The following is a 57,671-nucleotide window of genomic DNA, read 5'->3' as shown; positions in this document are numbered from 1 at the left end:
GAACGAACGCGACCTGCGCGACCTATCCGAACACGAACAGTCGGCTACCGTTAATCGAATCAGCGCCGCTGAAGCCGGACGCCCGTTCGACTTGTCCCTGGGGCCCCTGATTCGGGGCGAGCTGTTGCAGCTGGCCGACGATGAATATATCTTGCTCCTTACCCAGCATCACATCATTTCCGATGGCTGGTCGATTGGTTTGTTGGTGCAGGAGCTCGGTGCCATTTACGCCGCTTTTAGCCAGGGTTTGCCGGATCCGCTGCCTGAACTGGCCGTCCAGTATGCCGACTATGCGGTCTGGCAGCGGCAATGGCTGCAAGGCGAAGCGCTGGCAACGCAAATCGATTTTTGGCGCGATCATCTGGCAGGAGCCCCGGAGCTGCTGGAGTTGCCTGCCGACCGTCCCAGACCGGCGCTGCAAAGCTATGCCGGTGGTCGTATCGACCTTGAAATCCCGGCCGAACTCACTGCGGGGCTGCGGCAATTAAGCCGACGCCACGGCGCCACCTTGTTCATGACCCTGCTTTGCGGCTGGTCGGCGCTGATGGCGCGGCTTAGCGGGCAACGGGATGTGGTGATAGGCACGCCGGTTGCTAACCGGCAACATACCGAGATCGAAGCGCTGATCGGCTTTTTCGTCAATACCTTGGCGTTGCGTGTTGTTCTGGATGACGATCCCAGCGTGGCGCAACTGCTCGATCAGGTTAAAGCGACGACCTTGAGCGCCTACGCCCATCAGGATCTGCCTTTCGAGCAAGTGGTGGAAGCGGTCAAACCGCCGCGCAGCATGAGCCACAGCCCGGTCTTTCAGGTCATGCTGGCCCTGAACAACACACCGAAAGGCGATGCGCTGACGCTGCCGGGGCTTTGTTTATCTCCGGTAACCCGGCCAAGTACTACCACGCAGTTCGATCTTACCTTGTCGTTAACGGAAGTGGATGACGTGATCGTGGGTAGCCTTGACTATGCGAGCGACTTGTTTGATGCGGCTACCGTGGAACGATGGGCCGGGCATTTGCAAGTGTTGTTGAACGGCATGGTCGCCGACGATCATCACTGCGTCAGTCGGCTGCCGATACTCACGCAGGCGGAAATCGGCCATATCATCGTCGACTGGAACGATACCGAAGCCGATTACACTCAAGACAGCGGCATCCATCAATTATTTGAACAACAAGCTCAGAAAACGCCCGATGCCGTTGCTGTCGCGTTCGAGGGCCGGTCTTTAACTTATGCCGAAGTCAACGCCCAGTCTAACCGGCTGGCGCATTACCTGCGGGAAAAAGGAGCCGGACCGGCCGTATTGATAGGGCTTTGCGTGGACCGTTCGCCGGAAATGATTATCGGCTTGCTGGGCATATTGAAGGCCGGTAGCGCCTATGTGCCGCTGGACCCCGATTATCCGGAAGAGCGTATTGCTTATATGATCAATGATGCCGGAATGCCGTTACTGCTTACCCGGCAGCGCTTGCTGGAAAAATTGACCGCATGCCCGGCCGATCTGATTTGCCTGGATCGCGATTGGCCGGAGATCGAGCGGTTTGATGCTGAAAATCCTGTTAGCCGCAACCATCCGCTGGATGCGGCTTATATCATTTATACCTCAGGCTCTACCGGTCAACCCAAAGCCGTTGTGGTTTCGCACCGCAATGCCGTGCATTCGACCAGCGCCCGGTTTTCCAATTATCGGGAACCGGTCCGGGCTTTTTTGCTGCTGTCTTCTTTTGCTTTCGACAGCTCGGTTGCCGGAATATTTTGGACCTTGGGGCAGGGCGGCTGCTTATGTTTGCCGACGCATGACGATGCGAGAGACCCGGCCGCGTTGGTCAAGTTAGTCGAGCGGCACAAGGTTTCGCATTTACTGGCGCTGCCTACCCTGTATGCGGTATTGCTGAAGCAGGCTGTCCTGCAACTGCAATCGCTTAATACCGTTATCGTGGCCGGCGAAGCCTGCCCGAACGAAGTCGTCAAACAGCATTTCGCCGCAATGCCGGATGTACGTTTATACAACGAATACGGCCCCACCGAGGGTACGGTCTGGAGCAGCGTTTATCTTGCCGGTATTGAAGATATAGACCGGGTTTTACCGATAGGCAGGCCTATCGATAATGTCCGGCTTTACCTGCTGGACCCTGCGTTGCTTCCGGTACCTGTCGGCGTTCCGGGCGAGCTGTACATCGGCGGCGAGGGCGTGGTCAGGGGGTATTTACGGCGACCTGATTGGACTGCCGAAAAATTTGTGCCCGATCCGTTCGGGAACAATGGCGGCCGCTTATACAAAACCGGCGACCTTGCGCGGTATCGTGCCGACGGCAACATCGAGTTTCTGGGCCGCATCGACCACCAAGTCAAAATCAGGGGCTTCAGGATCGAATTGGGCGAAGTCGAAGCACGGCTTTTGCAGCACGTCGATGTGCATGAAGCCGTTGCACTGGCTCGCGAAGACAACTCGGGAAACAGGCAGTTAATCGCCTATCTAGTCGGCAATCCCGGCAGTTCGCCGGAGCCGGATGCCTTGCGCGACCATCTCAAGGCAACGTTGCCGGATTATATGTTGCCGAATGCGTTCGTTTTTCTTGACCGGATGCCGCTAAGCGCGAACGGCAAGCTGGATCGCAAGGCGTTGCCCGCGCCCGATTTTTGCGGGCAATTGCAAAAGCAATATGTCGCACCGCGCACGGAAACCGAGCAAATTCTGGCTGACATTTGGGCCGAAGTGCTGGATTTGGAACGCGTCGGCGTAAAAGATAATTTTTTCGAGTTAGGCGGACACTCGTTACTGGCGACGCAGCTGGTTTCCAGATTGTGTCAGAAATTTAATATTGAACTGCCGCTCAAGGCAATCTTTGAAGACGGCACCATCGAAAAAATAGCCCAAAAAATCGACCTGACGGTATGGACTAAAAACAATGAAGCCGTGTTGTCGGCAGACGATGAAGTCGATTATGAGGAAATAGAATTATGATGTTAACTGAATTGCTGGCTACGTTACGCGATTTGAATGTCCATCTTTATGCCGAAGGCGATGCTTTAAAATGCAAAGCCCCTAAAAACGCATTATCCGATAACGTTAAAGCTCAACTCAAAGCCCAAAAAAAGGAGTTGATAGAACTGCTTTCGCTGGCTGGAAAGCATTGTCATACGCCGATAATCCCGGTGTTGCGCACTCAGCCTATTCCCCTTTCTTATGCGCAGCAACGCTTGTGGTTTCTGGATCAGTTGGAACCGGGCAATGCTTTTTACAATATACCGGTTGCAGTGCGTTTAAGCGGCGAGTTGAATGATGCGGCTTTGGAGCAAAGTCTTAACGAAATCGTGCGTCGGCACGAAAATTTACGGACGACTTTTATCACCGCAAATGGACAAGCGGAACAAACGATTGCCGCCCGGCTTTTTGTTCCGGTGGCGCGCACGGATTTAACCGCTTTAGCCGAACCCTCGCGTCAAACAGCATTAGTGGATTTATGTCATCGGGAAGCTTCACGCCCGTTTGAATTATCAACCGGGCCTTTGATACGGGTGAGCCTGCTTACGTTAGCCAATGAAGCGGATAAACAGGAATGCGTCCTGTTGGTCATCTTGCATCACATTATTTCCGACGGTTGGTCGTCATCGCTACTGATTCGTGAATTCGGTTCGATTTACGAAGCCTTCAGTCAGGGCAACGCATCGCCATTAAAGGATCCGGCGATTCAATATGCCGATTTTGTTTATTGGCAACGCCAGTGGTTAGTCGGCGACGTTTTGCAACGGCAGACGAATTACTGGCGCAAGCAACTGGAGGGCGCGCCGAAACTGCATGAGTTACCGACCGACCGTATCAGGCCGGGCATAATGAGTTATTGCGGCGCCAATTATCGGTTTACGGTGCCGCTTGCGCTATCCGAAAAACTCCATCTTTTAAGCAGAAGCCATGATGTCACTTTGTTCATGACCTTGCTGGCCTCGTTTAAGGTCTTGTTGTTCCGTTACAGCCATCAACAGGATTTGTCGGTCGGCACACCGATTGCCAATCGTAATCGCCTGGAAATCGAAGACTTGATCGGCTTTTTTGTGAATACCCTGGTGTTACGTTCCGACTTGTCGGGCGATCCGCAATTTAATGTTTTACTCGACCAAATCAGGCAAACAGTCCTGGATGCCCAGAGCCATCAGGACTTGCCTTTTGAGCAAGTGGTCGAGGCCTTGCAGCCTGAACGGAATATGAGTTTCAACCCTTTATTTCAGGTGTTGTTCGTGTTGCAGAATACGCCGCAAAGTGCGTTGAAGCTATCGGGCTTGCAAATCAATTCAATGGATGATGAAAACACCACCACCAAGTTCGATCTAACGCTTTTTATGACTGAAAGAGCAGGGGCACTGGAGTGTACCTTTGAATATAACGTTGATTTATTCGATCACAGTACGATCAGCCGATTAGCCGAACACTATTTGGTTTTATTGCAAGGTATCGTAAACCGGCCGAAAGCGCGTCTGTCTGAACTGCCGTTGTTGACGCAAAAAGAACAGCAACACATCCTGATTGACTGGAACGACACGGCGGTCAATTACCCGCAGACTAAATACATTCCCCAACTTTTTGAAGACCGGGCGGCGCAAATGCCGAATGCGGCTGCGGTAGTCTTTGACGATCGGTCGCTAAGCTATTGCGAACTTAACGCCAGAGCCAATCAGTTAGCGCATTATTTGCGGACTAAAGGTGTTGGACCGGATGTTTTGGTGGGGCTTTGTGTTGAGCGCTCATTGGAAATGATCGTTGGTCTGATGGGCATTCTCAAGGCGGGCGGGGCTTATGTGCCGTTGGACCCAGGCTATCCTCAGGATCGGCTCGATTTTATGATAGCCGACGTCAATGCGCCGGTAGTTCTGACTCAAGCGGGTTTGCTCAATAAACTCGCTGTCTGTTCGACCAGGATTCTCTGCCTGGATACGCAATGGCATGAAGTCGCAGTTGAACCGGCAACAAACCCTGTTGTAGCGATCATGCCGGAGAATCTGGCTTATTGTATTTATACCTCGGGTTCGACGGGCCAGCCGAAAGGCGTAGGCGTACCGCATCAAGGCATTTTGAACCGTTTGCAGTGGATGCAGGAACAGTATGGCTTGAATGAAATGGACCGGGTTCTACAAAAAACGCCGTTCAGTTTCGATGTCTCGGTCTGGGAGTTTTTCTGGCCGTTAATGACAGGGGCTTGTCTGTTCGTAGCCGGACCGGAGCAGCACAAGGACAGCATCGCGATGATCAACATGATTGTTGAGCACCAGATCAGCACCCTTCATTTTGTGCCGTCGATGCTGCAAGCGTTTGTCGACACACCCGGCGTAGAGCGCTGTACATCATTAAAACGGGTCATCTGTAGCGGGGAAGCGCTACCGGCGGATGTCGTCCGGCGGTTTTATGAAAAATCGGCCGCGCAACTCCATAATCTTTACGGACCGACCGAAGCGTCCGTGGATGTGACAGCGTGGTTCTGTATGCCGGATAAAACGGATGATTCGATACCTATCGGACGGCCTATCGCCAATATCTCGCTTTATATCTTGGACAGGCAATTAAACCCGGTTCCGGTTGGCGCGCTGGGGGAACTGCATATCGGCGGGATCGGCTTAGCTCGCGGTTATCTTAATCGGCCCGATTTGACGGCGGAAAAATTCATTCCGAATCCGTTTGGCGCACCGGGAAGCCGCTTATACAAAACCGGCGACCTGACCCGTTATCTGAGCAACGGCGACATAGAGTATGCAGGCCGTATCGATCATCAAGTTAAAATTCGGGGGGTCAGGATCGAGTTGGGCGAAATCGAGTCGTTGCTGATGCAAAGCCCGGAAGTGAAAGAAGTCGTCGTTTTGGCGCGAGAGGACATTCCCGGCGATAAACGCTTAGTGACTTATGTCGTACCTGACCGGATAAATCAAAATCCGGATGTCGAAGGATTCCGGAGCAATCTATCGGGAGAGCAGGTCAGTCAATGGCAAATGCTATGGGAGCTGACTTACGATAAGGAAACCGTGCTGGAGGCAGGGTCCAATTTTGCCGGCTGGAATAGCAGTTACACGGGCTTGTCGATACCGGAAGATGAAATGTATGAATGGCTGGATAATACCGTCAAGCGGATCAACCGTTATCAGCCGCATAGCGTTTTAGAAATCGGCTGCGGGGGAGGGCTGTTATTATTTCGTGTCGCGCCTTATTGCGACCGGTATGTCTGCACCGATTTCTCTCTGGGGGCTTTAAGTTATATACAATCCCAGCTGGATAGTTTCGGGCAAGACATGTCCCATGTCCGAACGCTAAATCAACCGGCCAATGATTTTACGGCGATTGCCGAAAAATCATTCGATACGGTGGTTATTAATTCTGTGGTGCAGTATTTTCCTACCGCCGACTATCTGACCGAGGTGTTGAAAGGCGCCATACGCTCGATAATACCGGGCGGTCGGCTGTTTATAGGCGATGTCCGTAATCTGGCCTTGCTTTACCCGTTTTATGTTGCCGTTGAATTACAACAGGCACCGGCTTCAATGGCTATTACGAAACTGAAACAGCGTATCTACGGATACCAAGCTAAAGAGGAAGAGCTTGTTATCGATCCTCATTTTTTCTTGATGCTTAAAGCGCAGATTCCGGAAATAAGTTTCGTGGAAATACTGCCGAAACGGGGCCGCTTCCGGAATGAGATGTCGCAGTTTCGTTACGATGTTGTGTTGCACATCGATACGCAAACCGACGACCTGGGAGATTTAAACTGGATAGACTGGAAAGTGGAAAAATTAACGCTGTTAGATCTGCGCCAAATACTAACGGAGCGGATGCCGGAAATTTTAGCCATAAAAAACATCCCGAATGCGCGTGTAATGCATGAGGTTTATGCTTTTGAATTACTTGACGGCATGAAATCTCCCCAGACCGTTAAGGACTTGCAAAAAAGCCTGGTTGCTTGTCAGTCGACAGGCGTGGATCCTGAAGATTTATGGGATTTGAGCCTGGAGCTTCCTTATATCATTGAAATCAGTTGGGCAAATGGCTCAGGAAACGGCAGTTTCGATCTGGTATGTCTTCGTAATTATTCGTCAACAACACAACCCTTGAAATGGAGCATCAATGAAAGCGACGATTACAAGCGCAGGGATGTCTATGCGAATAATCCCCTTCAAGGAAGAATGCATCAAGATATAAAGGCTAGATTGCAGGGGCTGCTGCAAGAAAAACTGCCCAGCTATATGGTTCCGTCGCATTTTGCCTTCTTGGACGCTTTGCCGTTAACCGCCAGCGGTAAGGTTGACCGAAAAGCCTTGCCTGCGCTTGATTTAAGCGTGCAGCTGCAAAAACAATATGTCGCCCCGCGCACCCAAACAGAAGAAATTTTGACCGGTATATGGGCTGAGATATTGAATGTTAATCGAATCGGCGTTCACGATAATTTTTTTGAATTAGGCGGGAATTCCTTATTGGCGGTGACATTGGCTCACACCATTCAGTCGGTACTCGGCGGCAACCTGGATTTGATCGCTTTGTTCCAGGCTCCGACCATTGAGGAATTCGCTAAGTTATTGGCCGATGAGACCACCGCCGTCTCATCGCCGCTGGTCACGCTGAAAAGCGCCGGGACGCGCGCGCCGCTTTACTGCATCGATCCGGGCGGTTATGTTTTCGAATATAAAACCTTGGCCCAGGCAATGAGCCATGAACAACCGGTTTACGGCATAGATTCGCGCAGTTTATTACTTAATCCTACCCGGCAGTACGCGTCGTTTATTGATGCCGCCGAGTATTATGTTCAGGCCATCTTAAAACATCAGCCGGAAGGTCCGTATTATCTGCTGGGATGGTCGATGGGCGGCACTATCGCGCTGATTATTACGCAGATACTAGAGAGCCAGGGCCATGAGGTGGCCTTTGTCGGGCTCTTGGATACCCGGATTAATTCATTGGCTAAAGCAGACCTAAATTCAGACCTGCTAACGCGTTATACACGTTATCTCAATCCTGCCGAGCGTCATGCTTTCGATCAAATAGATGCCGCTACACGAGAGGAATTCCAGGATTTTCTTTTAACGCTCCCCGTTGATGAACAGTTGGAGCAGGTCATCTTATGGGCGACCAAGCAGGGTTGCCTTCATCGTAACTTGCCTGTTGCTTTGATGAAGCTGCAATTTATCGTTGCCGAAAACTCACTCAGGTTGATGAACGCGCATCAATGGGGCGTTATCAAAGCGCCGCTCTATGCATGGTGGGCGAGCGATACCTTAAAAAGGCATGAGCAGATACCTGAAGATTGGCGTTTATATACTACCGGCACCGTTGTTAACGAGGAAATTGAAGGCAACCATATGGATATTATCAAGAATCGGCAACTGCATAGCAGTCTTGCCGAAATATTGAAAAATAGTTAGGCATCATCATGAACTAACAGGACAAGGCAGGGTAGTGCGAGTGTCTGTAATGCCGTCGATTGACAAGGCTAAGGTGCCTTCGATCGGCATAGCTATTTATCGCAGAATAATGTGAGGTAATACCTACACCCGCTCGTCTTCCTCTTGAACACAAAAATAAAGCACTTTTTACATAATACTCATGATGAGAGAAACATGATGCACATTGTTATTAATAGCTGTAGACCGTTAGTTTTGCGGGGACGAGAGTCTCATTTTGAAGAGGTGTCTGCAATTCAGGCAGATCGAAAAATTAAGACCTATTTTTTTAGCGCTTTTTTTATCTTAATGTTATGCCATGCGCTTCCGGGACGCGCAGACGTCGATGGAAATTCAAAAGTCTTTAAATTTAATATTCCAGGCCAGAATATGGCGGCGTCATTGGTTGCCTTTTCGGAAACAACCGGCAACCAATTGAGCTATCCGGCAGCGTTAGTTAAAGATATTAAGTCCAAGCCGCTCTCCGGCAGTTACACAGCAGATCAGGCTTTACAAAAACTTTTAGGCGGTTCCGGCATTACTTATCGTCATACGGATAACGATGCGATTGCGCTGGCGGCGGATTCCTCAGCGCAAAGTTCACAGTCCGCCCAAGCCACCACATTGAAAGCGATGACAGTGGTTGGAACAGCCAAGACAGACGACGACCCAACGGCTTACAAAGTCACCAACGCTTCCACTGCCACCAAAACCGATACGCCGATTATGGAAACGCCTTATTCGGTGGCGGTCGTGTCACAACAGGTTTTTCAAGACCAACAGGTTATAAGAGTTGAAGACGCTTTGAAAAACGTAGCCGGAGTACAGCCCGGTTTTTCGAGTGGTGGACTTAACGAAACTTTTATGACGCGGGGCTTTCAAACTACTAATTTATATCGGGACGGCTTTCTTCTGCCTGCCGGATTTGGCGCCAGTGACGCGGGACGTCAAACCGCAAATGTCGAGCGCATTGAAGTGCTGAAAGGCCCCGGTTCTATTCTGTATGGACGCAGCGACCCCGGCGGCGTTATTAATCTGGTCACCAAAAGGCCGCAAGCAACCCCTTACCATTCCATACAGCAACAATTCGGTTCTTACGATCGCTATCGAACTACTGCCGATTCAACCGGCGCAATCACGCCCGATGACAAACTGCTTTATCGGGTCAATTTATCGTATGAAAATGCCAATTCTTTCCGCGATTTTGTGAAAACAGATAGTGTTTTCTTTGCGCCGAGTCTTACTTGGAATATTTCCGATCGAACTCAGGCCAATATGAACATCGAATACAACCATTTTGATAACACGATAGATTCAGGCATTCCGGTGGTGGGCAATCGCCCCGCGCCTGTTTCCAGAAACCTCCAAGTCGCCGATCCCTTTAACAACAAAAACGTTGGCGATAGAACCTATGTGGGTTTTGATTGGTCGCATAAGTTCAACGATGAATGGAAATTCAGCCATCGTTTTGGTGCTGAATTTTTTGATGCAGCTCAGGATTTTACGTTCTTTTCAGGGAAGCCAGACGCAGCAGGTAATCTAGCCAACGCTCCTTCAGCTTTACCCATGGGCAAACGGGGTTTTAACAACGGCAACTCGCAACAACAAGAGTATTACACGACCCTCAATTTAACGGGCAAATTTGATACCGCAATGTTAAAGCACACCATGCTATGGGGCTTTGATTATTTTGCAATTGATAACCAGTTTGCTGGAGCCTGTTGTCAAGCGTTTCCCGCCGGCGCTACTTTTAATATCTACAATCCCACTTACTTGACAGCAGCGCCCAATATCAACTTCACGCCCGGCTCGAACAGAAACATGGATTGGTATGGTTTGTATTTTCAGGATCAGATCAAGTTTCCTTTCGACGTTTACGGCAATTTTGGTTTGCGCTATGACAATGCTGTGGGCCGTGACCTTACGGCTGGTATGGTCACGACTCGAGATGCCCGTGTCAGTCCGCGCGGCGGTCTGCTGTGGAAACCCCAGGAATGGCTATCCGTGTACGGGAATTACAGTGAAAACTTCGGCCCATCCAATAGTCTTTTTAACGGTCCGGGGCAGCAGGCATTACCGCCGCAGACGTCAGAGGAATGGGAGTTGGGCGCTAAAACCGAGTTCTTTAATGGTCGTTTATCGGCGAGCTTTGCTTATTTTGATTTAACCAAACAGAATCTGCCGGTTCCCGATCCCATCAACCCGAACATCACTAGGACTGTTGGTGAACAGGAAAGCCGAGGCTATGAGTTTCAAGCGACCGGTGAAATATTACCCGGCTGGAAAGTAATCGGGGCTTATACGAATTTGGCCTATGCCAAAATTAACAAGGACGTAGACTTTAACGGCGGACCAGGCGATACCGGTAATCGAATGTTTGCCACACCTCGAAATTTTGGCAGCTTGTGGAATACCTACGAATTCCAAAATGCCGGTTTACGCGGATTAAAATTAGGCGGCGGCGTGGTTGCTTCGGGGCAAAGTCAAGGCACTAATCAGAATGACTACCAGCTACCCGGTTATACAACTGTCAATTTGTTAGCAAGTTATGGTCTGAAAGTTGCCGGGAAAAAGGTAACTTTTCAGCTTAACGCCGACAATCTGCTCGATAAAACCTATTACCAGGGAACTAATTCGAGCACTAGGGTCGGCATTAACCCGCCGCGTACCTTCCTTGGATCAGTGAAGCTAGAGTTCTAGCAAACTGTGTTGATTAGATAACTGCTTTTTGCAACCCAACATTTTGAAATATTGATGTTGGGTTGCCAAATAGCAGGCAACCCAATCTTGAGTTTTATAGGCTATTTGGTGCTTACCAGAGTAACTCCTCTTGATTAAATTTTTAGCATGAATATGACGCTTAAATCCCGCCGTAAACTCTGGCTCAAGGTTCACTTATATCTTGGATTGTTCGCCGGAGCGGTATTCGTATTGATTGGACTCACCGGCAGCTTGTTGGCTTTCGAGTTACCGTTGGATGAGTTGCTAAATGCCAAGCTGATGACGATTCCGATCGACCAGGAAAATAAAAGCTATTTACCCGTGGAGGCTATTGTTGCTTCGGGCTTGAAAGCCTTGCCGGTCAATGGCAAAGCTAACAGCTTGGGTTTTCCAAGACATTCAGGTTTGGCTTTTGAACTGTGGTTTGAACAACCGTCAGCGAATGCGGAATATTCGGAAAGGCATCAGATATTCATTAATCCCTACACGGCCGAGGTGACCGGGCAACGTTTGTTAATCGATTTTAAACGGATATGGCGTGACCCGTTTAAGGATTTTGTTTTGCGCTTACACTATTCATTAGGGTTAGCCTCAACCGGTATGAATATCGTGGGTTTTATAGGCTTGGGCCTGTTATTTTCGGTTTTAACCGGTTTGATTTTATGGTGGCCTCATCCCGGTAAGCTCAAACAGGCGCTGACAATCAAACGCAACGCCAGCTTTGAACGATTCAACTTCGACTTACACAAAATATTCGGCTTTTATGCGTCGTTTATTCTTTTGTTTTTGATACTGTCCGGCGTATTTTTGATCTTCCCTGAGTATGGACGGGGATTGGTGAGTGTTTTTTCACCGGTAATGGAGCCTTATCCGATATGCCGGAGTGTCGTGCCCACGGGCGATAAAACACCGATCAGCCTTGCTGAAGTTAAAGCGATTACAGATAAGCGTTTTCCTGGCGGCGAATATCGATATATCGGTTTTCCCGGCGATGAAAAAGACGTTTACGTTGTCGGCAAGCGGGAGATTGATGAGGTGAATAGAAAATCCCCTTTTCGACGCCTTTGGCTTGACCAATACAGCGGCAAAATTATTTATGAGCGGGAAAGCGGTAGCCGTACAGCAGGCGATATTTTTGTGGAATGGCTTTATCCGTTACACACCGGCGAAGCTTTCGGCTTTACCGGGCAGCTTATTATTTTAATCGCCGGATTGATGCCATTGATACTTTATGTGACCGGTGTAATCCGCTGGCTGCAGAAGCGTAAAGCCGCGGTGAAGAAATACGGCGTCAAGCAGATTGAAGCGACATATCAATTCAAATAAAGAATTATATTTTTCCAATAGGGGGAATTACTGATGGCAATGGTCGTCTTTTGCGTAGACCCTTTTGCCGGGTCTATGTATGCAAGTTTAGTAATTGATACTGCAAAACTATATAAACAATGGAATTGGGTTATTAATAATATTCTATCTTCTGACTAATGTAATTTTATCTATATATGGCTAATATTGTATTTTGCTTTCCTCCTATAGTGAGTACTATTAATTCAAGTTTACGCTTGGCTAGAGAACTGAAGTTACGTGGTCACCAAATAACTTATATAGGCATTGCTGACTGCAAGCCTTTAATATCCGCCAATGGCTTTAAATTTGTATCTATTTATGAACAATGGTTTCCAAAAGGGTGCTTTGAAGATGTTTATTTGAAATTACAGTCTTCGGCTGCGACCGATTTGTCGGAAGCCAGGAGCCATGCACTCTGGTTTAATGAGTTTTTGGATTATTTAATTGCAGGCGGGGATGAGGAGTTAAATCTTGTAATTAAAGAGTTAAAGCCGGATTTAGTTCTTGTATCAACCTCTTTGTCGGATTCTGTTATTTGGGCTTTGTTTTTCTATAAGTTAAACCTGAAAGTTGTCTATTTTTTTGATGTGTTGGGCGGATGTAATAATACAGTGCCGCCAATACATACCGATCTGGTTTCAGATGGTTCGGTGTGGTCTTCAATTAAAACAATTTTAGCCTGGTATATTTATAAAATAAAAAAAAGTCGCTATGAAAAATATCTGGTTCGTAATGGGCTTGATTTAATCTCATCCAGGAAATTAAAAAAAATTGCCAAGTATTGCGGCTATTCGCACAAAGATATTGATTTCCTGACGGATATGCCGGGGGCTCAATTAAAACTGCCTGAGTTGGTTCTTTTTCCGAAACGATTTGATTTTCCCGGGGTCAGAAAAGAAGGGCGGTATTATGCTGAAGCTTCAATTGATTTAAATAGAGAGCAATCCTCTTTTCCTTGGGAGAAAGTTGCTGAATCCCAGCCTATAGTGTATGTGGCACTAGGTACTCTTTCTTTTATGGCTAAATCCGATTATGAGGATTTTTTTCGTATCGTTATAGAAACATCCATGAAATGGCCTGAATGGAATTGGGTGATCTCGATTGGTAATAATTTGAGTGTGGATGATTTTGAGTACGCTCCTTCTAATGTGATTATTGTTAATAGAGCCCCGCAATTGGAGTTATTAAAAAAAGCATCATTAATGATTACTCACGGTGGGCCTAATTCTGTTAAGGAATGTATATTTTTCGGTGTCCCAATGATAGTTTTTCCATTATGGTTCGATCAGCCCGGTAATGTGGCAAGAGTCACTTATCACCGCTTGGGTCTTAAAGGTGATTTTAAGACAATTACCTCAAAAGTATTACAAGAGCTCATAGAAGAAATAACGGCTAATCCTGAATTTCGTGAACGTATAAAGGCAATGCAAAAATATTTTATGGAAATTGAAGATGATAAGCCTGGTATACGGCTCATTGAAAACTTTATCGCTCAACAAAATATTCCGCCTTTTTTAGATTAATTGAGTAAAAATTAGTTCTGTTTTATTTTCTGTATATTGGTTTTATTATGGGCGCTATGCTTATGGTAATTTGACGAATATGCTTTTCAATTAATAATAACTTTATCTTTTAAGGAAAATCTATGTTTGTTCTGGGTTTAAATGGGGGTGGCGACGCGGTGTTTGATGCCTATTTCGGGCTATCTGAACATGCCTATCATGATACTGCGGCAGTATTGATGCAAGACGGGATCGTTATTGCAGGAATCGAAGAAGAGCGATTAACGCGTATTAAGCATACCAATAAAATATGGGCATTATCAGTGCGATTTTGCCTGGATCAAGCAAATATACACCTTGAAGATATAGATTATATTGCAGTCTATTCCAATGAAGATGCTTTAAATAAAGTATTAAAACAACAGCAGCTAAATAATCCTTTGTTTTATGAAATTGGAGATGCGCGTAAATTTTTTAACTATTTGTTTCAGCGTGAATTCAATTATTGTTTAAAAGATAAGCAACTTGTATTTGTCGATCATCATACTACGCATGCCGCAACCGCTTATTATATGTCGGGCTTTAAGGATAGCTTGGTGTTGACCATAGATGGGCTTGGCGACGAAGTGGCAACCAATGTGATTGACGTCCGCAATAAGCACTTCGATTATTTATTGACTAAACCGGGAGCCGATTCGTTAGGGCTTTTATATTGGGAGGTGATACGTTTTCTTGGTTATAGTCATTTCGATGAATACAAGGTGATGGGATTGTCGCCTTACGGTTGTAGTGAAACATATAAAGAGCCATTTCGGCGATTGTATACCTTACTGCCAAACGGCGATTATTCGTTGCATCGGGATCGTGCCATTGAACTGTTTAGCATATTGACGCCTAGACAAAAGGACGCTCCGTTCACCCAAGTCCACATGGACATTGCGGCGGCATTACAAGAAGCGTTAGAGACAATTGTTTTTCATATACTGGGTCATTTTCAGCAAGTGACCGGTCACACTCGTCTGGTAATCAGTGGCGGTGTCGGCCAAAACAGCAGCATGAATGGCAAGATTCTCCGTTCCGGTTTATTTGAGGATGTTTTTCTTCCGTCTTTTGCCGGCGATTCCGGCTGCGCTTACGGTGCCGCAGCCTATGTTGCCCACCGGATGCAACCGGAGTTGCCTGTTGCGCGCACCTCTCACGCCTATTGGGGAACGCCGATTCATGACAATGAAATCGGCTCTACTTTAGAGTCTTGGGACTCATTTCTGCAAATTGAAAAAATGCAAAATCGGTCGGAACAGATAGCCGATTTGATGATCGACGGCGCGGTGATCGGATGGGTACAAGGGCGTTCCGAGTTCGGCCCCAGAGCATTGGGCAACCGCAGTATTTTGGCCGATCCGCGTGTCGCCTCGCATAAGGAGACGATCAATGCCATGATCAAAATGCGCGAAGGTTACCGGCCGTTTGCACCGTCGATCCTGGAAGAGCGGGTGCGGGATTTCTTCGAGGTGCCGACAGAGCATGCCGATTTCCCCTTTATGTCATTCGTGCTGAAGGTCAAACCGGAATGGCGCGCGCAATTACCGGCCATCACCCATGTAGACGGCAGCGCCCGGCTGCAAACCGTAAGTCGGGCCGCTAATCCGAGCTATTGGGAGCTGATCGACGCGTTCGGCAGCAAAACCGGTATCCCGATTTTGCTGAATACCTCGTTCAATAACAATGCCGAACCTATTGTCGACAGCCTAGACGATGCCGTGGTGTGTTATTTGACCTCCGGGCTGGATTATCTGGTCGTGGGCGATTATTTGGCCAGCAAAAAGGACTGGCAGCCTGAGGACTTGGCCGGTTTAATCGTCAGCTTGCCGAAAGCCGCAGTATTGCTAAGAGAAGATCGCTATATCAGTCACAGCGAACGCGGCTTCAGTTACGCGCTGGTTTGGAATTACGATTCCGCCAGGCGGCATGTATTGTCTGAAGCATGGTACAAAATATTGCAGGCGGCAGACGGAGATCAGTCTGTGGGGGGGCTTATGTTTATTTTGGGCTTTTCAATGGCGCAGCAAGCGCAGGTTTTGGAAGAATTGCCGGGATTGTGGTCGGATCGATTGCTGGTATTGCGGCCAAAGGTGAATCTGTAGGGTTGTCATAAAAAGCCGCTGTTTAATGATGATCAATAGGGATCTGTTACCGAATAATTTGTCAAAAAATTGAGGGATAAATGTTAATTCTAGATTTAACGGACGGCATTGATTCGGTTTCCGAAGCAACGATGTTAGCTAATACCGGGTTAGCGCATGATTCAGTGGCGGTATTGTTTAACAATAAGCTTGTGATTACTGCCATTGAGGAAGAAGGGTTAAGTTCGGTTAGAGCTTGCGAGATGCTGAAAACAGCAGGACCTGGATGTCAGTCCGACAGGCGTGGCAATGGTTTTTTGCCCACTAGGCAGATACCGGTTATAGGTGTAAATGCCGCTAGCCTTTGGCTACTTGCCGGCTGTTTTTTTTGTTTTTGTGCTTCGGCACAGGCCGTAGCCCCTGTGCCGGTTCGTACTCAAACGCTGGCGGAATCGGCCATTTATCCCGAGTCTGCCGCTCCCGCAGTCGTCGTGAGCTTAAACGACGCGCCCATCGCCGCCCAAATAGAAGCTTTGGTGGTCGATGTGCCGGTTCGGGTAGGCGATACGGTTAAAGCCGGTGCAATACTGGTTAAACTGGCCTGTCGGGATTTCGAGCTGGAACAGTCAAGGTTGAAAGCGGAACGGCAAGCCATTCAGGCGCGGCTGAACTGCGCCACGATTTACTGGGTTTGGGGCGACACCGGTTCGGTCACTCGTAGCGTCGGCACTGTGCTGGTGCAGGGCGGCGGCGATCCCGAACGGCTACGCGCACAAAAAGACTACGCGCGTGCCCGCTACGACTACTTGCTGAACACGCTGCGTCTGAAACAGGCGGTGGGAACCTTATCGCCCACCGATCTTGCTCATGTGAATCAATGGCTTGAAGTCAAGTAAGCTAAACCGTCATGCGAGAAACAAAACAATAATGCCCGGTTATCATGAACAACCATTTGTTCTATAGCGGGAAACTCATACAAAGGACATTTAATAATGGCAAACATCAACGATCGTCATGTGGAACTGATTAAACAACCCATTTTTATTTTATCTTGTGTTCGTTCGGGGTCGACAATGCTGCGTTGCATTGTCGATACGCATCCTAATCTATGCAGTCCCGGTCATTTGAGCTTAGGTCCGTTATGCGCCAATTTATATGCGACGACTTATTACTCGCTTGGAAAATTGCCGGATATGGAAACCGAAGAGCAAAGAGACCAACTGGCAGTTAATGAAACGCGGCGCGTGGTGGAAGACATTCTGGGCCGCTACACCCGAGGAAAGGGCAAAAAGAATTGGTGCGAAAAATCGACCGTCAATATTGATTATCTGAAGATACTGACAAAAGTGTTTCCTCAGGCCAACTATATCTGCTTATACCGCAATTGCCTGGATGTTGCTTATTCGTCCATTAAATTCAGTCCGTTAGGCTATATGGATGAATTGGCTTCTTATGTGCAGAAACATCCGACCAATCTTGTTGCCGCAATGATGGAGAACTGGCTGGATAAGACCGGCAAACTGATGGCATTCGAACAGGCTCATGCCAATCAATGTATCAGGATTAACTATGAGTCTTTGGTTCAGCAGCCGGAACAGATCTTGGCAAAACTGTTTGATTTTCTTGGCGAGCCTTGGGATGAGAGCTTGATTGAGTCGATTTTTCAAGTGCCTCATGATCAGGGCGAGGGCGACGTCAAAGTCTGGTTTTCCGGCAAAATCAACAAGGATTCTATCGGTGCTGGTACAGCGATTCCATTAACGGCAATCCCGGATCAATTGATGGCTGAGATTAACGGGCTTCATCAGCAGTTAGGGTATCCAACCATAGAAGCTTTATATGCCGAACAACAAGGGAGTGACGAGCAGACGCTTCATGACCTGGACTTGAATGATTTTTTCCAAAACCGGTTTTTGCAAAATACCGCGGCAAGGATGGATCAATTCAGCCGGTTACGTGGCGTCTGTAAATTCGCGATAACCGGGTTAAAAGGGGGGATTTGGACAATTGAGAGTCATAGTGGCGGTTTAACATTAAAAGAAGAGGGTGAACCTTGCGATTGCACAATCGCTACAACGTATGGCGTTTTTTGTGAGCTGATCGATGGCAGGAAAACCGCGGTTAGTGCTTATGAGCAAGGTGAAATAACGGGCGATGGTAATGTAATTCTGGCCTTGGAGTTTGGTAGGTTGCTGTTTGGGGGGTAGTTGATATATCAGGTCCGGTCGATAGCTAGAAAACATACAATAAATAAGTAACTGATGTTACGCACGGATGGTATTTCTCCCGTTTGCCGCGCCGAGAGTCGGAGTTTTTATAGATGCAGGAGCAGTTGCCGAGGCGAAGCAAAAGAAAGTAACTCGCCTTCGGGTGCGACAACCCGATTCAATCAAGTGTCGCTAGCGACTCCTTAATGTTAAAGCGGTCGAAATTCGACTAACTGCGTAACATCAGCTGGATAACTTTGTCCGCAGATAAGTACGGCTTTACGCTTTATGAATATTTGCGACAAAACCGAACAAACAAGGTTTCCCTTTCGACAATGCATTTGCAGTCTCGTCTGCGCTATGAACGCTCGGATAAGCATGGTGCTTTAAGAAAGGATTAATGTATTCAATCCTATAATCCATAGCGTCATCGGTTTTCACTGAAACTAATCCGCTGCAACACGAACCAGGTTGTAGACGGTTAGCGACATGGGAATATGACTCGGAATTACCGAAGCTAAAAATCTGGAGTTTATAATCGGCGCAATCAGGTCGCGGTAGCCAGAGTATCCGCTTTGTGTACTAACTGTTTCTATTTGGATAATCGTTGGCGCGTGTTTTAAATGACGGGTGACAGGGAGCATATCTACAATGATTGAAAACACTAATACCGAACCGCTGTATATCCTATTAATCAGCGTCCACGGTTTGATTCGAGGTCGCGATCTGGAATTGGGACGCGACGCGGATACCGGCGGTCAAACCAAATATGTCGTTGAGCTGGCTAAAGCGCTGGCAAAACAGCCTAATGTCGGGCGCGTGGATTTGGTAACGCGGCGGATAATCGACACTGAAGTCGGCCCCGATTACGCCGAGCTCGCCGAACCGCTGGCGGAAAATGCACAAATAGTCCGTATTGAAGCGGGTCCCGAAGGCTATATCCGCAAGGAAGAGTTATGGGACCATCTGGATAGTTTCGCCGATAATTTACTGACGTGGCTGCACCGTCAGCCACGCTTGCCGGATATTCTGCACAGCCATTATGCCGACGCCGGTTATGTGGGTGTGCGCCTTGCGCATAGGACGGGTTTGTCGCTGATCCATACCGGCCATTCTCTGGGACGCGATAAATGCCGCAGGCTGCTGGCTATGGGCTTGGCGATGGAGGATATCGAGCTGCGCTATCATATGTCGCGCCGTATCGACGCCGAAGAGGATACGCTGACTAATGCCGATTTGGTCATTACCAGCACCCGCAATGAAATCGAAGAGCAATACGAGCTTTATGATTGCTATACGCCGGACAAGATGGCGATCATCCCACCGGGAACCGATCTCGACATGTTTCATCCGCCGACTTCCGCCGGCGAAGACATTGCCTTTGCAGAAACCCTTAAGATGTCTCTGCATGAACCGCATAAGCCGATGATATTGGCGCTATCCCGGCCCGACGAGCGGAAAAATATCGTTGGACTTTTGGAAGCTTACGGCGGTTCGCCGCGTTTGCAGCAATTAGCCAATCTGGTGATCATCGCCGGTAATCGTGAAGACATCCGGGAGTTGGGCGAAGGCCCGCAAGGGGTTTTGACAGAGTTGTTGCTGGTTGCCGATTATTACGATCTCTACGGTCGGGTTGCTTTGCCGAAACACCACTCGGCTGACGACGTCGCCGACATTTATCGCCTTGCCGCTACATCCGGGGGTGTGTTCGTCAATCCGGCCTTGACCGAACCATTCGGCTTGACGTTGCTGGAAGCGGCCGCCAGCGGTCTGCCGCTGGTCGCTACCGAAAACGGCGGTCCGGTGGACATCATCGGCAATTGCAGTAACGGTTTGCTGGTCGATCCGCTGGATAAGTCGGCGATTGCCGAGGCGTTGGTGACTATCCTCGAAAATCCGAAACTTTGGCAGGAGTTTTCCGTCAATGGCTTGCAAAACGTTGCCCGGTATTATTCCTGGGACGCCCATGCACAAGCCTATTTGCGAACGATTCGGACGCTGTCGCAGCAAGGGGTGCCGCTCCCAAAAACGCCGCCGATCGTCAAAACCGGTCGCTACCAGAAACTGGCTATTTTTACCGCTATCGACAATACCTTGCTGGGCGATAACGAAGGACTGGCGCAATTTGTAAATCTTATCCGCGAAAAACGTAAAAAACTTCTATTTGGCATCGCTACCGGACGACGGCTGGATTCGGCACTGGCGATTTTTAAAAAATACCGGATTCCGATGCCGGATATTTTAATCACCAGTTTCGGCACTGAAATCTATTATGCCCCGCAACTGATTGCGGACATCGCCTGGACCTACCATATCGATCATTTGTGGACGCCGCAGGTGCTGCGCCGTGTCATCGGCAAGTTGCCCGGCCTGACCCTGCAAGCCAAAAGCGAACAGAGCCGGTATAAACTGTCTTATCATTACGACAGCAATAGCGCGCCGTCGATGGAAGAAATCCTCACGCTACTGCGGCAGCAGGAATTGTCGGCCAATTGCACGCTCTCGTCCGGACAGTTCTTGGACTTTGTCCCGGCCAGAGCCTCCAAAGGACAGGCATTACGCTATATCGCCCAGCAATGGCATATCCCGCTGGAGCGTATCCTGGCTACGGGCGGTTCCGGGGCGGACGAAGATATGTTGCGCGGTAACACCCTCGGCGTCGTGGTCGCCAATCGCCATTGCGAGGAACTGTCTATTCTGGGCGATACCGAACACGTCTATTTCGCCGAGGGTTCGCATGCCTGGGGTATATTGGAGGCTATCGAGCATTACGACTTTTTCAATCGCTAACAGAGTACAGAGTCCATGATTAAGCGCATTTTGATTTGTACCGATCTCGACCGTACCCTGTTGCCGAACGGCAGACAACCCGAATCGCCGGGTGCGCGGGCGACTTTTGCCCGGCTGGTTGCGCGCCCGGAAGTCACCCTGGCTTATGTCAGCGGTCGGCACCGCGCGTTGGTTGAAGACGCTATCCGGGAATACGGGCTGCCGTTGCCCGATTGGGTCATCGGCGATGTCGGCACGACTATTTACCAAGTGCATGCCGGAGAATGGCGGCATTGGACTGAATGGGAGCAGGACATCGCCACCGATTGGCGGGGATTGACGGCGGACGATTTACGCCCCTTGTTTACCGATTTGCCGTCGTTGCGCCTACAGGAAGAAGCCAAGCAAAACCGCTACAAACTCAGCTATTATCTACCCCTGTTAGCGGACATCGGCGCTCTGCAACGAGAAATGTTGCGGCGACTTGAAACGCAACAGCTGGCGGCCGGTTTAATCTACAGTGTCGATGAAGCAACGTCGACGGGCCTGTTGGACGTGTTACCCGCCCACGCCACGAAACTCCATGCCGTGGAATTTTTAATGCAACAGCAGGGCTTCGATTATGCCAACACGGTTTTCGCTGGCGACAGCGGTAACGATTTGCCGGTACTCGCCAGCATGATCCAATCCGTACTGGTCGCCAACGCCGACATTGATGTTGTCGAGCAAGCCAAAACGCAAGCTCGAAAACAGGGAACGATGGCGACATTTTATTTGGCGCAAGGCAGTTTTTTGGGCATGAACGGCAATTACAGCGCGGGGATTGTTGAGGGCGTCGCCCATTATCACCCTGACATCCGGGTTTGGATGGAACAAGACCATGAACAATAATCCCCTTTTGCATATTTTCGGCGAAGTGCTGTTCGACCACTTTCCCGACGGGAGTCGCGTCCTGGGCGGCGCGCCGTTCAACGTCGCATGGCATTTACAGGCATTCGGACAATCGCCCCGTTTCATCAGCCGGACCGGCGACGATCCGTCTGGACACGAAATCGCTACATTAATGGCTGCCTGGGACATGAGCCGTGAAGCGGTACAAACCGACAACGAACACCCTACCGGCAGCGTCCGGGTGCTGATCCAGGACGGCGAACCGCATTATGAAATCGTCGCCGATTGCGCCTACGATTTTATCGACAGCAAATTGCTTGAGGAAAAACAAACTCAGGGCATTTTGTATCACGGCTCATTGGCAATCAGGAACCCGGTCTCGCGCACGGCGCTGAAAGCCGCCAAAGCCCGACATCAAGGCAAAGTTTTTGTCGATGTCAATTTGCGGCCGCCCTGGTGGGATCGGGAAACGCTGCTGCCGTTGCTTTATGATGCCGATTGGGTGAAACTCAATGAAGCCGAACTGATCGCGTTATGCCCTGATGAACACGGCCTGGAAGCAGCCATGCAGGCATTTTGCGCGCAGTTCGATCTGGAAATACTGGTCGTAACACGCGGCGAACAAGGCGCTGTCGCTTACGACGGGCAGCAACACTTCGTAACCGTGAAGCCGCCGGCAAGCACTGCCGTGGTCGATACGGTAGGCGCGGGTGATGCCTTCGCTGCGTTGTTGTTACTGGGCTTAAGCAAGCAATGGCCTTTAACAGTGACCCTGGAACGGGCACAAGCATTTGCCTGCTCTTTGGTCGGCAGACGCGGTGCAACCGTCGCCGATAGGGCGTTTTATCGTGCGTTCAGCGAACAATGGGGCTTGTAGGGTACGCTGCGCGTACCTTTAGACGCTATCATAAAAACCAACATAAAAGGTACGCACAGCGTACCCTACGGTGAATTGTAAAAAAACCGAAAACTTGACCGTTCAGAGTATAACTGCACAACATTGATCGGTCGCACTTACAGAATCAGGATAACGCTATATGTATGAACAAGTTTCCCATTCTCTCTTGAATGCCATTCTTGACGATTTAAAACCGGAAATCAGAAGACAGGATTTACGGCATTTTTATACCCGGCTGGGCGCTAATTTTTACGCCATTTATTCGCTGTTTTTTACCCTCTACGGACACCGCGAAGATTTCAAGCCGCAAATGCTGCGCCTGGTGGAAACGATGGCCAAAGGGTATATAAACCGTTCTGAGGAACTGGAGCGCGCCGATATCCAGCGCGAACTGGATCATAACTGGTTCTTGTCGCAGAAATGGGTCGGCATGGCGCTTTATACCAACGGTTTCGCGGACAGCCTGGCTGATTTGATTGACAAAATACCTTATTTCCAGGAACTGGGCATCAACATGGTGCATATCATGCCGATTTTGATGTGTCCGGCAGGTAAAAGCGACGGCGGCTATGCGATCAGCGATTTCCTGCAAATCGACGATAGGCTTGGCGACATGGACGATTTCCGCCAGGTTGCCGAGGAATTCAGGAAACGCGATATCCTGCTGGTTCTGGACATCGTGCTCAATCATACCTCCGACGAACACGAATGGGCTAAAAAGGCGGCCATGGGGGAGCGCCGTTATCAGGATTATTACTTTATGTTCGATAACCGGGAAATTCCCGATATGTTCGAACAGAACATGCCGGAAATTTTCCCCCAAAGCGATCCGGGAAGCTTTACCTGGAATGGGGAAACGCAAAAATGGGTGATGACCGTCTTCCACAACTACCAGTGGGATTTAAATTACAGTAATCCTGAAGTGTTCATTGAAATGCTCGACATCATCCTGTTTTGGGCGAACCAGGGAGTTGACGTGTTGCGCTTGGATGCCGTCGCCTTCCTATGGAAAAAAATCGGCACTTCCTGCCAGAACGAGCGCGGCGCGCATTTGATTCTGCAGTTGATGAAAGATTGTTGTCAGGTGACCGCGCCCGGCGTGTTGTTTATTGCCGAAGCGATCGTCGCACCGGTTGAAATCATCAAATATTTCGGCGAAGACGCGATTATCGCCAAGGAATGCGAAATCGCTTACAACGCCACCTTGATGGCTTTGTTGTGGGACGGCATCGCCACCAAAAACGCCAAATTGCTGTATCAGGGGGTGAAAAATCTGCCCGCCAAGCTGGAGCGGGCGACCTGGCTCAACTATGTGCGCTGCCACGACGACATCGGCTTCGGTTTCGACGACAGCGATGTCCGGGCCGTGGGTTACGAGCCTTTCCAACACCGAAAATTTCTGGTCGATTATTTCAGCGGTCAATTCGATGCTTCTCCGGCCAGGGGCATGGTGTTTATGCGTAACGAGGAAACCGGGGACGCGCGCATTTGCGGATCGCTGGCCTCGCTGGCGGGACTGGAAGCGGCGCAGGAAAGCGGCGATCCGGCCATGATTTCATCCGCCGTCAATAAAATCCTGTTACTGCATAGCCTGATTCTGTCTTTCGGCGGCATCCCGCTGCTTTATAATGGCGATGCGCTCGGCGTCGTCAACGACTACAGCTATCGCGACGACGCCAGCAAAAGCAACGACAACCGCTGGATTCACCGTCCTAAAATCAATTGGGAAAGAGCCGAATTACGGAACAAACAAGGCACGGTGGAACACAGTTTGTTCAACGCTCTGAAAAAAATGATCGCCATCCGCAAGGAAACGTCCGCGTTCGCTGATTTCAACGACCGAGAATTACTGGACGTCCATAATGAACATTTGTTCTGTTTTATCCGTTTCAATTATCAGCGTCCGTCGGAACGGGTCCTGGTGGTCGCCAATTTCGACGCAAGTCCCCAATATCTTGATCTGGAAGTCATCAGTGGCCGAGGTATTAACCTTCACAGCCAATTCATCGATTTATACAGCGGCAGAAGTCCAGCCCAGTATGATCGCCGGATTGTTTTACAGCCTTATCAATTTTATTGGTTAACGGAAATATGAGGTGATTGGAGCCGCTTTTCCTGTTGAATAGTCTAAAAACCGCCAAACTGTCCATAGCCTGTTTAAGGTATGGATAGTGAGATAGATTAGTGGCTTATGATCGATAATGTAGGGGTATTTTCGGCCATAACCAGACGATCATAGATATTGCGTATGAATGTCTAGTGAATCTCGGAAAGCAGCCGCGCATAACGTAGAGCTAACCGGGCGCGGCAACGGAAAGCTGAAAAAACAAAACCGCATTATAACCGCGCTCCGGTTGAGCTCCATGTTAGGCGAGCAGTCTGTCATATTCGGCATGAGTGCCAATCCAAACCCAAAGGAAGCCACTTTCAATTGGTGTGGCAACTGCTCGGTAATGTGAACCGACACGAGCAGACCAAACCTTGCCGACTTTCTTGAACTGTAAAGAGGGATGGGAAGGGTCTGCTTTGAGCAACTTAAAATTCTTGTCTGCAAGCCCACGAATTTCTAGCGGAAGTTTTTCATAACATGTCCAGAAGCTGGAAGCCGTTTTATGTTTCAAAGGTCTCTCGTTTTTCCGGCTTGATGCTCAACTAATGCCGCGTTAATAAGAAAATCTAGCTTTCCGGCATTTGAATCAGCTTCAATTTGCCTATCCCACCGAGATTGGTCGAATTCAATAAACCAGTCACGAAGCTTGGAAAATGAAGCATTATCTAACTCTGCAATTTGCTCTTCTATCGTTTCTACACTCATCATGATAATTTACACCGACATAAATTGATTGTGTGAGGATTATATAATTAAACTATGTCTTACTGCGTTGTATTAGTATTGTAATTTCTGTTGCATCGTTCATTGATGCTCCTTCAAACGGAGTAAAATCCAATCTTTTTATCTCTGCTTTGTATTCTCGTCCAGCGGCATCACTAAGAACCTTCGCGATCATAGCTTCCATTTCACTTGTACTAAGTACTAAGTGATTTCAATGCACGACGGTAAAATTCTTCAAAAAAATCATCCCCATTTGATATATCTGATTCGGTGTGTTCTCTTTCTTCCATCTTGTTCTCGGTATGGTTTAGATGCCTAACGTGAAGTTGAGGGACGCGCCGCCGATAGGCGGCGCGTCCCCTCGAACTTAATGTTAGAACTCTGGTTATTCACGCTCACCGAATGCCATACGCAAGCGTTTCGCGGGGTTCCAGAATTCGACCTTCTTGGGGTCAAAATGCTCAGGCTTGTAGGGGAAGTAATTCTTTGCATGACCCTTAAGCCATGAAGTCATGTCTTTGTACTTCTCAGTACCCGGCGACTTAAGAACCTTCAATAGCTGTTCATACCCAGGAGTGCCACCACAGTCCTCTGGCGGGCAAGCCCTTTCTCCGGCGATACAAACAGGGTAGTTGGCCGAGGCGTCTTTAATCAGGACACCCTCAAGCAGAACTTCATGGCACCAACCATCACCGAAATCGTAGTTGTATTCGGCTCTGACTCCGGGTTCAGTGAAGTACTCTGAAATTGGCACATTCCATCCTGGTAGAACCGTGCGTTCTCCTTCGGTGTCAGGGAGCCCAATTTCAATTACCTTGCGGCCTCGTGGCTTTTTCAGTCGAAACTCGTGCAAGTGATAATCAAGCCAGCCCATCGAGTCTTGGATCGCCACATGCAGATCCCAAAAGGAATACTCAGAGAGCACCTGCACCCGCCGCCAAATGGGTGGCTCAATATCGAGAAGTGTTACGCGAAACTGATAGATCAATTTGCTGCTCATGCCATTCACCTGAAGACTTCTAACGTAGAGCTAACCGGGCACGGCCCGGTTAGCTGAAAAATAAAACCGCATTATAACAGCGCTCCGGTTGAGCGCCATGTTAGGCTAGGGAGCAGAAATTTAACTTTACTCTGACCCCAGTTATTAAAAGTTCATTGGCCTTTTTTCAAAATAATTTCGACTTTTCTCTATCCGAAATCGATACGGTTCATGAGTCAAAAAAAGATCGAACAGTAAAATTTCTTTTTAAGCTTAAAGACAATCATAAAATTGAAACCGTCCTTATTCCGTTTCATAATAAATATTCTATTTGCCTTTCATCGCAGGTTGGCTGTGCAATGAATTGTTCTTTTTGTTTTACCGGAAAACAAGGACTTAAAAGAAATTTGACTACAAGTGAAATTGTTGGCCAGTTTCTACAGGCCTGGCGTTGGTTAGCGAAAAATAGGCCTGGAGAAGAGAGGATTTTAAATATTGTTTTTATGGGGCAAGGCGAACCTTTACATAATTTTGATGCCGTCAAAAAAGCGTGCGAAATATTTTTATCAAAACACGGAACTTCAATTGGTGTTCAAAAAATTACCATTTCAACGGCTGGTTATATTCCTGGACTTAAAAGATGGAGCCAGGAAATTCCTGGAGTGAATCTTGCGTTATCTCTTCATTCACCCTTTGAAGAAAAGAGGAATGAACTTATTCCCATTAATAAAAAATATCCGCTAGATGAAGTGTTGGCAACTATTGACAAGATACCTTTAAATAAAAAGCAATTTATTACTTATGAATATATCCTGATAAAAGATTTTAATGATTCTCCGGATGATGCTAAAAAATTGGGAACGATACTGGCTGGTAAAAGTGCTTATATAAACTTAATTCCTTTTAACTCATTCCCAGGATCACATTACAAGCGTCCGGATTTGGATAAAATTGAAAAGTTTAAAGAAGTTTTAGATACTTTTAAAATCCCGACTTTAATAAGAAGTGCTAAAGGCGATGATGTATTAGCAGCATGTGGACAACTCAATTCTAAAAATTAAATAGCTATCAAGTGCCAGTGAATGGGGCCGGACCAAGTCAACAATATGTTTTCATGGAAAAAAATACATAAAACCTGAAATTTAACCAATAAATCACCGGATGAGCCGGTGATTTTCATGTTACTCCTTTTACAAGTAGTTTATCGACTAACTGCTAAGGGGCGTTAACCACCCGACGAACAAGAGCCAACTCCTCTCAATTTTTGATGAATCTTGACGGTCGCTTGTCGGCCATCAACTGCCGGTCGCGACTGGCAGCTTTGTGGCGATGAATATGACGTAATGAAGCTCGGCAATGTGCCAACAGACGAGCTAACGTAAGGTGGGCAACCTTGTAGTCTCTTTCATGCGAGCAAGTCGTCTGGATAGGAGAAATTCAAGGGCCGCTCCTTGTGCTTACAGGAAAGCGCAAGGAGAGCACGACTCAAGTGCTAGTGAGGTTTCAACTGCGACATTGCCTGTCTGACGTAGCCAAGTAAACGCCGGTCTATTCCAGATCCATCCAACAACTCTGGATGCTGCGCCATTGCTTCGCGTAGCTTTACCTGAGTCTCGGGGTCGTCACCCGCATAAGAACGTACGATTTCCATCCAGTGCAAAGCGAGTTGGCGTACTCGTGGATCATCCGGCGCGATACCGTCTTCCATATGCTGGAACACTTCGGCGATCAATGCGGGAAACTTTCCTGTGCTACTAGTGTAGTTCTTACGCAGAAACCCCATTTCTTGCGGCGAAAGGTACTTTTGATAGATCGCGTATTTTGTCTCGGCATAAGCCTGCTGAATGTAGGAGATCATATCAAGTGTAATTCCGGTCTTAGTCTGCGCACTTGGTTCGTTGAAATGCATCATATTGAGCTTTGCCAGCAAACGTGGATCCCCATGCGAATCACGCATAAGCATTGTCATCCAGCGTTTCGCCAAAGTCTGTGCGCTGGGGCTTTGAGATGGAACCTTCATTTCCATCACCTCGCGCACCGACTCAACCAACTCAGCCCACTCAGCAACGGTGGTATTCTCGGCTGTGCTCAATAAGGGGAAACGCTTCTGCTCTTCCTTCGTAAAGTATTTATCGTACATATTCATCATCTCCAGAGTCATTAGCCATTCGGCAAGCTCCGGTTCCTCTCCCCGCTGCAACTGATCCTGTAACTGGGCCAAACGGTCGCGCAGTGTCGTGCTTTGCGCGATCTGGCTATCCAGCATTTGAATCTGCTGATCGACGATAGTAGAGAGGTGAGTCCCGGGATTTGCCAACACAATTCCGATATTGACCAACGACAAACCGAAAAGCCGCAATGCCTGTATCTGATGCAAACGTGCGATGTCTTCGCGGTTGTAAAGTCGATAGCCGCTGTCGGAGCGCGCAGAAGGCGTGAGTAAACCGATAGCGTCGTAGTGGTGAAGCGTGCGCACAGTCAGCCCGCAATGTTTAGCAAGCTTTCCCACTTTAAGTAACATCGAACACTCCTTTCTTCATACGTTTGGCAAGGTTAATGGCTGACGTAACGTGAGTGTCAAGCGAATTATTTCGGCTTGCTCCGTTGGCGCGATCGTGTTAGTCGGCATAGCCTTTGCTGCCTGCTTTTACGGTGTAGTGGTACGATGCCATAGTGGGGAAAATAAAGCGTGCAGGCGATGGACAAAACATGGGGCATTTCGGCACGGACTGTCTAATGTTTTGGTCGCGGTCAATTCATTGGCAAATTTAACATAAACCACACTTATTCGATGCCGATTTGTAAATGCAATTTAGAAAAATCCAGCTTTGGCTCACATTTAACTGGCTGATCGATAGTAACACTTTGCCAATGGCCGATAATGGGTAGCTTAAATCCATATTCGAATGTCTCGAAGGGGTCGGTTTTTGCCTATTCGCAAATGTAGCGGTTGTACAATTTGTACAGCCGCTACATTATTGCGCCGCTAAATTTCTGTCTGCTCTGAAATTTCCAGAGCATCGTCAACTTCTATGCCGAGATACCTAACAGTACTTTCTAGCTTAGTATGACCGAGCAGTAACTGAACAGCCCGTAAATTTTTTGTTCGACGATATACCAATGTCGCCTTTGTCCGGCGCATCGTATGAGTTCCGTAATCAGCCGGATCAAGACCAATTGATGTAACCCAATGCTCAACTATTCGAGCATATTGCCGAGTAGAGAGATGCGGCGAATCGTGAATTCGACTTGGGAAAAGGTGCTCCTCGGATTTCAGTTGAGCTTGGCTAATCCAATTTGCCAAAGAGTCTCTGGTTTGTTCAGTTATCTCAAATTGAACCGGTCTATGCGTTTTTTGCTGCATTATGATTGTGCGCGAAGACACCCGACCACCTTGAGCAACATCGCAAACTTTAAGTTTGACCAAATCACAACCCCGGAGCTTGCTATCAATGGCAAGATTGAATAAAGCTAGTTCGCGAGTGTTTTTGGCCATCTGTAAACGAATACGTATGGCCCAGATTTCTTTCAATTTTAGTGGTAATTTCTGACCAATCAACTTGCCTTTGTTCCATGGAACATTTTTCGCGATTTGATTTTCTTGGTTCATAACAGACTCCTAACAATTGGTTGAGGAGATTTATTGTCACGCTACTTTCGCGAAAATTTTGGAACGGGCGCTGACCGGCCATTTTGAGACGGTCAAAGTAATAACAATCAAATCATTGGTCGTCAGGTTTATTCTGTAATCGGACGGCCGAGATACCGTGCCGTATTTCTCAAAACTATTAGTCGCTGAACGGTAGCAAAAAACCTAACTCAAGCTTGCTCATGCTCTATGGTTGCAGGCGGATTTCATCATACTGTCATAACTGAACATTAGAATTTATTTTGCCTGATTATCCGTCGCTACCGACTTGAAATCCGGCAAGGACTTTTCATTTATTCATTTAAGAGTATCGAGGATAATCCACCATGCCATTCCTTAAAAAAATCAGCGTAGTCGCCGTTAGTTCCATTCTCACAGCAGGTGTCGTGCATGCAGTTGAACCAACTCCAGAAGATTGGTTTGATGCCGGACGTCAGACCGTAATCGATGCCAAGCATCTGACTCAAAACGAAAGACACGCAAAAAATGTCATTTTGTTTGTTGGTGATGGTATGGGGGTTTCTACCATCACTGCCTCTCGAATTTTCGACGGTCAGCAAAAAGGCGGACATGGCGAAGAAAATTCTTTGAGTTTTGAAAAATTGCCTTATCTAGCTTTATCCAAAACCTACAGTGTTGATCAACAGACTCCAGACTCTGCGCCTACCATGACCGCAATGGTGACAGGCGTAAAAACCATAGGTGACTCAATTTCCGTCAATCAGTTTGTTGCCCATAGCGAGCCTGATGCTAATGTGGTAGACACCAACAAACTTACCACTATTTTGGAACAGTCCAAACAACAGGGCTTGTCCGTCGGCGTTGTTTCCACCGCGCGCATCACTCACGCAACGCCTGCTGCGACCTACGCTCATACAGCGAATCGCGACTGGGAAAGCGATTCCGATAAACCGGCTGGTGCCACGGTTCCAGACATCGCAGCACAATTAGTCGACTTTAATATCAATGGCGGCATTGATGTCGCATTGGGTGGCGGTCGGACCCGTTTTATTCCAAAAAACCTTACTGATCCTGAGTATGGCGTAGCTGGCAAACGTAAAGACGGTCGCGACCTGACTACTGAGTGGGTAAGCAACCACGCCAACGCTCAATATGTCTGGAATAAAGCCCAGTTCGATGCGATCGATCCCAATACCACCGATCACCTGTTGGGCCTTTTCGAGCCTTCGCACGTTCATTACGAAGCCGACCGCGTTGCACATGATAAAGCTGGCGAACCATCTCTGACCGAGATGACCACCAAAGCTATTGATATCCTGAAAAAAAATCACAATGGTTATTTCCTGATGGTGGAAGGCGGACGTATCGACCACGCCCATCACTCGGGTAATGCTTATCGGGCGCTAAGTGACACCCAGCAATTGGCTGCTGCGGTAAAAGCTGCTATGAACAAAACTAATCCAGAAGATACCTTGATCATTGTTACAGCTGATCACAGTCATGTGTTTACCATTGGCGGTTATCCACAACGTGGCAATCCGATCTTGGGTCTGACTCAAGGCGTAGGAGCAACAACACCTGATCTTGATATGCTAGGCTTGCCATATACCACGCTGAACTACGCGAACGGCACGGGCTACACCGGTAAATCTAATTTTCAAGCAGAAGGACCAAAATCATTTAACGCGGCAACAGGGGCATGGTCATCAGGTAGCGAAGGACACAATCCATCGTCATTCTTACCTGCCAACGGACGCCCAACCCTCAATGATTCGCTGGTACAGGACCCTAATTATCTGCAAGAAGCCATCATTCCGCTTAGCGCAGAAACGCACGCAGCTGAAGATGTTGCTATTTTTGCCGGCGGCCCTAAAGCGCATCTGTTTCACGGAGTCGTGGAGCAAAACGTGATTTATCATGTGATGGCTGAAGCCCTGGGATTAGCAGAGCATCAGGAAGACAAGCATGAGAAACATGAAGATAAACCTGAGAAACACGGCAAGTAAATTGACAGCTATCGCCTTCGCTGCGAGACAGGAGTCGAGTAGTCCCCAGAAGCGATAGGGCATGTGTTTTCACGAAGCGTTTTTTGCGTAGTGAAAATGCAGGCTTTCCGAAATCGCGTCGAGTCATTGCGAGAATGATGTTGGATACCCCTTGTTGGGTATCCAACGAAAGAAGCAGGACGGCTGGGGCAGCCGCAGGCATTAGCGGTCGCGTAGCTTTTGCCGCTTGTTGGGCAGGGATGCCCATAAAAGCTTTCGCAAAAATAGCGACTCCCCGGGTAATAAGGCAACTGTTAGCATGAATGAAAAGGGATATTTGTATCCCTTTTCTTATTTATCCAGATCTAAATAAATTTATGAAAATCTCTGATTACTTAAAAGTTGTATTCTGTGTTGGCATTTGCTGTTTTTCTATATCAGGCCTTGCCGATAGCGTAAGCAATGGCAATCAACATCTGACTGAAATTGCTTGCCGGTATGAAACAAAAGTGACGCCACAAGGCAAAACCAAGACATCCTCAAACAATAATGCCTGGTTCTTCTGGCGCAAATCGAACATGATCCAAACCAGGGATGCTGACGGTGATCATGGCGAAATCTGGGAGCGATTAACTGATGGCGGCATTCAATACCGTAAGCTTTATCATGCCGATAAAACCGCCGTCGAATACATGCCTGCCGACATGACCACCAATAACATGAGTTTTGACTGGTTCAAACTCTCAAGCATGCTCAGCCAGCAAGAGCTTGAAGATCTTAAATTGATTAAGAAAACGAAAATATTGGGCCGTAGAGCCGAGTTGCGCAAAGGGAAAAAGGACGGTCAAACCATTGAGGTACTATGGCTAGTTAACGAAGAATTGCCTGCTAGTATCATCAGAAAAGACCAATCAGGCAGTGTCGAGCTGCGTCTCGTTGAAATTTCAACGTTGTCAAATGCGCCTTGGAAGCCGGTAGATACTGAAGAAATTGCCAATTACCGACATATAGATGCCGTCGATTTCGGCGATATGGAAAACGATCCATTCGTCAAGAAAGTGATGGCAGCAGAAGGTCACCACCATTAGCCGGCTGTAAAAACCACTCTTTAAGGAAATACTGTACAAGTCGTCATTCCCGCGAATGCGGAAATCCAGTTTGATGACTGTCCGTCATAAGCTTTAGATCGCCGGCTTATAGCCGGTGGTAGTGCGGCGGATGAGTGAATTAACTGATGGCTTTGAGCGAGCAAGGCCTTCTGCCATTCAATTTTTTTAATCGTTTTTTATCCTGCTGATTTTTCTTGTAACAGTGCCGTATCTGTTTGATGGAAATGCGCTATAGGGCGCTTGGTATTTCAGTATGCCAGTCCGCTACGAAACAGAAAGCGGACAGATGATTATCTGAGTGCCGAGTGGCCGTTGTGGGTCGAGTCCTGCCTGTCACGAATGCCGCAGTTCGGCCAGAGGACTAAACCGCTACGCGCTATTGTCGCTGTGATCATAAGCCTGAGGGTGGTTGAAAGAGTGTGACTGTTTCCTATGTTAAGGAATGAGGCAATCCGCCTTGTTTCAAGATAGGAGCAGTGTCATGACTTCGACAAGTAAACCCATTACCCCGTTGCGCCAACGGATGATCGACGACATGCGGATGCGCAAACTTTCCCCCAAAACCCAGGCCAGTTATATCCGTGTTGTGAAACGATTCGCGGGTTTCCTGGGACGTTCGCCTGATACAGCCAGCGTCGAAGATTTACGCCGTTATCAATTGCACTTGGTTGATCACGGTATTTCGCCGATTTCATTGAATGCGACCCTCACCGGGCTCAAGTTTCTCTTTGAAACGACGCTAGATCGCCCCGAGTTGTTAACTAAGATGCATGCCGTGCATGTGCCGCACAAACTGCCCGTGGTATTGAGTCGTGATGAGGTGGCTAGGCTGCTCGCCGCCGTTGACAATCTCAAGCACCAGACGGCGTTATCGGTGGCTTACGGCGCTGGGTTACGTGCCAGTGAGGTGGTGTCGCTGAAGGTCGGTGACATCGACAGCCAGCGTATGACCCTGCGCATCTGAAATGGTCTAATAAAACCGGACACTTCTAAAGACAGATTTATAATGTCAACAGAGGTGAAAAATGAGCGAACAAAATAAACATAAACGACCCAAATACACTCTTGAATTTAAACAAGATGCAGCAAAGTTAGTTAACGAAAAAGGCTATACGCACAAGCAAGCAGCGGATAATTTAGGCGTATCGCTGGGCGCTATTGGACGTTGGGTAAGAGCCGAAAAAGGGCCAACGGTATCTCCAACTAAGAAGAATATTTTGAACTTAACTGATCAGTCGGAATTAATGAGCTTACGTAAAGAAGTTGAACAATTGCGGATGGAGCGCGAAATATTAAAAAAGGCCGCAGTCTTCTTTGCGCAAGAACTCCAATAAAATACGGATTTATTAGAGAGCAACAGAAGACTTTTCCCGTTACCGTGCTGTGCAAAGTCATGCTGGTCAGTACCAGCGCCTTTTATGCGTGGGCTAAAACGCCTGAAGATACTGATAAAAAAGTTCTGCAAAAACAGCTTGAAGTTAAAGCAATTCAGTTATTTGAGGAGAATAAGTAGTAATGCGAAAGTTATTAGGAAGTAAATTTATTGTGTCAAACTGGAAACGATTGCAATAACAGACAAAAATTAGGAGTCCACCTGAAATTCATCGCCAAACTGACCCCGGAAGAGGAAGTAACGTTAACCGAAGCCTATCGTAACCACTCATTATTCCGGGTTAGACAACGGGCACATGCTATCTTATTGAATAATAGAAGGTATGTAATTGCACGGCTGAGCGAATTGTTTGAGTCCCAGCATGAGACTGTCAGCTCATGGTTAGACAAATGGGAAACAGAGGGATTAATAGGGCTTTACGATTGTCCACGAAGCGGTAGGCCTGTGCGCTTCACGGTTGAGGAACAAGCCGTTTTTCTGGGCTATATTGACAAAAACCCACACCAGCCCAAGGCCGCCGCAGCACGATTGCTGGAGGAGACGGGCAAGGAAGCCAGCCTTGACACCTTTAAACGAATTTTAAAAAAAGTGCCTATGCCTGGAAACGTTGTCGGCAATCAGTGAAGGGAAAGCGTAATGAAGCAGATTTCCAACGTGATAAGGCATATCTGAAGGCCTTGAAACAGCAAGAGGATGATGGGGAATTGAAGCTTTACTACTTTGACGAATCCGGATTTAGCACGACACCCTGTGTACCCTATGGATGGCAACGGATTGGCGAGACCCGACAAATACCCTGCTATCGTAGCAAGCGCATGAATGTGTTAGGTTTTTTGAGTCGCAGCAATGATCTGTTTTTCCACAGCTCCGAACAATCGGTGACAACGGATACGGTTGTCAATGCCTTTGATGCGTTTGTCGAAACGTATGCAGGCAAGTACGAAGAAACTAAAGTGCCGTGCTGTGTGGTGTTGGATAATGCTTCCATTCATCGTAGCGGCGTATTCAAAGAAAAGCTGGCGGGCTGGCAACAACGTGGTGTGTGCTTACATTTTCTTCCGCCTTACAGCCCGGAGCTGAACCTGATCGAAATACTCTGGCGTAAAGTTAAGTACGAATGGTTGCCGCTTGATGCCTATCAAAGTTACGGACACTTGAAAAAGTGGGTGTTGGAAATCCTGAGTGACATCGGTAAAAAATTCCAAATAACTTTTGCGTAACTACTTACGACTTAGCATTTCATTATTTGAATACACATTTGCGGCAGCTTTTCCATGTCCTGTAAGTGTTTCTAGTGCAGCTTTGCTAGCATTATCTAGGGCAATATAATTAGCTTGATCATTAGTTAATAGGACATCAATAAATAAAAATCGATTTTTTAAAATGTGCTTAACCCATACGTTATGTAATGACTCACTAGGAGGCTGTCGGATTAATAGAGCGAGCCTCCCCACTTAATCACGATTAAAATTTAAAAAAGTGGTTTATTGGGATTTTTAATGCCCATAGTTCTGTTTTATGGGCAGCTCAATGCTCTTTTTCCTCTCTCACCCTCTTAATACATGCATTCTTTTTAAATTCCAGCCTATACAGACTAAATTCCATTCACTTTGGACGGATTCCAGGCCTCGAAGCTGGAATTGCCTGAATCCCTGGACGTGTTTAATGATGCCAAACACGGTTTCGACAGTAGATTTTCGCTTGCCGTAGAGTGCTTTGCCCGCTTTGGTTGTTAAGCGATGGGTCATGGCCTCAACCGGCGGTAAGGTGCTTTCGCCTATTTCCGGCTGATGCTGAAACCGGGCGTCAAGGGCTTGGTTATGGCTTTGCCGCTTTTGGGCGATGTACGGTTTTATCTTTGCATCAGCACACGCCTTTACATTGGCTTGGCTGAAGTAGCCGGTGTCGGCCAACAGGTTGTCAACACTCCCCAAGCATTCCGGGAGCTGTTCCAGTTTGGCTAAGGCCGGTTCGATTTCTTGTTTGTCGTTGGTGTGTTGGGTGATGTGATGAGCAACGATCAGGTGGGTGGCAATATCAACACTGGCTTGGGCGTTATAGGCTTGTTCAAAACCATTAGGGGTCGGCATGATGCGGGACTCTTCATCGGTCAGGCTGACTTGATCTTTACCTTGAGGCGCATCGGTAGGCGCTTGGGGGGCTTTGCCGCCCATTTTCTTGCCGGTTTCACTCAGGTGTTGTTCACGCTTAGCCTGCTTTTCGTCATACTCGGCCTTTTCTTGCGCGTAACGCGCCTTGGCACGGGCCTGGATTTCCTGTTTGGCTTTGGCAATCACTGCTAAACGGTCTTGGCGGCGTTTGAGTTCCTTGGGTACATCCATGTCTTCTGGAAGCGGGGAATTGTCGGCGGCTTCAGCCAGTTTCATCAAGGTTTCAACTTCCTGTTTGAACTGGGCTTCCAGTTGATTGGCGTAATCCCAGCTCAAGGCTTTATGCTTGCTGGCATTGGCTTTAATCTTGGTGCCGTCCAGGCTCACCGTACCCAGCTTAAGCAGCCCCAAGGTTTGTGCAAGTACCAATATCTCGACAAATAGGCTTTCGATCTCTTTGCCAAAGCGCTTGCGAAAGCTGTTGATGGTGTCGTGATCTGGGTTTTCGTTGGCGCAGATGTATTTAAAGGCCATCGAGTCATGAGTGGCTTTCTCCAGTTTGCGACTGGAAAATACGCCGGTCGCGTAACCGTAGAACAGCAACGCCAACAGCATCGCCGGATGATAGGGGCGCTTTCCTTTGCCCGCATAGACGGCTGATAGCGTCCGTAAATCCAGTTGATCGACAATCTCGACAACAAAACGGGCCATATGATCTTCAGGCAAATAATCCTGAACACACGGGGGCAGAATGTAGGGGGTATCGCGATCAATCAGGATGAATTGGGTAGCCATTTTTGTTTTTTGATTTGGTGTTTCGATAGGGTTATTTTAACACTTTTTGCACTGCTAAATCCGACAGTCTCCTAGAAGATAACGTTAATTCAACAACAGGACGAGCCCATTGGAATATACCTTGTTCTAATTTTTTTCGATGATTTGCTGTTTTATTTTGCCCCATTGTTCCTATTCCAAGTAAAAAAATATCTTCAGGATTTTTATCGAGAAAATAACAGGCTTCATGAACACCAAAATATGCGGGGGAGTTACCAATTAGTCCGCCGTCAACAAATCGCTGGCTGTCTATTACATGAATTGGGAAATAAGTAGGTGCGGCTGAAGTGGCTAATGCAACATCAACCAAAGATAAATTTAGATCATTAACATATTTCTCAAGATGAGGCGTTTTAAATACCTTAGGCTGTCCAGTCGTGTAATTAACTGCCGGAATAAGCACTCTTGTTTTTAAATCCTTTATTTTTTTATCTTGAAAGATTTCTTGAAGTAATGTTTTAAGAGGCTCTGAATCATAGGACGATGTAAAGAGAGACTTAACATGTTTTAAGCCCCAATATTGTTTTGGAAATATTTTTGCTCCTTTTTCTCTAAGTATTGTTGCCAGTTCACTTGGTCTCATTCCACTTGCCAACCCAAGCGCGATAATGCCGCCAATTGAAGTTCCACAAATCATATCAAAGTGTTCAGATATATTTACTCCTCTTTTGTTTTCCAGTTCAGCTAAAACCTCAGCAGTAAATAATCCACGAATACCACCACCGCTTAACGACAAAATTTGAAATCGACTCACAAATCCCTCCATTATTACTAACGTCTAGGTATGGTGACTTAAAGTTAATAATTCAAGCCTATTTGTGCGTTTATGTTTTTACTCGCGGCGTAGCATGCTTTTAACTGCATTCCCACGCAGTTTCGTCGGTCGGGTTAGAACTGTAGAACTGTAGGGTGGATTAGCCGTAAGGCAATCCGCCGCAACTTCGGTAGGCTGATGTCGGCGTTGTGTGCGTGTTGTGACGGTTTGCTATCGCGAAACCATCCTACGAGCTAAATGCGTCATCCGATCCAATAGACGGTTGATGGCCTGCTCTTCATCTATAGTCAAATCGGGATAGCTCAACAATTCCATCCGAGTGATGGCACTAAACCCGCACGCAGGCAGATTGATGCCGCTTAAAATAGAGATAGCTTCGTCATTGCCTTTAAGCAAGCCGATGAGGGTATCAAGCAAATAGCTAAGACCATTCATCACGCATTGCCTGTTGAATCTCTAATGGATTGCCGCTGAATGAGGGGGAGTTTTTTAGTATCCCGGCAAAGTCGGTCAGTAATTCAGGCTGCTCGGCATGATGGGCTTGTTGTGTGCTGCGATAGACTAGCGCCAGGTTTTTTAATAATTGCGCCGGGCTAATATGCTCATGCTCTGCCAATTCATTAAGTAGGACAGCCGTTTCATCGTCTAATTCTATGATTGCCATGGTTTATATCCCCTTTTAAAGTTTGTAGCTTATGCTTCATCACTGGGAAAAGTAAAATTTTCTTCAAATTCGCGCAGGTCTTTTTTAGCCGTTCGGCATAATTGCCGAGTTGTAAGTCAGCGATTTTTAATAACTTGATTAGTTATGACTGCCGCTTAAAACTTTCTAAAATCATAATTCAAAAACGAATCATCAGTTAGAGTCATTTCGAAATGATGCGCTTATTTTTATCTAAGCCATGCCTTGCTGCTACAATGCGCCCATCTTAAACTGCACAAGAACTCGAAAAATGGATGTAATCCAACGCATTGCCGAAGAATTAGCCGTTAACGTCAAACAAGTCAGCGCCGCTGTCAATTTGCTGGACGAGGGCGCAACCGTCCCGTTTATTTCCCGCTACCGCAAGGAAGTGACCGGCGGTCTGGACGATACGCAATTAAGGATGCTGGAAGAGCGTTTGGGCTATTTGCGCGAACTTAACGCGCGGCGTAAAACCATTCTGGACAGTATCGGTTCTCAAGGCAAGCTGACGCCGGAACTGGAAAAAGCCATTAACGATGCCGACACTAAAACGCTGTTGGAAGATTTGTATTTACCCTACAAACCCAAACGTCGCACTAAAGCGCAGATTGCTCGTGAAGCCGGACTTGAGCCGCTTGCCGATGCGTTATTGGATGATCGCAGTCTGATTCCCGAGCAAATCGCCGCCGGTTATATCGATGCGGAAAAAGGCGTACCGGATACCTCTGCCGCTTTGGATGGCGCACGGCAAATCATCATGGAGCGCATTTCCGAAGACGCCGAACTGTTGAGCGAACTGCGCGAACGCATCTGGCAAAAAGGCATTCTGCACGCCACCGTTGCGACCGGCAAAGAACAGGCCGCTGAAAAATTTAAGGATTATTTCGATTACGAAGAAGCCGTCAACAAAATCCCTTCGCACCGGGCTTTGGCCTTATTTAGGGGGCGCAATGAGGATTTGTTGAATCTAACGCTTAAACCCGGCGCTGACGATAAAGCGGAACACGACCTTTGCGCCCAGTTTGTCGCCCGGCGCCTTAATATCACCGACAGCTCAAAACCCGCCGATGCGTGGCTGGCGGAAACGGCCCGTTTCGCCTGGAAAATCAAGCTGTACACTCGTATCGATCTGGATTTGAAACTCAGGCTGCGCGAAGCCGCCGAGCTGGAAGCCATCCGGGTGTTCGCCAGCAATTTAAGGGACTTGCTGCTGGCCGCACCGGCCGGTCCTAAAGCGACGATGGGCCTGGATCCCGGCATCCGCACCGGCGTCAAGGTTGCGATCGTCGATCCTACCGGAAAAGTGCTGGGCACGGACACCATTTACCCGCACCCGCCGCGCAAGGATTGGGATGGGTCGATAGACACGTTGGCTAAACTGATCCAAAAGCACAAGGTCGATTTGGTCAGCATTGGCAACGGCACGGGTTCTCGGGAAACCGACCAGCTGGTGGCCGATGTGATGAAACGGCACAGCGAACTGAAGTTTACCAAGATTACCGTGTCGGAAGCGGGCGCGTCGGTTTATTCGGCGTCCGAACTGGCGGCCAAGGAATTTCCCGAACTGGACGTGTCTTTGCGCGGCGCGGTTTCCATCGCCAGACGCTTGCAGGACCCATTGGCGGAACTGGTCAAAATCGACCCTAAATCGATCGGCGTGGGCCAGTACCAGCATGACATCAATCAGGTTCAGCTAGCCAAAGGACTCGATACCGTGGTCGAGGATTGCGTAAATGCGGTCGGCGTTGACGTGAATACCGCATCGGTATCCCTGCTTAAACAGGTATCGGGCTTGTCGGCCAGCATCAGCGAAAACATCGTGGCTTTCCGCAACGAAAACGGCCCGTTTGCCAATCGCAAGCAATTGAAAAAAGTGCCCAGGTTGGGCGACAAGGCTTACGAACAAGCGGCCGGATTCCTTCGTATAATGAACGGCGACAATCCGCTGGATGCCTCTTCGGTCCATCCTGAAGCCTACCCCGTTGTTGAAGCCATTATTGCCGAAACCGGAAAATCCATCCGCGACCTGATCGGCCAGAGCCAGTTTTTACGCGGCTTGAATCCCGCCAATTACACCAATGAACACTTCGGCTTGCCGACCGTGACCGACATCTTGCAGGAACTGGAAAAGCCCGGACGCGATCCGAGACCGGAATTCAAAAGCGTGGAATTCAAGGCGGGCATCGAGAAAATCACCGACCTTGAAGTCGGCATGAGGCTGGACGGCGTGGTCACCAACGTCGCCAACTTCGGCGCGTTTGTCGACATCGGCGTACACCAGGACGGTCTGGTGCATATCTCTCATTTATCGGATACTTTTGTCAAAGACCCCAGGGATGCCGTTAAAACCGGCGATATGGTCAAAGTGAAAGTGCTGGAGGTCGATGTCGAACGCAAACGCATTTCGTTATCCATGAAAACAAATCCAGAAGCGAGCGAGGCCAGACCCGAACGAAACAATCAAAAGCAGGCGGCGCACAAGCCTAAACAGCAGGCTCCGGTGCAGGGCTCAATGGCTAGCGCCTTTGCCAAGGCGCGGATCAGTAAATAATTTTAGCTCTGCTATACTGACTTTCAGTATTAACACACCAAACAGGATTTGATATGCGTAAGTTGAGTCGTTTTTTTGTTTTTCTTTTATTCACCGGCCTGTTTACGGCATATGCGCCTATGGCGCTGGCTGATATGCAGCAACAGGGTTATGGCAATACGACTTATACACCCTCTACTCAAGGGGGGGGATACCAACACCAGAGCTTTGGCAACAGCTATGGCAGCAAGGTTGGCAATAAGGCGCTGAACGCTTTTGCCAATCTGACCACCAGCGTACTGGAAATTCCCAAAAACATCATTAACACGACCAATAAAAGCAACGTTTTTTATGGCGCTGTCGGGGGAGCATTTAAAGGTGTGGTTAACATGGCTGGACGCATAGGGGTGGGACTTGCCGATTTGCTTACCATACCGCTTCCTACCAAGCCCATCGCTCAGCCTTTGTATATTTGGGATAATTTTGATGTGGACACCACTTACGGGCCGGTATTTCGTTTGGATCAATCCGAGGAAGAACCCACGGCAGTTCAGGCGGCCAGCCCGAAACCTGCGGTTGCCGCGCCTGCTGTAGTAGCGCCCAGACCAGAGGCGATTGATAATTCAAAGCAGTACAATCAGGAAACCAACCAGAAATTGGATGCAATATTCAAAAAAGAAATGAAGAAATAACGCGCTGCTGTTTAAAGCGCAAAAGCCCGGAGGTGCAAACCTGCCGGGCTTTTTTATGTGCGGTCATTCTTCATGGCATTACTTTTCCGAATCAGGCAATGGCGGGGGAGCAAATTCCGGGTGCGCAACGCTAAGTTTGCTGCCCACTTCACCCAGGTAAAATACCAGGATTTTGACCGGCTCTTCACCCAGGTTGCGGCCATTGTGGAGTACGCCGACAGACTCGGGCAAAACGTCGCCCGGATGGAGGATTTTAACGTCGCCTGTGGCAAGCCTTAATTCAAGCTCACCTTCCATGATGTAGCCAAGCGATGGCACCGGGTGTTCGTGCCATCCGGTCTCGCCCTCCGGCGCAATTTCAACGATCAGGGCAGTGACTTCGCTTTGCCCTTTGGGATAGACGATGGGCTTTCCATCCCAACTGGTGGTCGTCTTGAGCAACGGGGTAACCTTCAGGGCCGTGTTTTCATTCAGGGCGGATACTGCAAGCGGCCAGCAGAGCGTTACGAAGAATATAAACTGTGTTTTGACGTTCATTTGCAAAACCTTATCAAAATCCGATAGATCAATACTATCGATCCCTTAACCCGGAGGCCAAATCATTTGTCGGCCGCCCAGCAGATGCAGGTGCAGGTGGTAAACTTCCTGACCGCCTTTCCTGTTGCAGTTAAACACAGTTCTGTAGCCCGGTTCAGCTATGCCTTCTTGTTCAGCCAGCTTTGTCGCCGTCTGTAATATCGTGCCTGCCAGCGCGGCATCGTCCAGGTCATTCAAGGTTGCAATGTGGCGTTTGGGGATAATCAGGATATGTACCGGAGCCTGGGGATTAATGTCCCTGAACGCCAGAATATTTTCATCTTCAAAAACCACATCCGGCTTGATAGCACCGGCAACCATTTTGCAAAATAAACAATCAGTCATTATTCTTACCTTTTTTGTATGAGCGACCGGAAGGCCGGTATTATTAGTTTTAAGATATACGCTCCTTCTCCCTCAAAGTACTTGATGAAGCGGCACAAGGATTATACTGCTCTGATAAGCGATAATCTTGCTCAGTCCCCGAGAATATTTGTATTGCAAGGCCGACTGATGTGTTCTCGCCAGTCGCCGCACGAGGTGACATGGCTAAGAATTGTAGCAGGGTGGTGGGGAAGGTGTGGTTTTACAAGAACTGCACCCCGGTCTTTGCGTTAGGGGTACAAATCCAGTCCCGCTTGAAAGGGGGGCGACTGCAGAAATCCACTCGCCCCCACTTTTTTTTGGGTTTTAATACGCAGTCATGCCACGAAAATCAATATTGTCATTGCCGATTAATGAGCCTGCGCCTGAAGCAACATTAATCGATATTAATTTACCGTCGGCAGTTACACCATAGAGGCTATTATCATAAAACGCCATTCCGGTAAGTGAATTAAATCCAATGTTGGAGTTAAGGGGTTGCGCCTGGCCTGTGCTGGGATTAACGGTCATCAGTGAAACAGACGGTTGACCACTATTGGCGTTATAAGATGTCAGCGCGCCGAATAAATTATCGTTGGCGTCGAATGCCATGCCGAAGCTTGGAATATTAGCACCGCCAGCGGGATTGGCTCCCAAAACACCAATTAACGTGCCGGCACCCGTTGACCGATTGATCGTATAAAGACCCGTTCCACAGCCGGATGGAGTGGCAATGCAGTATATCGTTCCATTAGACGCGACTGCCAGTTTGGCGCCTTTGTCCTCAATTCCGAGGCTGCCCACGACATCACACGTACCCTTTTTCAGGTCAATTGTCAGAAATTGATCTGAAGTTATAGCGTATAGCGTTTCCCCGTAGGCTGCTATATCTACCAAATCGAAATTGACAGTTAGCAAAGGAGATACACTCCCAGTAACATTATCCAGGGTGTATATAGTGCTATTTATGCCATTTCCACTTGTAGCATACAGACCCTTTTTTGAACTCATGAAGATCGGTGCGCCCAGCGTCACCACCCAGGTGTCGACCACCTTATCGTTGTAAAGCTGGGTCTGCATCAGCGGGCCATTGCCAAAGCGGTCGCTGAACGGGATGGAATAAACCTGATTGCTTGTGGCATCGAAGATCTGCTGCGCATACGCGTTATAAAACGGATGCGACGGCTGCAATACGGAAGGGGAAGGAATGATGCTTGAATTCCACCAAGCCACGCTCGGCACATCCTTGTAGAGTTTCCCGTTGTAGGAGGCGTAGGTTCCGATGCCTCCTTTGTAGGTGACGCCGCTGCCTGGGAAGCCGCCCAATAATCCGGTGGTGATTTCGCCGATCGCCAAGCTCTGCGTGATGCCGTAGGCGGTGCCGGGGCCGCCTCCGGTCGTGGAGTCGACGAACAGGCCTGCCGCCGTCATGTCCGTGGCGAGCTGCGCCCACACACTGTTGAAGGTGGTGGAACCGTTGCCGGATCCCAGCGGGTCCGCTTGCCCGTAGATGGTATTGTTGAAAATCGAATCGGAAGTTTGGGTTCCGATCGTCGGCGAGATCGTCATCACGGCTCCGGTGTAAGTCGTCCCCGGAGTGGCCGACCCGCCAAATGGAATGAGCGTGGTCGTGATCGTTCCCGAGAGCGTGATGGTGTTGTCAGCGGCCACGGTGGCGATGAAATCGAACGCGTAATTGTAGTTTATATTCCCGGCCGCAGGATTCTGCTGTGTGTTGAAGGCATTGCTATTCTGTATGGTTGTGCTCTGGTTCGCAGTAAACAGCGACTTGAGATAGGCATCGAACGTGGGATACGGATTGGAACCCGCGCCGTAGGAGGAGGGCCCGATATAGCGCAAAATATTTCCGCTGAAGATCGGCGTGGCCAAGGCGCTGCCTGTCGTCAAAGTTTGGAATTCACTCGCGAGCCGCTTCGTGCCCGCGGCCGTCCCTTTGTAATAGCCGCGTGTCTGGAGCAAGGTTCCCGAACTGCCGCCGTTGTAGCTTTGAATGCAGATCGGGGCGGCGAAATAGTTGATGTTGGTGAGATTGCCCTGTCCGTTGGTGGCTCCTGCGACGTAGTCGATTTCGAACGGCTGGTAGGCTTTCAGGTAATTCGCGCCGCCGCTGCCAATGTAACTCGGCTGCGCATTCCCCGAAAGATCCCCGCTCATCACGAAACCATTGTACGTCTCGGTAGCCGCGTAGGAAACGAACACGACCGGCCCCTCGGCATTGGCGATGCTTAACCCGCCCGCGCCGATCGTCGTCAGATTGAGGGATTGCGTCATCATGTCTCCGGTGTTGACTCGCCCGATGGACGTTCCGCTTCCGTAAGTCGCAATCAAACTCTGGCTGGGATCTTGAAAGGTGATGAACACCTGCTCGTCCGGGAGGCCGGTATTGTTGACAAACAATATGACTAATTGCGGATTGCTCGCTGTTGTGGGGGTATTGTTCTGGGACATTTCTACTCCTTCTGGAATGTTTCTACTCAAAATGAGGCGAACCTCGGTTGTGCGGGGCGGAGGCGATATGCTCGTTGATTCTTCCGACTGGTTTCTGGCCCGTCACCCGTGCATTAACGGATAGAAAAGGCGAGGCTCAGGTCTTGAAAAGTCACGCCAACATGCTAGTGCAAGATCGGATAATCACTTACCCGCCCCTTCTTAAATTAGCTGCAATGATAGGGTATTCGATTTATGCGGCCTATTGCTGACAAATGCTGACCATCCCTGAGTGTTTTAAATTTCCACGATCCGTAACGTAACCCCAAACAAATAACCTTGCCCCTTCACGCCCCGAATCGAAAAATCCTCAGGCGCATAAGCAGCCAGCTTTCGGCGCAGACGGCTAATCAGCGATTCGAGTCGGCGTTCGTCGTAGTGCCAGAAATCCTGGCCCAAGGCTTCGATGAGCCTCTTGCGACTGACCAGATTTCCGTTCGCGTTGGCGGCGGCTCCCAGGACGCAGCCTTCGTTGTGCGATAGCGGGATCGGCCTGCCGTCGGGGGGAATCAATTCCAGCTGCGATAAATTAAGCCGCCAGCGCGCTTGTGCATTGCCGTTAAGCCTTTCGGGTTTCGCTCTGATGGGGGAGGTGGCCGGACGTTCATGTTCATTCGGCAAGGGCAGTGCCAACATATCGACCCCGTGCGTTACCAGCCAAGCGCTTAGGTTTTTACCGTCGAGCGCTGTTGTAGCGGTAAAGTCTGTCAGTTGCAGGTTGGGAGGGATGTTTTTGAGCAGATAAGCATTGTGATCAAGGATGGCGATGAGGATCATAGCGAGACGGCCTCAATGGTGTCGGTCGCTTGATCGGCGCGAAGAATAAAGCAAAACATTGTGACTCCCCTGTGTTGGAACCAGTTTGATGCTGTCGGTAATTTCCGTCCGATGAAAGGACTGATAGAGTTCAGTCATCGCTTATGTGCGGGAATCAATAATTAATGGGACGGCATGTTTTCGTCGCCCACCTTGCTTTCAGGTCCTGATTATTTTTGCCTGTAGCTCGAAGTGCCGGACCCCGCTGGGGCGAGAGCATTTGCGAGGCAACACGGTCTTTGTATTGAGCCTGTCGAAGCAACTTGCACCCGTTTCTATGATCGGGGTTAAGCCGTCAGCTCTGCGTTGTGCTGCGGCGAATTTACAAGTTAGTAGGGTGCGGACCTGGAATTATTGTCTGCCGCCAACCGAAGATTGCAATCGGCAGAAACGCTGAAAACTTTAGGGAGTTTATAAAATTAAGTGATGTTCATGGTTAGCAGGCGCACCATAAACGTAACTTATAAGCAAAGGAGCGGAGGCTTGCATATCGCAATGGGATTGTTGATGTGCAATTTTGCAGCTTGGGATTTCGCTAAAAATAACTTCCGCTGATCGTTCCCACGCACCGCGTTCATTTTTATGCACAAGTAGCTTAGGATATGGTCAGTAATAACTTCCCGATATGGATTGAGTGAAATTTTCCCGTTCGCCCTGAGCTTGTCGAAGGGTGAACGGGAAAATTTCGGCCTACCGCGTCAAGCCGATCATGCTTCGACAAGCTCAGCACGAACGGCTCGACGATCGAAAATAGTGGTTTCGGGAAGTTATTTTCAACCAAATCCTAAGTAACTCGTCATACCCGCCGGGATGACGAGCTTTAAAAATACTTGTGTATAACGGCGAGCGCTCCGCGTGGGAATGATAAGTTCAGGTTTCGGGACGTTATTACTGACCAAATCCTTATTGAGCGGGTCGGTTTCAAGTATCGGATCTTAACCTTGATTGACGACTTGTTGAGTTTTAATGATGACAGGGGCAAATTGTAGGGCTGACCTTTACATGCCTACGCGGCCATTAAACGCATGCGATAACGTACCGCTGTCGGTAAACTCCAGCTCGCCGCCCATGGGTACGCCATGGGCGATTCTACTGGCCGGTACCTGGTGTTTCCTGGCCAGTTCGCTGATGAAGTAGGCGGTCGCCTCGCCTTCAACCGTGGAGTTGGTCGCCAGGATCAGTTCCTTGATATGGCCGGTTGCCAGCTGTTGTTCAAGCAGATCCAGGCCGAGTTCATCGGGTCCTATGCCGTCCAGCGGCGATAATCGCCCGTGCAGCACAAAATAGCGGCCTTTGAACATCGTTGCCTGATCGACAATCCAGACGTCGGAAGGGCTTTCCACGATGCAGATGAGGGTATCGTCTCTTGACTTGTCGGCGCAGATTTCACACAGCTCGCCTTCGGTCAAGGTGCGGCATTGGCTGCAATGGCGCATTTTTTCAATGGCTTGCAGCAGCGTTTGGGCCAGCATATTGGCGCCGTTGCGGTCGCGCTGGAGCAGGTGAAACGCCATGCGCTGGGCGGTTTTAGGGCCGACGCCGGGCAAACAGCATAAATTCTGTATCAGCTGCCCCAATAAGCCTTTTTTGTGCATATTAAAAAGGCAGTTGGAATCCGGGAGGCAAGGGCAGTCCTGCGGTGACATCCGCCATTTTTTCTTTTTTCATTTTTGCGACTTTATTGACGGCATCGTTGATGGCCGCGGCAACCAGGTCTTCCAGCATGTCCTTGTCATCGCCCAGCAGGGACGGATCGATGGTTACCTTTCTGGCTTCGCGTTTGCCGGTCATCAGGATGGTGACCAAACCGCCGCCGGACTCGCCCATGACCTGCATGGCGTTAAGCTCTTCCTGGGCTTTTTTTAAGTCTTCCTGCATTTTTTGGGCTTGCTGCATGATGTTGCCGAGTGCGTTTTTCATTTACTTCTCTCCTGTCTCGTTAAATCGGTTCTATAGTACCGGGCATGATTCTGGCCCCCAAGTGTTCTTTTAAAGCTTGAACGTTTTCGTCTGAATTAATCGCGTCAACCGCCGCCTGCTGTTTGTCTTCGCGCGCCTTGGTCAATTGCACGGCGGGTGTGGCAACTGTGGTTTTTTCGGTGGTGATGACCAGCTTTAAAGGCGATTTTCGATAAGCCTGCAATGCTTTTTGTAAATTGTCTTCGGTGCGGCTGCTGCGCAGTTGTTTGTGGCCCGGATCCAGAATCAAGGTGCAGACGCTATCGTCAATATTTTCCAGTACGCAATTATGGGCCAACTCTCTGGTTAAGCCGTTAATTTTCATTGCGGCAACCATTTCGGCCCAATTGGAATCGGGCTTTTGAGTAACGGTTTCCTGAGCGGTTGTTTCGGCGACGATAGCGGGTTGCGTGGTCACCGCTGTATTGTAAACAGGTTGCGCTTGATTAGAAGCAGGCTGTGCCTGGGGTTTGTTAATAGGTTGACGAACCTGAACCGGTTTAGCCGGAGCCGATGCTGTGCCGACCGGTCTGAAAGTCAGCATGCGCAGCATGACCATTTCAAAACCGCTACGCGGATCGGGCGCTAAATCCAGGTCGCGTTGTCCTACCAAGCCTATCTGGTAGTAAAGCTGCACATCTTCGGGTGTAAGTTTGGCGGCCAATGCGGCAATCATCTCCACATCAAAATCATGGTCGATAGCGTTAGGTATTTGTTGCAGCAATGCGATGCGATGCAGGACTTGCAAAATTTGTTGCAGCACATCGCTAAAGTCCGGCGTTAAATTGGCTATCTCGTTTATTTTATCGAGTATCGCCGCCGCATCGCCCTCGGCCAGCGCCGTTAAAATAGCCTCGACCGGTTGCTGCGCCACGGTGCCCAGCATTGCGTTGACATCTTCGGTGCCGACCTTGCCGTTACCGTAAACGATGGCTTGGTCGAGCAGGCTTAAGCCGTCGCGCATACTGCCGTCGGCGGCGCGCGATAATAACTTTAAAGCGCCGGACTCGGCTTCAATATGTTCCTGCTGGAGTATGAATTCCATCTGGGTGAAAATCTGGCTGGGCAGCAAACGCTTGAGATTAAACTGCAAACAGCGGGACAGCACGGTGACGGGGATTTTATGGGGATCGGTGGTGGCCAGCAGGAATTTTACATGCGCGGGCGGCTCTTCCAGCGTCTTCAACAAGGCATTGAAACTGTGGCCGGACAGCATGTGTACTTCGTCGATCAGGTAGACTTTATAGCGACCGTGATTGGGCGCGTATTGCGCGTTATCGAGTAAATCGCGGGTGTCTTCAACCTTGGTGCGCGATGCCGCATCGACCTCGATTAAATCCAGAAACCGTCCTTCATCCAGATCGCGGCACACGCTGCATACGCCGCAAGGATTGAAATCCTGCAGATTTTCGCAATTGATGGCTTTGGCTAAAATTCGGGCAATGGTGGTTTTGCCTACGCCGCGCGTTCCGGTAAATAAATAGGCGTGATGAAGTCGATCATGTTGCAAAGCGTTCATTAACGATTTGACGACATGCTCTTGTCCGACAACTTCTGTGAAATTATGGGGACGCCATTTTCTGGCGAGAACCTGATAATTCATTGCAGGCTCGAAAGGTAAGTATGAGTTGGGTGGCGATCATGCCAGCCACATCCCGGCACACGAATCTGCTGCTACCGTTGCTCCCTTCCGGGCCTGGCGGGGTTTACAGCGTATCGTTGCGGGAGGACCGACACGATCACCATTAAACATTAGCCGTACTGGCTAAAGGACGGCCATTATCGTTGAATCGGTTTAATAACACAAGCCGAAAATGGCATATTTTTTGAAAATTCACCACGAAGACACGAAGACACGAAGAAAATGAAAGGTAAAACTTCGTGTTCTTCGTGTCTTCGTGGTGATTTATCAATCTGTCTGATACGGTTTACCCAGGCCAAATAATCACCGCCGTCCTGAGCCGGTTCTTGCCGAAACTGGACATCCGGTCGAAGTCCTCGCAGGCGATAGGAATAAACTGGCAATCGATTTCGCTTTGCCGTCCTTCTTCGGGATCGGGGTCGTGCATGTACAGGCAGTCATCGTCGAAGCCGCTCATCACCACCCAGTGCGGGGCTTTTTTGCGATCCATTTGAAAGGTGCTGATCAGGATCAACGGTATCGCCCCGGACTTGAACGCGCTGATCAGGTCGTTCTGGCTGATATTGGCGTAATGTATCTTGATGCCTTGCTCTTGCGCCTCGCGCTTGAAGCAGTTGTCGACCAGTTCCACAACCTGTTTTTTTTCCTCACTGCGCACGCCGTCGATAAACAGCGCTCCGGTCTGGTTGACCCAGACTTCAACGGTAAATTGCCGACGTTTTGCCGCCAGCGCCAGACCTATCGGGTGGCAGCCGCCATGCCCCGAGGTCATGAAGATGGTTGTGGCTTCGCGCCACAGGTTGATTTCTTCTTCCTGCGAAGGCTGATAAGCCCTGTTTAAGCCGTGCATCGCCATCATCAGCGATGCGGGGCCGCAGGTAAACGGCGTGGTTTGCCTTAACCAGTGTACCGACCGGTGCTGCAAGGTATCGCGATAACGGCGGATACGTTTCTGGTAACGTAGCGCGTCTTTGTGATCTTCATAGTAATCGCGGTAGATGCCGAATTTCTGGTAGCCCAGCGTTTGGTAAAGCTTGATCGCCGGAGTGTTATCGACGCTGACTTCAAGACGCAGATACAGTCTTCCCGCGTCATTGGCGGCCTGTTCGCCTGCCGTCATCAGCAATTTGGCGACGCCCGTGCCTCTTTGCGCAGGCGCAACGGCCAATGAATAGACTCGGGCCAGCCGGGTGCCGGGGTGGTAAATAATAAGCACATAACCGCTAATTACTTTTTCCTGCTCCGCGACCAGCAAGGCGCGATGTTCCGTGGTTATCCAGTGTTTGAAACTGCGCCGACTTAACTGGTCGGTGTCGAAGCAGGTTTTTTCAAGCGCTACCAGCTGATCGAGATCGGCTAACAGGGCGGGGCGGATTAAAATACTCAAGACGATACTCCCCGCAAGGCTTGTGCAATGACCTGTCTGGCGCGGAACAACACCATTTCCCGCCAGGCCTGATCGTCGGGACAAAAATGACGGCGCATGACTTTACTGTGTTCCAGGCGCGCTTGTTGGTTATCGGATTGCGCCCACAGTTGGTGGTCGCGCAGTAGGATTTCAAACAGTTGATCGGTGCTGAAAGTGCCGAATTCCAAGGTGATGTAACAACTGCGTTCATTCATGATGGCGTGCCAGGCATAATCCAGCAACCCGGTTTTCGGCACCGAGCTGGACGTGCCCAGCAGCGGCAATGCCACCGAATCGCCGTACCAGTTTTGGGCGGCGCGCGTTCCGGCGCTGTCCGGCTGATGGTCGCAAATGATTTCGCCATAGCCGTAAGAGCCTAGCCCGGTGTGCAGATCGATGACCGCCAAATCCCTCTGTTGCAAGGTATAGCGGCGCATCAGGTCTTCGCAGACCCGCCTGCCGTGCGCGGGCGCTGTTCCTCCGTAAAACGGTCCGGATGGATCGCTGTATTGTCCGGCGCTGACTGCCTTTTCCAGCGCCACGCGGCCATGCAGTTGTTCAAATTCGGCAAGGGCGATTTTCCGTTGCGCGGCATCCGCTAGATAAAACGCATCTTTGAGTAAGTCATAGTCTTTGTTTTCAGGCAAGGGGCCCGAAAAATCGACGATATTGCGGTTAAGGTCAACGCCGTCCGCATCGCAACGCCGTTGCCAGGCATAACCCCACGGAGTCAGCGCATGAATCATCAAAATTGCCGTATCTGCCGGAATAACGACCAGACCTTCGGCAAGCAAACCCAGAAGGTCGATCTGTATCGCGCTGCCGGCAAAGCCCTCAATACCGTGCGTTCCGCCGAGCAAAACCAACACTCTTGATGCGTCTTCCGTGCCGATCCAGACCGTGTCGGTCACCAGCTGTTCGCCTTCAGGTCCGGTGCCGGTACATGGATAAGGTCGGCATCGTGTATGGCCGGGTAGTTTATTTGATTGGGCCAGCCAGCGTTGCCGACCGGCGGCATAGCTGCCGGGAAAAACGGCGGTATCGATAGCGGCAAGAGGAAGACAATAGGACATAACGGTTACCTGAAGTTTTTCTTAAGCATAGCCCCAGTTAAGTCAATCAAGAAATATTTATCAATAGCCATAAAAACTCCTTGTGCAAACAACTGACTGGTTCCAGAATTATGGCTTATCTTACTACAGGATCTTATTGTTATGGCGCGTACCCTTCTGGTTGTTGATGATCTTTCCGATTGGAATCCCTATTATCCCAGCGACCAAGTCATCACCTTTGAAACATACCTTGCGACCGAACAGGGCGAGTCTCAGCAGCGTGTGCGCATCATCAATCTTTGCAGCAGTTACCGCTATCTTTCCGACGGCTATTATTGCTCGTTGCTGGCCGAGGCCCGAGGCCATCACGTTATTCCGTCGGTTAAAGTACTGAACGATCTGGGCAAAAAGGCGCTGTACCGGCTACAGCTTGACGACTTGTCGCAGACGCTGGAGCGCGCGTTTAAAAGCACCGACAAGGACAGAGAAATAACCTTGATGAGTTACTTCGGCACCACGCCCGATCCGGCTTTTCAGGAACTCACCAGGCAGCTGTTTGAACGCTTTTCCTGCCCCATACTGGAAGTGACGTTACGTTGTAAGCAGCAATGGGAAATCATCGGCTTAAAGGCCGTGTCGCACCGGCATCTGGATGATGCGATGCAAACCGTTTTTGCCGACGCGCTGGATAAATTCAGCACCAAAGTCTGGCGGAAAGGCCGCGCCCGTAAAGCTGCGCGCTTCGATCTTGCGATACTGGTCAACCCCGAAGAACAATTACCGCCCAGCAACATGGGCGCTCTTAAAAAATTCATCAAAATCGGCAGACAACTGGGTATTGAAATAGAACTGATAACCCAGCAACATTATGTGCGCCTGCCCGAATTTGACGGCTTGTTCATCCGTGAAACCACCAGCATCGATCATCACACCTACCGTTTTGCCAAGAAGGCCGAGGCCGAAGGCCTGGTGGTTATCGACGATCCGACTTCGATGCTGCGTTGTACCAACAAAGTCTATTTGGCCGACCTGTTTCGCACGCATAAGGTGCCTACTCCAAAGACTTGGCTGCTGCATAAAGGCAATGCCACTCACTTGGACAGAGTGGAAGCGGAAGCCGGCTTTCCGATGATTATAAAAATTCCGGATGGCTCTTTTTCTCGCGGCATCGTTAAAGTGAATGACCGGAAAGAGCTGGAGCTCAAAGTGGAGGAGCTGTTTCAAAAATCAGCACTGTTGCTGGCGCAGGAATTTCTTTATACCGATTTTGACTGGCGCATCGGCATTTTTAATAACAAGGCCTTATATGCGTGTCGCTATTACATGGTCAAAAACCACTGGCAGATATATCGCCATGGCAGCAGCCGAACCGATGCCGGTAACTTTGATACCTTACCAACGTTTGAGGTTCCCAAAGCCGTGCTCGATGTTGCCTTAAAAGCCACCCTACCCATAGGTAACGGTTTATACGGCGTGGATGTAAAGGAAAAAGACGGCAAAGGCTATGTGATAGAAGTCAATGACAACCCGAATATCGACAGCGGCGTCGAGGACAAATATCTGGGCGACGAACTGTACCGGTTGATTATGACCGAACTGCTGCGGCGCATGGAAAATCGCAGTAAAGGGATATTGACGTTGTAGGCTAATCGGGAGCTTTGAAAAAATTCCTTCTTAAACTTCAAGTGAGTGGCGACAATGTCCAAGATCAAATTAGGGGTATTTGTGCTTGCGGCAGGAATGTCCGGCCAAGATATTTATGCGGATGACGCTGTCAGCTCGGCGTTACAGAAAACGCAAGACTGTCTTAGGGATCAAAACTGCGATGCTGCGGCAACCGATGCGGGCAAGGACTCCGACCAAAAAGCCTTGGCGGCAATGGGCGGTAACGCTCATGATAAACAAGAGCTCTATAATATTTCGGCAGATATTATGCCTATCTTGGTACGGCAAGCGGCTGGCGATCCGGTAAAAATGCAAAACCTAATGCTGAAAGCGCAAACCGATCCCGAGAGTTTCTTGAATTCGTTATCGCCGGATCTAAAAGAGAAGATCAAAAATATTGCGAATGAGTTAGACACAAATCAGGCTTCGGGGCAAAGGCCGTGATTTTTTTCTTGTAACCCGCGTTTTTCGCCTTATAGCATTGATGAATCCAACACCAACCGGTATTTAATAAGTGATGACAGCCATACCAAGTGGCTTTGATATAAAAATGAAGAAAATCAGGAAAACCAGAAAAATTAAGAACACCAATCAGACGGATTTGTTTGAACTGTTAGAACGGCTGGAGCAATTAAAAGAAGTCGAATCGGAATTGAATATGACCTCTTCGCTTGGGCTGTTGGAGTTAAGCACGATTGTAGAAAAACAAATTGATTGGGTTGATTTGGAGTTAGTCGGTTAATTAAATCTGCGGTTGATCCGGAACTGTGGGGAGCAATGCGCTACGCTATTGACGCCCGATGGGTTGCGTCTTGTACCATTTCAATAATGTTATACTCTTGTTGAATATTTCAACAACCGAGCGACATCATGGCTACCGTAAACTTTAGCGTACCCGATGACATCAGGCAGGAATTCAACCAGCTGTTTGAAAAGGAAAACAAAAGCGCGATCTTAACCCGATTGATGCAACAGGCGATTGAAGAGAAAAAACAACAGCAACGTCGCCAGCTGGCGATTGATAAAATCCTGCAATTAAGAGCCACGCAATCGCCCGTTTCAGCGGCGGATATTGAACAGGCAAGGGAAGAATTGCGCAGATGATTGTAGTGGTTGATGCCGACATCAGCAGAGGAACAGAACACCGATCAGGCGGTTTCTGTGCTAAGGCAAGTTCAATCCGGTCAGGTAACGCTGGTGCAACCCGCACACTGGCTGCCGGAAGTGGTTGCCGTCATTACCCGCATTCGTCCGGAAATCGCAGAGCCAGCCATTGATTATTTGACTGCTATGGAAATAAAAGTACAGCAGGATGCAGACATTTTAAAAACGGCCGCTCGCCTCTCCCAGCAGTTTTCTCATCATTTATTCGATACGCTTTGTCATGCCTTGGCTATTCATCTGAATGCCGTGTTTGTAACAGCGGATGAAAAATATTACCGCAAAGCTGAAACGATGGGATATATTCAGCTGCTGAGTAATTGGCAGTAGATGCGTTGCTACATATCAAAATTGGAGGGGAATTATGAATATAGAAACAATTACCGAGCAAGCATTAAAACTTGCCCCAGCATCAAGAGCTTATATCGCCGAAATATTGCTGGAAAGTTTGGATTATGAAGAAGACTTTATTGTTTCGGAAGAATGGCAGCAAGAAATACAAAAACGTTGTAAAGATATAGATGCCGATCCTTCTTTATTGATTGATGGCGAACAATTTATGGCCGAGCTGAAACAGCGTTATTTATGAAGTTTTTCCTACATCCTCAAGCGCAAGAGGAACTGGAGCAAACTGTTCTGTTTTATAAAAAACAACAAGCGGGTTTGGAAAAGCGTTTTATAGAAGCTGCGGAAGACGCGATTAACCGCGCATGCCGGAACCCATTGTTATACCGAAAGATAGATGACGATGTTAGAAAATGTCGGCTATTGCATTTCCCTTATGCGATTATTTTTAGACCAAGATCAGCTCAGGTAGAAATAATTGCAATTATGCACTTGAGAAAACAGCCTAATTATTGGCAATCGAGAAAATAGGCTCTTAGGATGTTACTTCGGTCAATTATTTTACACGTTGGCGATCAGTGGCGAGAATCCTTACAAAATCGCTCCACTGTGAGGCCGCCATGTATTGGGATGTGAAAACTGTAAAGCCGTTGCCGGACTTTTGCATCTATGTCGAGATCGAAGATGGACGCAAGGGGGTATTTGACTTGAAGCCTTACCTCGATCACGGTGTTTTTCGTGAACTTCGGAACGTGCATTATTTCAATCAGGTCGGCATTCTGTTTGGGGCGGTAACTTGGCCCAATGAACAGGATATTTCGCCTGAAACGCTACTTGCTGAAATTGTTCCGATGGAATCAATTGCGGCTCATTAGGGCCGGAAGTGCAAACGAAAGTAGCGCATAGCTTGCGCGATTGATGCGTTTCATTGCGTTCAGCACATCGACGAGAGCTGGTTCCCAATCTCCAGATTGGGAACCCAGAAGGCGAAGCTCCAGCTTCGTGAAACGGGAAGCTAGAGCTTCCGTAACTGAATTCCCAATCTTGAGAGACTGTGAAAATATTCAAAATCCAAGCGATTCTCAAGTCGTCAGGCGTGGCATTTTTTTGAAAAAACAGATTTTGTCTCATATGGTCGCTCATTTTTATCCCAAAAAAAGCCAAAATCCGTTATCTTTTACGCATATCCCACGTTTCTTAACCTATTTTCCGGTCTTCGGGCGCAATAATCCCTTAGCGCGTCAGCACCGAGAATATTCAATATGCGAGTGAAGTTGTAGCCCAATACCATCAGGCTAAATTCGCCGCAACACTTTGCCAAGCCGCGCATTAAAAAGTGGTTCATCCCGGCACGATGCTTGAGAACGCCGAAGGGATGTTCCGCCAGTGCGCCGCGTTTTTTCATGATGCCCGGCTTTTGACCCATCCGCTGTTGGTGGCGTTCGATGACGGCTTCGTGCTCCCAGCGCTGGATTTGTTTGATGGCGGCTTTTTCGCTCAAACATTGCTCACGTAACGGGCACTGGCTACAATCCGCCGCCTTGCTTTTATAGGCTTTGAACCATTTGCCGTTTTTCTGGTGCGCTTTGCCGCTGGCGGTCAACGGGTTTCCTTGCGGACAACGATAGCAATCCTGTTCTGGGTCATAGCTGAACTGCTCCCGAGTCAATCGGCCCTTTGCGGCGATGGCTTTCGACTTGTCGGGAATGGCGACGTAAACCGTGATGTATTGGTCTTCGCAGGTTTTAAGCTGGTTGCCTTCGTAATAAC

General features: G+C 48.7%; 48 protein-coding genes and 1 other RNA gene (1 of these 49 running past the window's edge). 29 read left to right on the top strand and 20 right to left on the bottom strand.

Annotated features, from left to right (window positions below; genetic code table 11):
* The 12 genes from METTU_RS13395 to METTU_RS13340 form a co-directional block, all read left to right on the top strand.
* Positions 1–2,965, top strand: partial view of a non-ribosomal peptide synthetase gene (locus tag METTU_RS13395; RefSeq protein ID WP_006892244.1) — the 3' portion only. Its footprint begins 3,710 nt before the window's first position; 2,965 of the gene's 6,675 nt are visible here — the last part of the coding sequence; its start codon lies off the left edge, out of view; its stop codon occupies positions 2,963–2,965.
* Complete coding sequence (locus METTU_RS13390; RefSeq protein ID WP_006892242.1) at positions 2,962–8,394, top strand: non-ribosomal peptide synthetase; 5,433 nt, start codon at positions 2,962–2,964, stop codon at positions 8,392–8,394. The genes METTU_RS13395 and METTU_RS13390 overlap by 4 nt, the downstream gene beginning before the upstream one ends.
* A 408-nt stretch (positions 8,395–8,802) precedes the next feature.
* Entirely contained in the window at positions 8,803–11,112 is a 2,310-nt protein-coding gene (locus tag METTU_RS13385) for a TonB-dependent siderophore receptor (protein WP_150107850.1), read from the top strand.
* A gap of 147 nt (positions 11,113–11,259) precedes the next feature.
* Positions 11,260–12,459 carry a PepSY-associated TM helix domain-containing protein gene (locus METTU_RS13380; protein WP_150107849.1) on the top strand — a complete coding sequence of 400 codons (1,200 nt, stop codon included), beginning with the start codon at positions 11,260–11,262 and terminating at the stop codon, positions 12,457–12,459.
* Positions 12,460–12,635: 176 nt separating this feature from the next.
* Positions 12,636–14,003: a glycosyltransferase gene (locus METTU_RS13375; RefSeq protein WP_006892238.1), complete on the top strand. Its 1,368-nt coding sequence runs from the start codon at positions 12,636–12,638 to the stop codon at positions 14,001–14,003.
* Positions 14,004–14,125: 122 nt separating this feature from the next.
* Complete coding sequence (locus METTU_RS13370) at positions 14,126–16,126, top strand: carbamoyltransferase family protein (protein ID WP_006892235.1); 2,001 nt, start codon at positions 14,126–14,128, stop codon at positions 16,124–16,126.
* An 80-nt stretch (positions 16,127–16,206) separates the two neighbouring features.
* Positions 16,207–17,001, top strand: a complete 795-nt coding sequence (locus tag METTU_RS24835) for an efflux RND transporter periplasmic adaptor subunit (protein WP_006892234.1) — start codon at positions 16,207–16,209, stop codon at positions 16,999–17,001.
* Positions 17,002–17,097: 96 nt separating this feature from the next.
* Positions 17,098–18,312: a sulfotransferase gene (locus METTU_RS13360; protein ID WP_006892233.1), complete on the top strand. Its 1,215-nt coding sequence runs from the start codon at positions 17,098–17,100 to the stop codon at positions 18,310–18,312.
* A 651-nt stretch (positions 18,313–18,963) separates the two neighbouring features.
* Positions 18,964–21,102, top strand: coding sequence for an HAD-IIB family hydrolase (locus METTU_RS13355; protein WP_006892232.1), 2,139 nt, complete (start codon positions 18,964–18,966; stop codon positions 21,100–21,102).
* 15 nt (positions 21,103–21,117) lie between these two features.
* Positions 21,118–21,972: an HAD-IIB family hydrolase gene (locus tag METTU_RS13350; RefSeq protein WP_006892231.1), complete on the top strand. Its 855-nt coding sequence runs from the start codon at positions 21,118–21,120 to the stop codon at positions 21,970–21,972.
* On the top strand, positions 21,962–22,849 hold the full coding sequence (locus tag METTU_RS13345; protein ID WP_006892230.1) for a PfkB family carbohydrate kinase: 888 nt from the start codon (positions 21,962–21,964) through the stop codon (positions 22,847–22,849). The genes METTU_RS13350 and METTU_RS13345 overlap by 11 nt, the downstream gene beginning before the upstream one ends.
* Positions 22,850–23,009: 160 nt before the next feature.
* Complete coding sequence (locus METTU_RS13340; RefSeq protein WP_006892229.1) at positions 23,010–24,965, top strand: alpha-amylase family glycosyl hydrolase; 1,956 nt, start codon at positions 23,010–23,012, stop codon at positions 24,963–24,965.
* Between the two features lie 271 nt (positions 24,966–25,236).
* On the opposite strand, the gene METTU_RS13335 is transcribed toward METTU_RS13340, so the two are convergent.
* The 3 genes from METTU_RS13335 to METTU_RS13325 form a co-directional block, all read right to left on the bottom strand.
* Positions 25,237–25,491, bottom strand: coding sequence for a type II toxin-antitoxin system HigB family toxin (locus METTU_RS13335; RefSeq protein WP_006892227.1), 255 nt, complete (start codon positions 25,489–25,491; stop codon positions 25,237–25,239).
* Complete coding sequence (locus METTU_RS13330; RefSeq protein WP_006892226.1) at positions 25,488–25,688, bottom strand: hypothetical protein; 201 nt, start codon at positions 25,686–25,688, stop codon at positions 25,488–25,490. Before METTU_RS13330 ends, METTU_RS13335 begins: the two co-directional genes overlap by 4 nt.
* A 400-nt stretch (positions 25,689–26,088) precedes the next feature.
* Entirely contained in the window at positions 26,089–26,703 is a 615-nt protein-coding gene (locus METTU_RS13325; protein ID WP_006892225.1) for a plasmid pRiA4b ORF-3 family protein, read from the bottom strand.
* A 131-nt stretch (positions 26,704–26,834) separates the two neighbouring features.
* On the opposite strand from METTU_RS13325, the gene rlmN reads away from it, so the two are divergent.
* Positions 26,835–27,743 (top strand): dual-specificity RNA methyltransferase RlmN, encoded by a 909-nt coding sequence (gene rlmN / locus METTU_RS13320; RefSeq protein ID WP_081466930.1) that lies wholly within the window; start codon positions 26,835–26,837, stop codon positions 27,741–27,743.
* 431 nt (positions 27,744–28,174) lie between these two features.
* On the opposite strand, the gene METTU_RS13315 is transcribed toward rlmN, so the two are convergent.
* On the bottom strand, positions 28,175–29,203 hold the full coding sequence (locus METTU_RS13315; RefSeq protein ID WP_006892223.1) for a MerR family transcriptional regulator: 1,029 nt from the start codon (positions 29,201–29,203) through the stop codon (positions 28,175–28,177).
* Positions 29,204–29,668: 465 nt separating this feature from the next.
* On the bottom strand, positions 29,669–30,292 hold the full coding sequence (locus METTU_RS13310; RefSeq protein WP_006892222.1) for a tyrosine-type recombinase/integrase: 624 nt from the start codon (positions 30,290–30,292) through the stop codon (positions 29,669–29,671).
* A gap of 365 nt (positions 30,293–30,657) precedes the next feature.
* On the opposite strand from METTU_RS13310, the gene METTU_RS13305 reads away from it, so the two are divergent.
* The 6 genes from METTU_RS13305 (at position 30,658) to METTU_RS24510 (ending at position 35,999) form a co-directional block, all read left to right on the top strand.
* Positions 30,658–32,298 carry an alkaline phosphatase family protein gene (locus tag METTU_RS13305; RefSeq protein WP_006892221.1) on the top strand — a complete coding sequence of 547 codons (1,641 nt, stop codon included), beginning with the start codon at positions 30,658–30,660 and terminating at the stop codon, positions 32,296–32,298.
* 356 nt (positions 32,299–32,654) lie between these two features.
* Positions 32,655–33,365 (top strand): hypothetical protein, encoded by a 711-nt coding sequence (locus METTU_RS13300; protein WP_006892220.1) that lies wholly within the window; start codon positions 32,655–32,657, stop codon positions 33,363–33,365.
* A gap of 502 nt (positions 33,366–33,867) precedes the next feature.
* Positions 33,868–34,350, top strand: coding sequence for a tyrosine-type recombinase/integrase (locus METTU_RS13295; protein ID WP_006892219.1), 483 nt, complete (start codon positions 33,868–33,870; stop codon positions 34,348–34,350).
* A gap of 61 nt (positions 34,351–34,411) precedes the next feature.
* Positions 34,412–34,720 carry a transposase gene (locus tag METTU_RS13290; RefSeq protein ID WP_040580756.1) on the top strand — a complete coding sequence of 103 codons (309 nt, stop codon included), beginning with the start codon at positions 34,412–34,414 and terminating at the stop codon, positions 34,718–34,720.
* A 209-nt stretch (positions 34,721–34,929) separates the two neighbouring features.
* Complete coding sequence (locus METTU_RS24515) at positions 34,930–35,403, top strand: helix-turn-helix domain-containing protein (RefSeq protein WP_254257967.1); 474 nt, start codon at positions 34,930–34,932, stop codon at positions 35,401–35,403.
* Positions 35,400–35,999: an IS630 family transposase gene (locus METTU_RS24510; protein ID WP_050897707.1), complete on the top strand. Its 600-nt coding sequence runs from the start codon at positions 35,400–35,402 to the stop codon at positions 35,997–35,999. The genes METTU_RS24515 and METTU_RS24510 overlap by 4 nt, the downstream gene beginning before the upstream one ends.
* Positions 36,000–36,326: 327 nt before the next feature.
* On the opposite strand, the gene METTU_RS13275 is transcribed toward METTU_RS24510, so the two are convergent.
* The 4 genes from METTU_RS13275 to METTU_RS13260 form a co-directional block, all read right to left on the bottom strand.
* A complete protein-coding gene (locus METTU_RS13275) occupies positions 36,327–37,685 on the bottom strand; it encodes an IS1182 family transposase (protein ID WP_006889238.1) in 1,359 nt (452 codons plus the stop codon).
* 31 nt (positions 37,686–37,716) lie between these two features.
* The gene (locus tag METTU_RS13270; RefSeq protein WP_006892175.1) at positions 37,717–38,478 is read right to left on the bottom strand and encodes a CBASS cGAMP-activated phospholipase; all 762 of its coding nucleotides are present in this window, start codon (positions 38,476–38,478) and stop codon (positions 37,717–37,719) included.
* A gap of 231 nt (positions 38,479–38,709) precedes the next feature.
* Positions 38,710–38,934, bottom strand: coding sequence for a PIN domain-containing protein (locus METTU_RS13265; protein WP_006892176.1), 225 nt, complete (start codon positions 38,932–38,934; stop codon positions 38,710–38,712).
* A complete protein-coding gene (locus METTU_RS13260) occupies positions 38,921–39,163 on the bottom strand; it encodes a hypothetical protein (RefSeq protein ID WP_006892177.1) in 243 nt (80 codons plus the stop codon). The genes METTU_RS13265 and METTU_RS13260 overlap by 14 nt, the downstream gene beginning before the upstream one ends.
* Positions 39,164–39,452: 289 nt before the next feature.
* On the opposite strand from METTU_RS13260, the gene METTU_RS13255 reads away from it, so the two are divergent.
* Positions 39,453–41,735: a Tex family protein gene (locus METTU_RS13255; RefSeq protein ID WP_006892217.1), complete on the top strand. Its 2,283-nt coding sequence runs from the start codon at positions 39,453–39,455 to the stop codon at positions 41,733–41,735.
* 53 nt (positions 41,736–41,788) lie between these two features.
* Positions 41,789–42,406: an exosortase system-associated protein, TIGR04073 family gene (locus tag METTU_RS13250; RefSeq protein WP_006892216.1), complete on the top strand. Its 618-nt coding sequence runs from the start codon at positions 41,789–41,791 to the stop codon at positions 42,404–42,406.
* A 78-nt stretch (positions 42,407–42,484) separates the two neighbouring features.
* Here the strand turns inward: METTU_RS13250 and METTU_RS13245 are convergent, their stop codons facing one another.
* From METTU_RS13245 to METTU_RS13205, 10 genes are all read right to left on the bottom strand, one after another.
* The gene (locus METTU_RS13245) at positions 42,485–42,943 is read right to left on the bottom strand and encodes a cupin domain-containing protein (RefSeq protein WP_006892215.1); all 459 of its coding nucleotides are present in this window, start codon (positions 42,941–42,943) and stop codon (positions 42,485–42,487) included.
* A 45-nt stretch (positions 42,944–42,988) separates the two neighbouring features.
* Positions 42,989–43,327 carry a histidine triad nucleotide-binding protein gene (locus METTU_RS13240; RefSeq protein WP_006892214.1) on the bottom strand — a complete coding sequence of 113 codons (339 nt, stop codon included), beginning with the start codon at positions 43,325–43,327 and terminating at the stop codon, positions 42,989–42,991.
* A gap of 345 nt (positions 43,328–43,672) precedes the next feature.
* A complete protein-coding gene (locus METTU_RS13235; protein WP_006892213.1) occupies positions 43,673–45,814 on the bottom strand; it encodes a hypothetical protein in 2,142 nt (713 codons plus the stop codon).
* A gap of 276 nt (positions 45,815–46,090) precedes the next feature.
* Complete coding sequence (locus tag METTU_RS21815) at positions 46,091–46,630, bottom strand: winged helix-turn-helix domain-containing protein (RefSeq protein WP_006892212.1); 540 nt, start codon at positions 46,628–46,630, stop codon at positions 46,091–46,093.
* 1,037 nt (positions 46,631–47,667) lie between these two features.
* Positions 47,668–48,264, bottom strand: a complete 597-nt coding sequence (recR, locus tag METTU_RS13225) for a recombination mediator RecR (RefSeq protein ID WP_040580752.1) — start codon at positions 48,262–48,264, stop codon at positions 47,668–47,670.
* A gap of 1 nt (position 48,265) precedes the next feature.
* Positions 48,266–48,589, bottom strand: a complete 324-nt coding sequence (locus tag METTU_RS13220) for a YbaB/EbfC family nucleoid-associated protein (RefSeq protein ID WP_006892210.1) — start codon at positions 48,587–48,589, stop codon at positions 48,266–48,268.
* A 19-nt stretch (positions 48,590–48,608) separates the two neighbouring features.
* Positions 48,609–50,231 carry a DNA polymerase III subunit gamma/tau gene (gene dnaX, locus METTU_RS13215; protein ID WP_006892209.1) on the bottom strand — a complete coding sequence of 541 codons (1,623 nt, stop codon included), beginning with the start codon at positions 50,229–50,231 and terminating at the stop codon, positions 48,609–48,611.
* Between the two features lie 36 nt (positions 50,232–50,267).
* Positions 50,268–50,364: signal recognition particle sRNA small type (ffs, locus tag METTU_RS22525), an RNA gene on the bottom strand.
* A gap of 192 nt (positions 50,365–50,556) precedes the next feature.
* On the bottom strand, positions 50,557–51,657 hold the full coding sequence (locus METTU_RS13210; protein ID WP_006892208.1) for a GNAT family N-acetyltransferase/peptidase C39 family protein: 1,101 nt from the start codon (positions 51,655–51,657) through the stop codon (positions 50,557–50,559).
* Positions 51,654–52,751: a DUF2817 domain-containing protein gene (locus METTU_RS13205; protein WP_006892207.1), complete on the bottom strand. Its 1,098-nt coding sequence runs from the start codon at positions 52,749–52,751 to the stop codon at positions 51,654–51,656. Before METTU_RS13205 ends, METTU_RS13210 begins: the two co-directional genes overlap by 4 nt.
* Before the next feature lie 141 nt (positions 52,752–52,892).
* On the opposite strand from METTU_RS13205, the gene METTU_RS13200 reads away from it, so the two are divergent.
* The 8 genes from METTU_RS13200 (at position 52,893) to METTU_RS13165 (ending at position 56,776) form a co-directional block, all read left to right on the top strand.
* A complete protein-coding gene (locus tag METTU_RS13200) occupies positions 52,893–54,374 on the top strand; it encodes a RimK family ATP-grasp domain-containing protein (protein WP_006892206.1) in 1,482 nt (493 codons plus the stop codon).
* A 54-nt stretch (positions 54,375–54,428) separates the two neighbouring features.
* On the top strand, positions 54,429–54,839 hold the full coding sequence (locus METTU_RS13195; protein ID WP_006892205.1) for a hypothetical protein: 411 nt from the start codon (positions 54,429–54,431) through the stop codon (positions 54,837–54,839).
* 73 nt (positions 54,840–54,912) lie between these two features.
* A complete protein-coding gene (locus METTU_RS13190) occupies positions 54,913–55,137 on the top strand; it encodes a hypothetical protein (protein ID WP_006892204.1) in 225 nt (74 codons plus the stop codon).
* Between the two features lie 128 nt (positions 55,138–55,265).
* Positions 55,266–55,499 carry a hypothetical protein gene (locus METTU_RS13185; RefSeq protein ID WP_006892203.1) on the top strand — a complete coding sequence of 78 codons (234 nt, stop codon included), beginning with the start codon at positions 55,266–55,268 and terminating at the stop codon, positions 55,497–55,499.
* Positions 55,500–55,511: 12 nt separating this feature from the next.
* Complete coding sequence (locus METTU_RS13180; RefSeq protein WP_006892202.1) at positions 55,512–55,886, top strand: type II toxin-antitoxin system VapC family toxin; 375 nt, start codon at positions 55,512–55,514, stop codon at positions 55,884–55,886.
* A gap of 34 nt (positions 55,887–55,920) precedes the next feature.
* A complete protein-coding gene (locus METTU_RS13175; protein WP_006892201.1) occupies positions 55,921–56,145 on the top strand; it encodes an addiction module protein in 225 nt (74 codons plus the stop codon).
* Positions 56,142–56,432, top strand: a complete 291-nt coding sequence (locus tag METTU_RS13170; RefSeq protein WP_006892200.1) for a type II toxin-antitoxin system RelE/ParE family toxin — start codon at positions 56,142–56,144, stop codon at positions 56,430–56,432. The genes METTU_RS13175 and METTU_RS13170 overlap by 4 nt, the downstream gene beginning before the upstream one ends.
* Positions 56,433–56,533: 101 nt before the next feature.
* Positions 56,534–56,776: a DUF2442 domain-containing protein gene (locus tag METTU_RS13165; protein ID WP_217182900.1), complete on the top strand. Its 243-nt coding sequence runs from the start codon at positions 56,534–56,536 to the stop codon at positions 56,774–56,776.
* Positions 56,777–57,078: 302 nt separating this feature from the next.
* Here the strand turns inward: METTU_RS13165 and METTU_RS13160 are convergent.
* Positions 57,079–57,671 (bottom strand): transposase (locus METTU_RS13160; RefSeq protein WP_006892198.1); only part of this gene is annotated, 593 nt, incomplete at its 5' end.

Source organism: Methylobacter tundripaludum SV96, from assembly GCF_000190755.2.
Lineage (GTDB): Bacteria > Pseudomonadota > Gammaproteobacteria > Methylococcales > Methylomonadaceae > Methylobacter_A > Methylobacter_A tundripaludum.
The sequence above is the reverse complement of the archived record's forward strand: the minus strand, read 5'-3'. Positions and strand labels throughout refer to the sequence as shown.

What these genes read in the sequence shown, in the direction of transcription:
- METTU_RS13370 (WP_006892235.1), top strand. Translation starts at nt 14,126, where the DNA reads ATGTTTGTTCTGGGTTTAAATGGGGGTGGCGACGCGGTGTTTGATGCC.
- METTU_RS13300 (WP_006892220.1), top strand. Translation starts at nt 32,655, where the DNA reads ATGAAAATCTCTGATTACTTAAAAGTTGTATTCTGTGTTGGCATTTGC.
- METTU_RS13260 (WP_006892177.1), bottom strand. Translation starts at nt 39,163, where the DNA reads ATGGCAATCATAGAATTAGACGATGAAACGGCTGTCCTACTTAATGAA.
- METTU_RS13345 (WP_006892230.1), top strand. Translation starts at nt 21,962, where the DNA reads ATGAACAATAATCCCCTTTTGCATATTTTCGGCGAAGTGCTGTTCGAC.
- METTU_RS13375 (WP_006892238.1), top strand. Translation starts at nt 12,636, where the DNA reads ATGGCTAATATTGTATTTTGCTTTCCTCCTATAGTGAGTACTATTAAT.
- METTU_RS13390 (WP_006892242.1), top strand. Translation starts at nt 2,962, where the DNA reads ATGATGTTAACTGAATTGCTGGCTACGTTACGCGATTTGAATGTCCAT.
- METTU_RS13200 (WP_006892206.1), top strand. Translation starts at nt 52,893, where the DNA reads ATGGCGCGTACCCTTCTGGTTGTTGATGATCTTTCCGATTGGAATCCC.
- METTU_RS13340 (WP_006892229.1), top strand. Translation starts at nt 23,010, where the DNA reads ATGTATGAACAAGTTTCCCATTCTCTCTTGAATGCCATTCTTGACGAT.
- METTU_RS13255 (WP_006892217.1), top strand. Translation starts at nt 39,453, where the DNA reads ATGGATGTAATCCAACGCATTGCCGAAGAATTAGCCGTTAACGTCAAA.
- METTU_RS13175 (WP_006892201.1), top strand. Translation starts at nt 55,921, where the DNA reads ATGAATATAGAAACAATTACCGAGCAAGCATTAAAACTTGCCCCAGCA.
- METTU_RS13315 (WP_006892223.1), bottom strand. Translation starts at nt 29,203, where the DNA reads ATGTTACTTAAAGTGGGAAAGCTTGCTAAACATTGCGGGCTGACTGTG.
- METTU_RS13195 (WP_006892205.1), top strand. Translation starts at nt 54,429, where the DNA reads ATGTCCAAGATCAAATTAGGGGTATTTGTGCTTGCGGCAGGAATGTCC.
- METTU_RS13220 (WP_006892210.1), bottom strand. Translation starts at nt 48,589, where the DNA reads ATGAAAAACGCACTCGGCAACATCATGCAGCAAGCCCAAAAAATGCAG.
- METTU_RS13305 (WP_006892221.1), top strand. Translation starts at nt 30,658, where the DNA reads ATGCCATTCCTTAAAAAAATCAGCGTAGTCGCCGTTAGTTCCATTCTC.
- METTU_RS13360 (WP_006892233.1), top strand. Translation starts at nt 17,098, where the DNA reads ATGGCAAACATCAACGATCGTCATGTGGAACTGATTAAACAACCCATT.
- METTU_RS13250 (WP_006892216.1), top strand. Translation starts at nt 41,789, where the DNA reads ATGCGTAAGTTGAGTCGTTTTTTTGTTTTTCTTTTATTCACCGGCCTG.
- METTU_RS13355 (WP_006892232.1), top strand. Translation starts at nt 18,964, where the DNA reads ATGATTGAAAACACTAATACCGAACCGCTGTATATCCTATTAATCAGC.
- METTU_RS13330 (WP_006892226.1), bottom strand. Translation starts at nt 25,688, where the DNA reads ATGATGAGTGTAGAAACGATAGAAGAGCAAATTGCAGAGTTAGATAAT.
- METTU_RS13180 (WP_006892202.1), top strand. Translation starts at nt 55,512, where the DNA reads ATGCCGACATCAGCAGAGGAACAGAACACCGATCAGGCGGTTTCTGTG.
- METTU_RS13325 (WP_006892225.1), bottom strand. Translation starts at nt 26,703, where the DNA reads ATGAGCAGCAAATTGATCTATCAGTTTCGCGTAACACTTCTCGATATT.
- METTU_RS13170 (WP_006892200.1), top strand. Translation starts at nt 56,142, where the DNA reads ATGAAGTTTTTCCTACATCCTCAAGCGCAAGAGGAACTGGAGCAAACT.
- METTU_RS13275 (WP_006889238.1), bottom strand. Translation starts at nt 37,685, where the DNA reads ATGGCTACCCAATTCATCCTGATTGATCGCGATACCCCCTACATTCTG.
- METTU_RS21815 (WP_006892212.1), bottom strand. Translation starts at nt 46,630, where the DNA reads ATGATCCTCATCGCCATCCTTGATCACAATGCTTATCTGCTCAAAAAC.
- METTU_RS13295 (WP_006892219.1), top strand. Translation starts at nt 33,868, where the DNA reads ATGACTTCGACAAGTAAACCCATTACCCCGTTGCGCCAACGGATGATC.
- METTU_RS13190 (WP_006892204.1), top strand. Translation starts at nt 54,913, where the DNA reads ATGACAGCCATACCAAGTGGCTTTGATATAAAAATGAAGAAAATCAGG.
- METTU_RS13310 (WP_006892222.1), bottom strand. Translation starts at nt 30,292, where the DNA reads ATGAACCAAGAAAATCAAATCGCGAAAAATGTTCCATGGAACAAAGGC.
- METTU_RS13205 (WP_006892207.1), bottom strand. Translation starts at nt 52,751, where the DNA reads ATGTCCTATTGTCTTCCTCTTGCCGCTATCGATACCGCCGTTTTTCCC.
- METTU_RS13380 (WP_150107849.1), top strand. Translation starts at nt 11,260, where the DNA reads ATGAATATGACGCTTAAATCCCGCCGTAAACTCTGGCTCAAGGTTCAC.
- METTU_RS13265 (WP_006892176.1), bottom strand. Translation starts at nt 38,934, where the DNA reads ATGAATGGTCTTAGCTATTTGCTTGATACCCTCATCGGCTTGCTTAAA.
- METTU_RS13235 (WP_006892213.1), bottom strand. Translation starts at nt 45,814, where the DNA reads ATGTCCCAGAACAATACCCCCACAACAGCGAGCAATCCGCAATTAGTC.
- METTU_RS24835 (WP_006892234.1), top strand. Translation starts at nt 16,207, where the DNA reads ATGTTAATTCTAGATTTAACGGACGGCATTGATTCGGTTTCCGAAGCA.
- METTU_RS13245 (WP_006892215.1), bottom strand. Translation starts at nt 42,943, where the DNA reads ATGAACGTCAAAACACAGTTTATATTCTTCGTAACGCTCTGCTGGCCG.
- METTU_RS13185 (WP_006892203.1), top strand. Translation starts at nt 55,266, where the DNA reads ATGGCTACCGTAAACTTTAGCGTACCCGATGACATCAGGCAGGAATTC.
- recR (WP_040580752.1), bottom strand. Translation starts at nt 48,264, where the DNA reads ATGCACAAAAAAGGCTTATTGGGGCAGCTGATACAGAATTTATGCTGT.
- METTU_RS13385 (WP_150107850.1), top strand. Translation starts at nt 8,803, where the DNA reads ATGGCGGCGTCATTGGTTGCCTTTTCGGAAACAACCGGCAACCAATTG.
- METTU_RS13240 (WP_006892214.1), bottom strand. Translation starts at nt 43,327, where the DNA reads ATGACTGATTGTTTATTTTGCAAAATGGTTGCCGGTGCTATCAAGCCG.
- METTU_RS13290 (WP_040580756.1), top strand. Translation starts at nt 34,412, where the DNA reads ATGAGCGAACAAAATAAACATAAACGACCCAAATACACTCTTGAATTT.
- dnaX (WP_006892209.1), bottom strand. Translation starts at nt 50,231, where the DNA reads ATGAATTATCAGGTTCTCGCCAGAAAATGGCGTCCCCATAATTTCACA.
- METTU_RS13350 (WP_006892231.1), top strand. Translation starts at nt 21,118, where the DNA reads ATGATTAAGCGCATTTTGATTTGTACCGATCTCGACCGTACCCTGTTG.